Below are 55,643 nucleotides of genomic sequence, written 5' to 3'. Positions count from 1 at the left end.
TTCGGGTTCTTGAATCCCTTGAGCTTAGGCAGACGCATGTGGATGGGCATCTGTCCACCCTCGAAAGCAGCGGGAACCTGCTTACGAGCGCCGGTACCCTTGGTACCGCGACCAGCGGTCTTACCCTTGGATGCCTCACCGCGGCCAACGCGGGTCTTGGGCTTATTTGCTCCTGCGGTTGGGCGCAGGTCGTGCAGCTTGATGATATCAGCCATGGTTTACTCCCCTGCCACTTCTTCGACGGTGACCAGGTGGCGAACCTTGTGAACCATACCGCGGATGATCGGGGTGTCCTGCTTGACAACGGACTGACCGATGCGCTTGAGGCCCAGAGCCTCAATGTTCTTGCGGTGGTTCGGCTTGGTGCCCACCAGGCCCTTTACCTGTGTAATCTTCAGAGCCATTGTTTATGCCTCCTGACCTGCGCGCTTGCGCAGCATACGGGCCGGGGTGACCTCTTCGATGGACTTGCCGCGGCGTGCGGCAACCTCTTCGGGGCGGACCAGCTGCTTGAGGCCGTCCACGGTAGCGCGGACGACGTTGAGTGCATTGTCGGAGCCCAGGGACTTCGACAGAATGTCCTGCACGCCAGCGCATTCGAGCACCGGACGAGCAGCACCGCCGGCGATGACACCAGTACCAGGAGCGGCAGGCTTCATCATGACGATGCCCGCTGCGTCGCGACCCTCTACCGGGTGGGTGATGGTGCCGGCAACCATAGGTACGCGGAAGAAGTTCTTGCGAGCCTCTTCTGCACCCTTCTGGATTGCAGCCGGAACTTCCTTAGCCTTGCCGTAGCCAACGCCTACCTGACCCTGGCCGTCACCAACGACGACGAGAGCGGTGAAGGACATGTTGCGGCCACCCTTAACGGTCTTGGAGACGCGGTTGATGGTCACAACGCGCTCGATGTACTTATCGCGCTCGTTGTCCTGCTGGTTACGACGATCGTTGCGACGGCCGTTGCCGCCGCGGTTGTTCTTGTTGTTCTCGGCGGAGCGTCCGCCGTCACGCTGTTCACGGTCCGACATTACGCGATCCTTCCGTTGATGTTTCCGTTGACGATGATCATTAGAACTTCAGACCACCTTCACGTGCGGCGTCTGCCAGCGCAGCGACGCGGCCGTGGTACTTGTAGCCTGCGCGGTCAAAGACGACCTGCTCAATGCCAGCGGCCTTGGCGCGCTCAGCAATCAGTTCGCCCACCTTGGCAGCCTTTGCCTTCTTATCGCCCTCGAGTGCACGGATGTCCGCTTCCATGGAGGATGCGGAAGCCAGGGTGTGGCCTGCCAGGTCATCGATGACCTGGACGTGCATGTGGCGCGAAGAGCGGTGCAGGACCAAGCGCGGGGACTCAGGGGTGCCACGCAGGGTCTTACGGATACGGAAGTGGCGGCGTGCGCGTGCTTCGCGACGACGAGAAGAAATGTCCTTGCCGACTGGAGTGCGCTTCGTGTTTTCAGTGTTTGCCATTGCTTACTTACCCGTCTTTCCGACCTTGCGACGGATCTGCTCGCCTTCGTAGCGAATACCCTTGCCCTTATAAGGATCGTCCTTACGCAGGCGACGGATATTAGCGGCGATCTGTCCGACTAGTTGCTTGTCAATACCGGTAATGGACAGCTTGGTGTTGCCGTCCACTGCGAAGGTGATTCCCTCCGGAGCCTTGATGAGGATCGGGTGGGAATAGCCCAGGCTGAATTCCAGGTCCTGGCCCTTTTGCTGCACACGGTAGCCGACACCAAAGATTTCCATCTTGATGGTGAAGCCCTCGGTCACGCCGATGACGGCGCTGTTGAGCAGCGAGCGGGACAGGCCGTGCAGAGCACGGTGCTTGCGGTGATCATCAGGGCGGGAAACGGTCAAGATGCCGTCTTCCACGTTGATGGTGATCGGATCCGGAACGTTTACGCTCTGGGTACCCTTAGGGCCCTTGACCTCAACGTCTTGGCCGTTGATGTTGATTTCGACGCCGTTTGGTACGGCGATCGGTGCTAGACCGACTCGAGACATGTGTCAAACCTCCCTTTACCAGACGTAGGCGAGAACTTCTCCGCCTACGCCCTTCTCCTCAGCCTGACGGTCAGTCAGCACACCGTGGGACGTGGAAATGATAGCCACGCCCAGGCCGCCCAAGACCTGTGGCAGTTCGGTGGACTTTGCATACACACGCAGACCCGGCTTAGACACGCGACGCAGACCAGACAGGGAACGCTCGCGGTTGTTGTACTTCAGCTCGAGGGACAGGGTGTGACCCTCGACGGTGTAGTCAGCGATGTAGCCTTCCTGCTTCAAGATGTCAGCAATGTTTGCCTTCAACTTGGAGGTAGGCATCGACACGACGTCGTGGTGTGCGTTACTTGCGTTACGCACGCGCGACAGCATGTCGGCAATAGGATCAGTCATAGTCATATGAGTGACCGTGTACCTTTCTCGTTGCGGTTCCCGTGCTCACCAAAGCGTTTTCCGTGTGATTTCGGGCTACTCACGCTCCTCACGGTCAATACCGCAAGGCGCTCGCCACCCTTTGATTCAGACAACGGTCCGCTATAAACGGCGAGGGGCCTACAACAAAGTTGATGTTCAATTCTTTTTCGGCTCTGCGTTTTGCCAGTTCAACACGCCAAACCCGCAAGGCTTCGCGCGTGCACCGGCTGCAGCGCAGGCACGCCGGAACACTTTACGCCATATCCTGCGGTTTTCCAAATAAATCCCCTGCATTCATTACAGTCGGATACAGCGCCACATAGTTGAGGAGTAGTTGAGATGAATACCGAGAACGAAGATCCGATCCGCACCGCCCACCAATGGCTCGAAGAGGCCGCGCGGCTATTAAACCTCGAGCCACACGAGGCCACGGCGCTGACCCGGGAACTGCTGGACTTAACCAAGGACGTGGCCCATACCCAATCGCGGCCGGCAGCACCGTTGACGGCGTTCGTGGTGGGGTTGGCATCGGCAAGCACGGCAGAAGCCAAGGTAAATATCGAAACCCTCAAGGAGGCGCTGAAGTAATGGCTGGACGCAAGAATGCCACCTTTGCCGTCACGAAGGTCCGCCTGGGCGAGCATGCGCAGGTAGATACCCGCGCCGATACCGTCGCCGGTGAGGAGCCGCTTGAGATTCGCGTGGGCGGGCAGACCATCACCACCACCATGCGCACCCCGGGCCACGATATTGAGCTGGCGCACGGTTTCCTCCACTCCGAGGGGCATATTGCCGCGCTTTCCGATGTCACCACTGCCCGCTACTGCGCCGGTTCCACCGTCGAGGGCATGAATACCTATAACCTGCTGGACATAGACTTGGTGAAGAATACGCCGTTGGACTTGAGCGATCTCCGCTTAACCACGACGACGTCGGCCTGCGGGGTGTGCGGCACTTCGTCCATCGAGGCGCTGGCGAAGAAGTCTCGCTACCCCATCCCCCAGATCCCCGTGGACCCACAGCTGGTGGTCCAGCTGCCGGAGAAGCTGCGCGCCGCCCAAAAGGAATTCCGCAAGACCGGCGGAATCCACGCCGCCGGCGCCTTTACCCTCGAGGGTGAGCCGGTGGTCATCCGCGAGGACATAGGCAGGCACAACGCCGCCGATAAGGTCATTGGCCACCTGCTCATGGAAGAGCGCCTGCCCGCCGATGACCTCATTTTGGTCATGAGCTCCCGCGCCAGTTTCGAGCTGGTGCAAAAAGCCGCCATGGCCGGTTTTGGCATGCTCGTTGCCGTCAGCGCCGCCTCTTCCCTTGCCGTAGAGACCGCCCGCGAGACCGGCATGGCGCTGGTGGGCTTTGCCCGCGCCGATCGCTTTAACCTCTATTCGGGCACGCTGGCCTAGTCGCGGTAGTCCTCTGGCCCATTATTGAGCCAGGCGTACACGCCACCGATGAGCAAGCCGCCGCCGATGAAGTTGCCAATCCACACCAGCGTCCAGTTGAGAGCAACATTGCCAACGGTCAGCGCTGCCGGCAGCGGATCGCTGCCGAAGAAGGTGAGCGCAAAGAGGCAGAAATTGGCAATCACGTGCTCCAGGCCTAGGCCCACGAAAATGCCGATAATCGGGACGATGACGATGAACTTCGACACGATTTCCTTGGCAAAGACCGCGCCAACGATGCCCATATTGACCACGAAGTTCGCGGCCATGCCCTCTACAAGCATTCCCTGCGGGGATTTGGTCAGCTTGCCTTCAGAGATGGTGACCAACAGGTGCGAGGGATCCATATTCGCGAGCTTGGCGGACATCCCCATGACGGCGGCAAAGATGATGGCGCCGACAAGGTTAAAGATCGTGGTAATAAGCAGTACGTAGAAAGCCTTACCCCAGGACAAGTGCTTCTGTATCGCCCCGTAGACCATGTACATCATATTGCCCGTGGCCAGCTCCGCACCGAGGATAACGATGGCGAAGAGGCCTAGGCCGAAGAACAGGGCAAAGGTCACGGACCCCAGGCCCGGGGCAAGCCCTTCCACCGCTTGGCCAACGACGCCGGCAAATACGGTGCCGATGCACAGATACACACCGGCGAGGATTGCGCGGACAGAAAATCGTGAAAATGATTGATCGAGTAGGGCGGCCTTTTTCAGGGATCCGGCCTTGGCAGCTTCGTTGAGAGACACCGTTTTTTATTTTCCTTATTTAGCTGTACTTATACGGACAAGAGAATCACGGATTATCGTAGCGCGTTATGCATTCACCGCGTCAATAAAACTAAACAGAAATTATTACTATAAACTTGGTTCACACCCACCCCTATCGTCCCTAATGTCCCTATTTTTCCTCGAAGGTCGCATGGACCACCAAGACCGGCCACGGAGGGAGAGGCCCCAACGTTCTGCGGCGCGATCGCGCCACTCGGCGGCATCAGAAAGCAACACTGCCGCTACGTCTTATTCCCGCAGGACCCGCAGCACGCGCCCCCGGCCATCGAGCAGCGACGCCATAGGAGCCCAGCCTAGACGCTCCGGCAGGCACCGTTCCGACGATCGCGATTGGCGCAAGGCCGAAAACCACGCGCGACGCATTCAGCGCCGCTACCCCAACCGTCGCCTCAAGGAGACCTCCCTGCCCAGGCACCGGAAGAAGCCTTCCGGATGGGATCGCGTCAAAGATGCGTGGAAGTCGTCCTGGGTCCTGCGCATCGCCGCCGGCATCGTGGTCACGCTGCTGGTCATCAGCTCCATCAATCGCAGCATCAGCCCGCCGGAAGGCCTGGAGACCAACGAGGTCACTGCGGAACAAGCCCCCGTCATCGAGCCATCCGCCGCGGTAGAGATGTTCATTCCCGCCATCGATGTCCATGCGAAGTTCGACGATGACAATTGCCGCGTGCTCGATGGCGCCATCAACCCTGACACCATGGATAAGGCCTGCACCTATACCGCCGATGATCGCCCGTATTCCCTGCCGGGAACCAATGCCGAGGATATCGTCGTCATCGCCGGCCACACCGGCGCGGGTGTGCCTGCCGTATTCAATAAGCTTTACAATGGCGCCGCCAACGAGCACAAGGTCAGCATCGGCGATAAGCTCTACGTCCGCACCAAGAATTCCGACCAGAACTGGCTCATCTACACCGCAACCGATCTCCACGACCCCGATAAACAGGGCCTGGCCGGTGACTCCAGCGTATGGGGCGAGGACGCGATGCCAGGCAGGCTGCTGACGATTAGTTGCATCCAGCCCGCCAACCCCCTCGAGGCCGCCGTGCGCAATGCCGTTGTGGGATGGCAATACGAGGGCACCACCCACACCGCGAAGGACAAGAAGGCTTAATCGCCGGCCACTCCTCCGCCGCCTACTCCCCGCAGTCCCTACTTCCACCGCCGGAAGTAGGGACTTTTCATATCCTCCCTTTTCCCAGCGCACAGGTATATTTCCCTCACCTCACTATATGTACCGATAACGGTTTGCAATAGTGTAATATTCGTTTGAATCTACATAAAAGTTCACTGCCTTTAACCTTGGGAGAACCTTATGCCTTTGCGCACCTCATTTGCGCGCTTTGCCACCATAGTGGTGGCCTTGGCGCTCGCGTTATTCCACGCTCCCCTCGCCCTCGCTGGCGATGCCCCGATTGTCCGCACCCAAACACACGTGGATTCCCCGCACGCGGTGTGGCAGGACGGGAACTTCAAGCTCATGTCCAATAGTGCGGGCCTAGTCCCCATCGAGGACACGATCAACTGGGTGAGCCACGGCCGCGTCGACGGCGGCCTAGGAGCCTATGCCTGGCGCGTGCCCGATGACCCACGCTTTGAATTTCTTAAGGCCAAGACAAACCAGCTCATGTACTACGGCGGCCCCGCGGTCGGCTTCCCGAAAAACACCATGCCCATCTGGGCTGGGTTCGGCGCCGCTGCAGATCTACCTACCGATCAATTCCGCGATAAGTCCTTCAACATGGAGATCGTGGACTTTAAGGGCCCCGGCCGCATGGAGCTATTTAGGTACAACGGAGAGGACTACCCCCTCAACCGACTCTGGTCCTCCCACGATCCGGGATTCCGTACCACATGGGTTAACGCGGGAACGCATACGCATAACGCTACGACGTTTACCCGTCCCGGCCACTACGAGGTCACCTACCGCGCTTCTGCGCGAAAGAAGGATGGCACCTTCATCCACTCCGAGCCACAAACCTTAGTCTGGCAGGTAGGCGGGACCAACCCCGCCGAGCGCACGATTACCGATCTTGATGCTGCCTTTAACGACGCCAAGTCTGAAGGCTCCGCAGCCGAAGATTCCGAGTCCGATGCCCCTATGTTCAAGATGGCTCCCTCCACAGCCGATACCAAGGGCGCGAAGGAAGGCATCCTCACCACGCTGTCACTCGATACGGGAAATGCCAAAGACACCGGCCGCGCCGTCTTCACCATCAATGGCCACTACCTTGCCGAGCGCAAGGTAGAAGGCGGTAAGGCATCGTGGGATGAAATGATCGGTGAAGAAAAATCCGACTTCCAAGCCATCTTTATCCCAGACGATGACGCCCCAAGCCCACGCTGGGTATCCGAACCCGTGGAGTTCTGGACCAGCGCCGTCACCGTCAAGGAAAGGGCCGCTAAAGATGACGAAGCTTTTACAACGAAAAGCGGCGAGCTTCCTACTCCCGAAATGGAAGAGATAGAGCCGTTTGAGACAGAGCCCCTTAAGATCGAGAGCCCAGATATCACCGTGTCCACCAGCGAGGTATACGGCGATGGTGACCGCAATATCGACATCACCGTAGAGCCCGAAGATGACCGCACCACGGTGCGCGTTACCGGCGGCTTCTACAAGGTAAATGGCGAACCGATGACCAACCTACCGGAAAAGCATATTGCAGATTGCGAAATCGGCTTTACTTCCGGGCCAGGACAAAGGACGAGCAGGCAACTCATCGATAGCTGTAAGCAGCCCGGCTACCAGCTCATGCTACGCATCGTTCCTGATTCGCGTTCCGATGCCGGCGGCGCCACGCTATTTAGCCATACTCACAAAGAGGCTTATAAGCCGATAGCTGAGACCACCGTCTCGTTCGCAGATGCTCCCGATTCCGCGGACACGCAGGAACCAGAAGGCTCGGAGAATCCAGAAGACTCCAACACACCAAAGAAGCCGCAAGGTTCGGAAGAAGCAGAAGAGTCAGAGGGTTCCACCCCAACCGAAGAGTCTTCCCCTGAAGCACCTTCCACGACCCCGAAGCCTTCTGTCCCCAATGTCCCCAAACCCAAACCGCAGGGCCCGAAGGATAAGGACACCCCCAACAAGGAGCTCAATCTGCACCGAGGCCACGTCGATATCGCCCCAATCCACGAGGACGGTGAGCTGCACCTAGGCATCAAGGACGAGACGAATCTGTACCATATTGGTGCAATCTGGCGTAAGCCTTCCGATGTCTTTTTCACCGTTCCCAAGCAGGTCAAGACCACCTTGAACAAGGACATCCCGCACTTTGGAAAGAAAGGCAGCGCAGCCTACGTCCTGCCAGAGACACAGCGCACCGGCGTGGTGTGGCCTGGGATAAGCACCGAAGATGCGTACCAGGACACCAAGAAGGACTACACCTTTACTTTCACCCCCGTCAAAGCCCCGAAGGACGGCGAATGGTTGGCATATCTGGCTGATCAAACCGGCCTAGACCAGCGCCTTGCCGGCAGCGATGGTACGCATTCCTATACCACCGAAGGCCCTGACCACATGCACCTCAACTGGGCATTCAACAAGCCCGGTACGTATGAAGTCGGTGTCACGGTCGCCGAAAAAGACGGCAAAACCGCGAAGAAGGCCGTTCTGCGCTTCAAGGTAGCTACCGAGGATTCATCATCTGCTACCCCACCAACCAAGGGCAATGACAATGCGACCGAAGGCGGCTCCAATGGCAGCACCGACGGCACAACCGACAACAACGCCCCATCGAAGGAACCAACCCCAGAGTCAACGGACCCCGCTCCCAGCGAAGAGCCTTCCAAAAAGCGCGAGATCACCAAGGGCCACATCGACTTCGGGCCAAAGGTTGTGGACAATAAACTTGGCTTCTATGTCAACGAAGACAACCGCCACAACGTGCCTGAAGACGTAGCGTTGCGCATTCACGATGCGCAACGCGTGCCGGTCGCTGACTCTCTGGCTAAGACGCTGTCCTTTACCGGAATGGTAAAGACTGGCTCAACGATTTACCACCTGCCATTACAACAGGATCACAATGCTGTGTGGCCGGGATGGGACACGATCAAGGTCGGGCAAGACTACCGTGACGCTGCTATCGAGGTTCGTCCTAAGTCAGCGCCTACGGACGGACAATGGTGGGCCGGCCACACTGCCTCCCTGAACACACCGGAACGGACCTTAGCCGATAGCAACGGTACCCATACGATTAAGGGCGTTGAGGATGGTCCTTTTCATGTCCACGCGCACTGGATCTTTACCGAACCAGGCCGCTACGAGATGGACATGCGCACCGTCAACAACAACGGTGACAAACTCACCGACTGGCACACCGTGACCTTCCTCGTAGGCGATTCAACCACCCAGCCCGGCGGAAAAGGCGCTGACAAAGAAAGCGATGAGGAAGAGGGCAAGCCCGCAGACTCCTCGAAGGATAAGCAGCCAGGCGCTACCAAGCCAGATAACGGCTCGAATAGCACCGGCACTAATAAGCCGGGCTCCAAAAAGTCCAAGGCTTCTACCTCGTCCGGATCGAATGCAGGTGCCAAGGGAAATAGCACTGGGAAGTCGGAGGGCTCCAGCAAGTCCACAACCGCTAAGGGTGCAGCAGGCGGTGGCTCTGGTCCGGGCTCCGGATCCGGCGGAGGCTCCTCCAGCTCCCACAACGGTGCACTAGCCTCCACGGGTGCCAATATCGGTTGGGTACTCGTGCTCGCCGCACTCTTTATTGTCGGCGGCATAGTGTTGGTGAAAAAGCGGTCTAAGGACAGTCAGTAGCCCTTAAGCTCCGGGGTTCGTTGCACCGCCCCACTGCAACGAACTCTCACCGGGGAACTGCTCCACGACCTTAGACCCCAAGAAGCATCTACTTCTGACGCAGAGATCGGCCCCGAGCATGGTCGCTTACCAGTTCGGGCCGGGCTCATTTTGCGTTTTGACGTGGTTATTTACGCACCAAGCTTTTAACCTCTGCCCGAATGGGGCGGAAACTAAACTGAACGGTTATATTCAGCATGTTAAAAATAGTTCAATGGATTATGCTGGGTGCCTACCTACCTTTCTGGCTCATTCCCTATTATCGAAGAAACACTATGCAAATTAAATTTATCTAACTGTTTACGGGTTCTTGGGAAAGTCAGTAGAAATTGAGCCTGTATGCAGTGATAGCCCGACTACATAATGGAATAAATTGACCGCTAAGAGAAATTGGGTCCACGTGAATCAACATGGTACCCTGAGCAATTTATGACCAATGGACGGGCGAAGGTTCCCCGTAAGAAATGTGATTAGCTTTGTTTAGCCGTATATCGAAATCTGCTTTAACTCCTTTCATCATTCTTGTATCCACTTCTCTAGCAGGCTTTTTCTGGGGAGAATTAAGGGTCTTCCCTATTGCTGTGGCGGTAATATTCTTGGCTCTGTACAACGCCTCTATACGTAGAGATTTTTACCCAAGATCGGAAGCTGGGGTATTTTTCGTCGGGTTTATACTATCGATTTTTGGTGGATTATTGAATGATTCAAATTACACATTCTCCCTTGGGCTAATGATAGCTTCGACGTTCCTTTTGTTTTTAAATCTTAATAAGGAGGGCCCAACCCGACCTAGGAAGTGAAATGGCTGGCCATAAAGCTTTTACCATGACCGCTGACATTCCCATCTATTTTTGCCATCCAGGATCGCCGTGGGAACTAGGCAGCAACGAATACACCAACGGCAGGCTCAGGAGAAACCTTCCCAAAAACAGTGACCTGTCCATCTACAGCGCCGAGGACCTGGAGATGATCGCCAACATTCACAACCACAAACCACGCAAAGCACTCAACTGGCGCACCCCAGCCGAAGTCATGACCAACGCCCTGACACAAACCGGTAGTATCACACCAAAGTAACCATCATCGCTGCAACGACCCCTAGAATGCAAGGCTGACATTAAAACTAGAAAACCCCAACTCCTTGTAGGGAGTTGGGATTTTTGGCGCTCTATTTACTTGAACGGGAAGCCGAGCTCGCGCAGGAGCTTACGGCCTTCTTCGTCGTTGGTAGCGGTGGTAACGACGGTGATGTCCATACCACGGGGACGATCGATCTTGTCGATGTCGATTTCGTAGAACATGGACTGCTCGGACAGACCGAAGGTGTAGTTACCGTGGCCGTCGAACTGCTGGTCAGACAGACCGCGGAAGTCACGAATACGTGGCAGCGCGATGGTCAGCAGACGGTCCAGGAATTCCCACATGCGGTCGCCGCGCAGGGTAACGCGTGCGCCGATCGGCATGCCTTCACGCAGCTTGAAATTCGCGATGGACTTCTTTGCGCGACGCAGCTGTGGCTTCTGACCGGTGATAGCGGTCAGGTCCTCGAGAGCGCCATTGATGACCTTGGAGTCACGAGCAGCTTCGCCAACACCCATGTTGACGACGACCTTGGTGACGCCAGGGATCTGCATGACGTTGTCGTAGTTGAACTCTTCGTTCAGGTTCTTGCGGATTTCCTCGCGGTAGCGAGTCTTCAGACGCGGGGTGTAGTTCTCGCTCATTTTTAGATGTCCTTCCCGTTGCTACGCGCGATACGGACCTTTTTGCCGTTCTCGTCGAAACGGTAGCCCACGCGGGTCGGGTTGCCCTCGGAGTCAACGATCGCAACGTTGGACACGTGGATCGGAGCTTCTTGGGTAACGATTCCGCCGGACTCGGCGCCACGCTCGGTAGCGGAGTTTGCGACGTGCTTCTTGATGCGGTTAACGCCCTCAACGAGGACCTTTTCGCGCTTCGGGTATGCCTCGATGACCTTGCCCTTCGCGCCCTTATCTGGGCCCGAAATGACAATCACCATATCTCCCTTATGGATCTTCATAAGATTAGATCACCTCCGGTGCTAGAGAAACGATCTTCATGAAACGCTTGTCACGAAGTTCACGAGCAACCGGGCCGAAGATACGGGTACCGCGAGGTTCGCTATCGCCCTTCAGAATAACTGCAGCATTCTCATCAAAGCGGATGTAGGAACCGTCCGGACGACGGGTTTCCTTCTTCGCGCGGACGATAACTGCCTTAACTACATCGCCTTCTTTAACGCTGCCGCCTGGAACAGCGTCCTTGACGGTTGCGACGATAATGTCGCCGATGCCAGCGAAGCGTCGGACGGAGCCACCGAGAACGCGGATGCACAAAAGCTCACGTGCACCAGAGTTGTCGGCGACGCGCAGACGCGATTCTTGCTGAATCACTATGGGTCTCCTGACCTGGATTGATGTGCGACAAGATTTCCGTCCTTGCCACACGCGGTCTACAAACTTGCTGTGCTCGAGCCTTTACAACGAACACGTAAAAGCGTCGATGGGTCTCGGACCGGCGATTCGGAAACGCACCGCTACGGACCGACCAGCTCTCGCAACCTATACATTGAACCACATGGCTTAGCTACTTCCAAAACAGTGCAAACGCAGCGCTTTGACTCCGCCAATCACCCCATAGAGGTGTAGCACTTTAAGAAACACCCCTACACGGTAAAACCGTAAAAAGGACTGGCTGTGCCGGTCGGGAACAATTCCCGGCCGGCACAGCCTTTTTCTATGCGCGTTAAAAATTCCAAGGGGAAGGCAAATGAGGGATTCACGGCTGCCGGGCTCAATGCCCTAGAACCCGATAGCCCTTCCCTACCCTCATTAGCCCCTCCCCACGCCCTCTCCGCTCCTAAAAGGAGCATCGCAAAGCTTTTGCGCCCTGACACACAACTAGACCCCGCCTGTACAATTTTGCATAGTAAATCCTATTAAATTCCCCCGATTATTTATGCACGGTCTATATTTTTCCCGGGCCACCTGCGGAAATGCCAACCCCCAGCGGCCAGACCAACCCTCGAAACACAGAGATTTCACTCCGTACAACTTGGTCTATATAGTTGAACCGGGTAGTCTATTAGGCGTCCACTTTTACGTCTACTATTTAAAGGTTCCTCATGTCACGCTCTCTATTTACAAAAATTGGCGCATCGGTAACCGCTGCCGCAACCGCACTCACCCTGGGCGCTTGCGCTAGCGATAATGAAGACGACGGCGATACGGATACGATTCAGGTCGGTACTTCCCCAGGGCCATATTCCGAGCTTTTCAAGGACGGAATTGAGCCAATCCTTGAAGATGAAGGCTTTAAGGTCGATTACACGGACTTCTCCGAGCTGCGACAGGCAGATGTCGCTCTATCCGAGGGGCAGATTGATCTCAACGTAGACCAGCACACGGCGTACATGAACGTCTACAACCAAGAGACTGGGTCCGAGCTGACCAACCTCACCGATATCCCCACCGTTAAGACCAAGATTTACTCCAAGTCCCATAAGTCCATTGATGATGTGGATAAGGGACACACCGTTGCCATCCCGCAGGACGGTTCGAACCAGACTCGAGCATTCCGCCTTTTGGTCAAGCTTGGCTGGCTCACCATGAAGGACGATGCTGACCAGAACCTCTTGACGGTCAATGACATTGAGGACAATCCGCACGACCTCAAGATTCAGCCGATGGACTCTGCTACCATTCCGCGCTCCATGGACGATGTTGACTGGGGTATTATCCCAGGCTCCATCGCTTATTCCTCCAAGGTCGATCCTTCCCTGGCCCTTGGGGAAGAAGACCTCAGCGATGACCTCATCCTCCAGGCCGTCACCACGGAAGACAAGAAGGACGCCGACTGGGCTAAGGCAGTTATTGAGGCCTATAAGTCCCAGGAGTTCCTCGACCACGTCGATAGCGTGAACGAGGAAAACTACTGGTTCGTCCCAGACTCGCTCAAGAAGTAATACGGAACTTTCTCCATGCTTGATGTTGAATTTCGCGACTTAGGCAAGACCTTTCGCACCAAGTCGGCCTCGGTGACGGCCCTGGAAGGTGTCAACTTGGACATCGAAAAGGGATCCATCTTCGGGGTCGTCGGCACGAGCGGTGCCGGCAAGTCCACCTTGCTGCGCACCATTAACGGACTGGAAAAGCCCACCGCTGGAACGGTCAATGTTCTAGGCCGTGACCTTAATGCGCTGTCCAAGAAACAACTGCGCGAGCTGCGCGGAGAAGTGTCCATGGTATTCCAGCACTTCAACCTGCTCGATACGCAGACGGTGGCCCAGAACGTGGCAATGCCGCTCATCCTGGCCAAGACCCCGAGGAAGGAAATCCAGCAGCGCGTCACTGAGGTACTAGAGATGGTGGGGCTTGAAGGGCGCGCTCAATCGCTGCCTAAGCAGCTTTCTGGTGGTCAGCGACAACGCGTCGGGATCGCCCGCGCCTTAATCACCAACCCAAAGATTCTGCTGTGCGATGAACCGACATCAGCCCTCGACCCGCTAACGACTGACCAGATTCTGGATCTCATCGTCCGCGTGAACCAGGAACTGAATATCACCGTCGTCATCATCACGCATGAGATGGGTGTCATCTCCCGCATCGCGGACACCGTTGTGGTCATGGAGGACGGCCATGTCATCGAAAATGGTGCCGTAAGCGGCGTCTTTTCTGCCCCGCAGCAACCCCTGACGCAGCGGCTCGTGGAGACCGTACTCCCGCAGCACCTTCCAGCGTCGGTGCAAGACACGGTCAATGCCTCCCACTATGACCGCGTCCTGCGCGTCACCCACCACAGCGGCGCGGCAAAAGGCCTTGTCAACGGCTTGGTGCAACGGGGCATCGACACGGATCTTATCCACGCCTCCGACGTGGCCCTGCGCGATGGCACGGTTGGCACGCTGGTGCTCGGGCTCGTCAATAAGGATGAAGCTGCGCTTAACGATGCCGTGCAGTGGATACAGCAGCAGGGCCAACTCAACGCAGAGGTAGTGAACTAATGGATTTAACTGAGATCTTCGATACCAAGGTTTCTATCGATCAATACCTAGAGGCCGGCTGGCAAACCCTTTATATGGTGGGCATTTCCCTCTTTTTAGGAACGATCGGCGGAGTTGCCCTGGGAATCATCCTGGTACTTGCTAATCCACAGGGCATGTACCCCAACCGCGTGCTGTTTAGGATCACTGACTTCCTCGTCAATACGGTGCGCTCCTTGCCGTTTATCATCTTGATGGTGGCGATCGTCCCGTTCACGCGCCTTATCGTCGGCACTTCCATTGGCATGACCGCGGCGCTGGTGCCGCTAACCATCTTCATCGCGCCGTTTATGGCCCGCCTCATCGAGCAATCGGTGTTGGAAGTTGGCGATGGCATCCTCGAAGCTGCGGAATCCATGGGCGCTTCCCTGTGGCAAACCATCCGTTATTTCTTGCTGCCAGAGGCTAAGGCCTCGATCATCTTGGCGCTGACCACCTCCACCATCACGTTGATTTCTGCCACTGCGATGGCCGGAACCATCGGTGGCGGCGGCGTCGGTGACTTGGCGGTCTCGTATGGTTATCAGCAATTCGATACCGTAGCCATTATCCTCACCGTGATCATCCTCATCGTGGTGGTACAAGCAATCCAGGGCTTGGGCAATGCGCTCGCCCGCCGGGCTCGCAACGGGGCCTAAGACACACAAACAAGTAAAAAGGCTGGGGTTTATCCCCAGCCTTTGTCTTGTCCGTCCCTTAAGACGTAGCTTCCTTTGTAGAAGGTTTCGATGTCCCCTGCTGAGCCTTCGGGTCAACGGTAAATAGGTCCGTCCCAGAGCCAATGAGTTCACCCTCGCGGAAGGCCGCGGTGGGAATAACGGGACCGGTCTTCTTGGCATTGGACACAACGATCGGCGTCGTTACCGGCAGGCCTGCTTCCTTGATGGCCTCGATATCGAATTCAGCCAGAACCTCGCCTTGCTTGACGGTATCGCCCTTATTGACATGCGAGGTGAAGTGTTCGCCCTTGAGGTTTACTGTATCGAAGCCAATGTGCATAAGGATGTCAATCGGCCCCACCGCTGGGTCGTCCACGCGCAGGGCGTAGGCGTGGTGGGAAGGAAAGGTCACGGTGATGGTGCCATCTGCAGGCGCGACGAGCTTGCCCACCGTCGGTTCGATGGCAACACCTTTACCCAGCTTGCCCCCGGCGAACATGGGGTCCTTAACTTTGGATAGGGGCAGGGCATTTCCCTCTAGCGGAGAAAATATTGTCGCGGCATCTGCGGCGGCGGAGCCAGCGGCAGCAGACTCCTCAGCAGCCTCGGCGGCCAAAGCCTGCGCAGCGGGAGGGTTGACCTCATCAGGATCAATGGTGCCGTTGCGGTGGATGAGCACCTGCCCGTACAGGTAGGCCCCGATGAAGGCTACGGCGAAGGAGATGACACCACACAGCAAGAAGGTTGGGACAAAGCGGGGAACGGAGACGAAACCGATGAAGCCGGCGGCGCCGAGGGCATCCGCAAGCACGCCAAAAATGGCGATGAACGTAGAGGCGATGGCTGATGCCGCCATACCGATATAAAACGGCCACCGCAGCCGCAGGTTAACGCCGAAGATCGCGGGCTCAGTAATACCAAACAGCGCCGAGATACCGGAGGCACCGGCCAAGCCCTTGAGCTTTTCGGAGCGCGCCAAGAAGTACACGGCCAAGGCCACACCACCCTGGGCAATATTGGCCATCGAGGCAATGGGGAAGATGAAGGAACCGCCCTCATTCCACAGCATCGTCTCAATGGGCGGGAAGGATTGGTGTAGGCCGGTAATGACGATCGGCGAATAAACCAGACCGAAAAGGAAGCCCGCCACGGGACCGGCAAAGTCATACAAGTTGGCCAGCCCCATACCCAACCACTCACCGGTGGTGCGCAAGATTGGGCCCAGCCCCATAAAGGTAATAAAGCCCGTCACCAGCAGGGTAAGCAGGGGTGTGAGCATGAAGTCCACGGTGCCCTTGAGGTGCTTGTGCAGGAACTTTTCAATCGTCGCCAGGATCCAGGCGATGACCAGAATGGGCAAGATCGAGCCCTGGTAGCCAGCTTGGGCAACGTCGATGCCAAAGATATCCCAGTAGGGCATCTCGCCATTTTCAATAGCCTCGGCAACGTTATAGCCGCTAACCAAATCCGGCATGACCATCGCCATGGCCATACCCGCGCCGAGGAATTCATTGCCGCCAAAGCGCTTAGTAGCAGTAAAGCCCACGAGGATGGGCAAGAAGGCAAAGGGAGCGGATGCCAAGAGGTTGACCAGTCCGGCAAACCCTTCCCACGAAGGATACATTTCGATGACGGATTGATCCCCAAATAGTCCCGGCGCGGTCAGCACATTATTTAATGCCATCAACAAACCGCCGCCGAGCAGGATAGGGATTAGCGGAACAAAGATATCGGCCAAGACCTTGACCGCGCGGGAAAACCAGTTGCCGGATTCCGCGGCAATATCCTTCAAGCGATCGGTGGACACGGCGACGTCCTTGGAAATGGACTTTGTCATTTCCTGAAAGACGATATTGACATCGCCCGGTCCCACGATGACCTGGAACATGCCACCGGCTTCGAAGGTGCCCTTCAGATCTGGATCGTTGTCTAGCGCTGCGGTATCTACCTTGTCCGAATCATTCAACACCATGCGCAAGCGCGTGGCGCAGTGGGCAAGGGCAATAATATTATCTTCGCCGCCTAATGCCTTGAGGGTGCGGGCGGCAACCTCTTTATGCTCCATGGACCAACCTTTGTTATTTAGGTCATATTAAATGACCGAATGTGATTGACTACTTCCCATTTAAGTCTGTTTGGACCCAAATGTCCACAAAGCAAAAAGTTGTCGATCTTAGTTCCGCAGTGTCTTAGTCCAGCGGTTCCCATGCCTGCCACGGAGCATCGCCAAAGACCGCGAATGCCGCGGCAATGCGACCACCGCCGGCAAAGACTTCTATGGCGCAGCCATCAGCAATCAGCCGCATTTCTCCATCGGGGCACGCGATCGGCTCGCCGCCGTTGAAAGAGATGCTGCCACCGCCTTGCACCACGCGGAATGCTTCCTTCCCGGTGGCATCGACAAGCGCATAAGCCCCCTCCCCTGTTACATCAATGGTCGAGCCAAAGCCCTCCCTGCCGCCGGTTTCCGGCAGTGCAGACCACAGCGGTTCTTGGCGCAGGTAGTTATCCTCCAGCCACAGCCGCCGCGGAATAGTCAAGGTATGCACCCACCCCTGCGTTGGAGTTTCATCATGAGCGGGCATGCCCATCCAGCCCAGCAGGATATTTTCCTCGGTCGCCTGCGGCGCATAGAACTGCGTGCCGTGATCCAGCAGGGTAAAGCCGCGCTCAACATGAAAATTTAGCCCATCCAAGGTCCCGACGACGTAGCCGCAACGGTCCGTTTCATCCTGTGGGCAGAAAATGAGCACGTGCTTATCCCCAAAGGTCAGCAGGTTGGGACACTCCCACATATAGCCACCGGGAAGCTGCGCGGGATCATCAAAAACAAGCTCTCCCTGTAAATCCCACTGCTTTAAATCCTGCGAGTAATACAGCACGATGGTTCCGCGTTCGTCTTCCGTTTGCGCACCAATGACCATGCGCCATCCCTCCCCAGCGCGGGAAATATGGGGATCGCGGAAGTGGCCGGTATATCCCTCCGGGGAATCAGCAATAAGCGGGTTAGCGGCATCGCGGACATAAATCCCGCCTTCCGGCCCGGAGGGGTCCATGACCCGCACGCGATTCTGTGAGGGGATGCGGCGCCCGGCTTCTTTCAGGTTTCCGGTATAAAAAAGCCACACGTCAGTGCCGTCAACCACGGCCCCGCCGGAGTAGCACCCATCCTTGTCATAGGGCAGGTCAGGATAGAGCGCATCGGGGTAATGCCGCCACGGATTGGGCGCGGACACCGTGGTGGTGGCGTGACCCCAGCCAGTCCGCTTGGGCTTGTGCGGAAAGGCAGGGTCATGCTGGTAATAGGCGTGCAGAATATCGCCATCCACAAAAAGGCCATTGGGGTCATTGAGGCGTCCAAGTGGTGGGGCGAGGTGAAAGTTCGGTCGGTGGTTCATGTCCCCGATACTATGGAACTATGACTATTCATGTGTGCGGCGAAGGCCTCGTGGACTTGGTTCCGGTATCCCCCGGCCGCTTGAATGACCTCACCCCGGCGTTGGGCGGCGGCCCCTTCAACGTGGCCATCGCCGCGGCGCGCTTGGGCGCGGACGTGGAGTTCCAATCGCGGATTTCTACCGATGGGTTTGGCCAGGAATTATTCCGGCGCCTTGAGGAAGAAGGCGTGGTAACCGCCCACGTGCAGCGCGGCGAGGAACCGACCACCCTGGCGGTGACCACCATCGCGGATAACGGCACGGCCTCCTATAACTTTTATGTGGAAGGCACCGCAGATCGCTTCGTTGAACCCAAACTAGTTCCTGCAGATATCGCCTGCTTCGGCACCGTTTCCTTGGCCTTGGAGCCGGGTGCTTCCCGCTACGCGCAGCTGCTCAAGGACTTCGCCGCACAGGGAACACTCGTCGCCCTTGATCCCAACATCCGGCCCTTTTATGCCACCGCCGCGCATAAGAAATTCTTGGCGGATTTGCTGCCACACGTCTCTGTGCTGAAGTTATCGGATGAAGAGGTGGACTTTTTAGGCGAGGACTTCACCTCCCAGGTCCCCATCGTGGTCACCACCCGCGGCGGCGATGGAATTAGCGTCAGGGCTGGGGATATTTCCCTCGACGTTCCCGCAGCCGCGGTAGAGGTCACCGATACCATCGGCGCCGGCGACACCATCATGGCCGCCCTGTTGGCGCAACTGGATGAACGCGACCTCGATGCGGACAAGGCCGCAGCACTAAGCGCCGAACAGTGGCGCGATATCCTCCACTTCGCCGCCACCGCGGCCGGCATCACCGTCTCCCGCACCGGCGCCAATCCCCCACTGCGCAAGGAAGTAGAGTCAGCCCTATGAGCTACACCAAACGCACGCTGTGGATACACCTGGGCCTATTCCTCTTAGCATTCCTCGCCTTCATCCTCCCCGTCGTCGTAGGTACCGCAGCCCTGCTCCCACTGTGGCTCTCGGGTGGAGTAAGCATCATCCTTGCAGCGGGCGCGCTTATCGATGCCGCCTTTAAGTTCTTCGCCCCAGCCTCCCCGCGCAGCCTCAAACTGCTATCCGGCATCGCCGGCATCGTGCTGCTGGTGGGCTGGGGAATCTGGATCTACATCTACGGCAACATGGCGGCAGTCGGCACAGGAACCTACCGCATCGGCAATTTCCTGCTGAGCGTGGGCTGCGTGCTCAACCTCTTCATCATCGCCATTTCGGTTTTGGATATCCGCCGGTTGGCGCGGCAGTAGCCGAACCAAGCGCTCCTGGCGCTTAGCGCGGGGAGCGCTTAGTTGTCGCTGGGGAGGACGCGGCGGGGGACGATAATGGGGGCATCGCCAAGCGGGTCGTCCCAGGCCTCCGCCTCGATGCCATAGGCCTGCGCCAATACCTTTGGAGCCAGCGCCTGCTTGGGTGCACCGCGCGCGATGATATCGCCGGCCTTCATCACCACCATGGAATCGGAATAGTGGCCCGCGAGCATAAGATCGTGCAGGACCACAACCACCGTTTTGCCGGCGCGCGCCTGTGCGCGAGCCAGCTCCAGCATGCTCATGGCGTGGGCGGGGTCGAGGAAGGTGGTGGGTTCATCGAGAAGCAGCACCGGCGTATCCTGCGCCAGCGCCAAAGCCAGCCACACGCGCTGGCGCTGCCCGCCCGACAGCGAAGCGATATCGCGGTCGAGGAAGTCCACAATCTCCGTGGCTTCGCAGGCCTGGGCGATGATCTCCCGGTCCGAAGGAGAAAGACCGCGCATCCTGCCCTGATAGGGGTGGCGCCCGCGCGCGACCAACTCGCCTACCCGCAATCCATCGGGGGCCACGGGGTGCTGCGGCAGCAGCGCCACCTGCTGCGCGGCTTCCTTCGCGTTCATCGCATGCAGGTCAGCCTCCCCGACCATGACGCTACCCTGCCGCGGGGCCAGGATTTTAGACAGCGTCTTGAGCAGCGTGGACTTGCCGCAGCCATTGGGCCCGATGAGCGTGGTGACCTCACCGGCGCGGGCATGCAGGTCGACGCCGGAGAGGATATCCTCGCCGTCCTTATATCCCGCATGGATGCCGGTGGCTTGGAGGCTGCACCGGCGCTTCGGGCTCGTGGGCTGATTATCCGTCATATCTTTTCCTTCATCCACGTACGAGTGTGTAGCACTATTTGGGTGGCGGGCTGGACTGAACTTCGCTGTGCCGCGCCACGGCTTTTAACTGCGCCGGGCCGCATTCCACACCAATACCACCAGGGCGCAGCCGCCGATGACCGAGGAAACCGCACCCACCGGGGCGTTGACCGGTATCGCGCCGGCAATGACGGCGCACACGGTCAGCAGAGCCGCGCCCGCGGCTGCCGATGCCACCGGCGAGGGCGTAGGCGTGCGCGCCACCATCCGCGCCAGGTGCGGTGCCAGCAGGGCGATAAACCCGATGGGTCCGACGACCGAGACCACCACGGCGCAGATGCCGGTTGCCGCGATGAGCAGCAGGGCGCGCTGGCGGGAGATATTGACGCCCAGGGTGGTGGCAGAGGAATCATCGTGGGCAAGCAGCGGCAGCTCCCGCGCGCACCAGATGCCTATGGCGAGGAACGGTGCCAGGGCCACTAGCAGGGGAACGATGACCTCCATGCGCACAAACCCGGTCGATCCCGCCAGCCACGTTTGTGCCTCAGCCGCGCGCAGGATCTGGGCGCTGCGCATCAAATACGCCACGACGGCCTGAAACATTAGCGATAAGGCAATGCCAACGATGACGATGCGGTTGCTCGTGCCGATGCCACCCAAGACGGCGAGGAGGATGACGACGAGGAGGGCGCCGATCATCGCCAAGCATGCCCGCCACCAGAAGTCCGGAATGCCGTCCGCGAAACTGGGGCGCGAATGCACAGTGCCCAGCACTACCAGGACCGATGCTCCACCGGTCACGCCCAAGATATCCGGTGATGCCAGTGGGTTGCGGGCCATGGTCTGCGTCCATGAGCCGGCCACGCCGAGGGCGGCGCCGACGATGACGGTGGCGATGGCAACAGGCAGGCGCAAGTCCCAGACCACCCTGATGTGGCTCTCGCTGCCGCCGCCGGTGAGCACATCGAGGACCTGCCGCGGGCTCAGGTCCAAAGGCCCTTGCCCCAGTAACACCAGGTACGCGACGAGGGCGATAAGGGCAAATACCAGCGTGGCGGCGAGCACGCGGACATGCCTGCGACGCTGCTGCGCTTGCAGGGTACTGCTTATTGTTGTCATGCGTTATCGCCCCACGCTCTGCCCACGCCGCGGTGGGCGCCCCAAATGAGGAAGGGCGCGCCCACGATGGCAAGCACGATAGACATCTCTAGCTCCGAGTTACCGACGATGAGCCGACCGATGATATCGGCGGCGAGCACGGCGCAACCGCCCAGGAGCGCGGAGGGCAGGATCATCGTGGCAACGCTGGGGCCAACCACCCGCCGCACGATGTGGGGAATGGCGAAGCCAACAAAGGCGATGGGACCCGTTGCCGCCGTCGCGCTGCCGGCCAACACCACGACGCTTAGCGCCGCGCCTACGCGCGCGGTAGTGGGGGATCCGCCCAAGGCGAGCGAGGACTCCTCCCCCATGGCCAAAAGGTCAAGCGGCCTGGCCGCCATCGCCGCGCACGCTAGGCCGATGAGCAGGCCAATACCCGCAATGGCGACGTCTTCTGGGCCGCGCCCAAAGGTCGAGCCGATGGTCCAGCGCCGCATGCTATCGAGGACGTCCGTGGAATACAGGCCGATGATCACCGCTCCCGATCCCAGGGCGGCGGAGACGCCGGCGCCGACGAGAATGAGCGTCAGTGGATCCTGGAACCGCCGCGAGACGGCCAGAACCAGCAGCGTGGTAATGCCCGCGCCAACGAGCGCGAGGGTGGTGCGCATGCCGGTGGTGGTAGCAATGCCAATGGCCGTGCCCAGGGCAACGAAGAACGAGGCGCCTGCGGTAATACCGATAAATCCGGGGTCCGCCAGCGGGTTCCTGGTCCACGATTGCGCCAAGACACCGGCGACGGCAAGGGCAGCGCCGGCGAAATAGGCCAAGAAGGTGCGCGGCATGCGCAGGTTCCACACGATATCGCGGATATCCTGCTCGCCTGCCCCGCGCAGCGCGGCGATGACCTCATCAGGCGGAATGGAACGGGAACCCAGCGCCAAGGACGCCACCGCCAGCACGAGGCTGGCGAGAATCAGGGCAACAAGGAACGTCGTGCGACCCTTTCCCCGCGCCATCACCGGTGTGGCTGTGCGGCTTTCCGCCGTGGAACCCGTCTGGATAGTCTGGCCGTCCTTCGTGGTTGCTGACAATTACAGCTTCTCTTCAAACTTATCTATTGCCCAGGGGATGGTCACTGGGTTCGGCATGCTCATGGCGTTGCCGGTATCCATGTCCAGGTAGCGCACGCGCCCATCCTTGACAATATCGAGGCCCTGGAAGGTCTTATCCTTCTTCAAGACATCCGCGGAGCCGTTGTAATCCAGGACAAAGAGGTGTTCAACCTGGTTGAGCTTTGCGTAGTTTTCCGGGGCAATGTCAACGAAGAAGCTGCTGCCATCGCCCTTCAACTCTTCGGGGATCTCCATGCCAAGATCCTCGATGAACTGTCCGCGCCCGTCCTCATCGGTGTACAGGCCAATCTTTCCGTCATAAGGCATAACGATGGCCGCGGACTTGCCCTGCAATTCGGTGTGCTCGCGGCGGAATTCCTCGAAGGCCTTTTCGGTGTCCTTGATGAGCTTTTCGCCGTCGTCTTCCTTATCCACGGCGTCCGCAATGGCCTCTACCTGCTTTTCCCAGGGAATCTGCCAGTCTTCATACCCATCCGGCTTGACGGTGGTCGGCGCGATTTCTTCCAGGGATTCCTTCGCGCGAGCATCCACCGCCTGGTTCACCGCAATGATCTTGGTGGGATCGGCAGCGGTGATCTGCTCGAAGGTCTCCGCGGTGAAACCGGTTGCGGTGTTGTAGATGGTCTCAGGTTTGGCATCGCCAAGCAGCTTCTTTGACCAAGGGCCAACACCGGAAGGATCGCCGTCGCCCTCAGCGCCCCATGGCGCCACCGTCACGGGAGTGATGCCCAAGGCGAGCAGCGTATCGGCATCGCCGAGGCCCAGGCTAGCCACGCGCTCCTCGCTGGCGGCTTCGGTGGACGACTGCGTGCTTTCATCGCCCTCACCGCGCGAACAACCAGCTAAGGCTACGGCTCCGGCGGACAGCAGTGCCACAACACCCATGGTGCGGCGTCCGAAAATCTTCATGAGACTAACCCTTTCAATAAAGGAGGTAAATGACGTGGCATATCCTATCCCCCCCGAAAGAATTAGGCAAGGCTTAACTGTGCCAAGGTATGTTGGACGCATGAATTCTTCCTTACAATCGTCCACGATGCCTGAACACGAATTGATCCCCGTTACCCTCACCGCTAATGAGCAGATCCGGCCGCGGCTGCACCGCCTGACGTTCCACGCTGAGGCCTTCCGGACGTATGAGCTCGCCGGCCCCGATGAATACTTTGGCCTCGTCATGCCGCAAGTCGGGCAGGAATTTATGCCCTTCCCCGTCGATGGCGTCAATATCCGCGCGGCGGTGGCGGCTATGGACGAGGAAACGCGTCCAGACCTGCGCTGGTACACCATACGCGCGCTGCACCCTGAGGACGCCACTGTCGATGTCGACGTGGTCACCCACGGCGATTCAGGGCCCGGTTCGCGGTGGATTCTGCGCGCGCAACCCGGCGATACAGCAGGGTTCTTTACTTGCAAGGACTTGTGGCGGCCCACTGAGGCGGAGCAACTACTCGTCGCCGATGCCTCCGCACTGCCGGCCCTGCGGCATATCCTTACCTATCAAGAAGGCCGTGACCCGGCGAAGCTCCGCTCCACCGACGTTGTGGCCGTGGTCACTAGCGATGACGAAGTAGAACCCGGGCTCGCGGCTAGGTGGGAGCCCAGCGTGCGCAGCCTGCGCGTCCTTCGCACCGAGCCGCACCAGGAGGCGGATTCCGTCGTTGCCGCGCTGGAAGCAGATTATGCCGGTGACTCGGTGCCAGGGTACGTGTGGGTCTCCGGCGAGGGAGATTTGGCAAAGAAGGTCCGCGGCCTCGCGGTGAAAGGCTGGGGCTTGCCCACCGACGGCGTCACCTGGGTGCCCTATTGGTTTTATGGAAGGGCCCGTCCTTAAGAGCCCTAAAACCGCGAGAGGCCCCTGCGCCGAACCATGTGGTCCGGTACAGGGGCTGCGCTGGCTAGGGTTTACTTAGCCTTCTCGATGATCTTTACGAGACGGAAGTGCTTGTCCTTGGACAGCGGGCGGGTCTCAGCGATACGTACGAGATCGCCTACGCCTGCGATTTCTTCCTCATCGTGCGCCTTAACCTTCTTGTTAGAGCGCATGATCTTGCCGTACAGAGCGTGCTGCTTGCGGTCTTCAATCTCGACGACGATGGTCTTGGACATCTTGTCCGAGACGACGTAGCCGGTGCGGACCTTAGGAGCACCCTTGACCTTCTCCTTCTTCGGAGTTGGTCCCTTCTTGGATTCAGTCACGTTAGCCTCACTCATGATTAAGCCTCAGCTCCCGGAGCGACAGACAGGCCCAGCTCGCGCTCGCGCAGAACGGTGTAGATGCGGGCAATGTCGCGCTTAACCGTGCCGATGCGGCGGTTGTTGGTCAGCTGGCCGGTGGCCTTCTGGAAACGAAGGTTGAACAGTTCTTCCTTCGCATCCTTCAGACGGGTTTCCAGCTCTGCGTTGTCGAGCTCACGGAACTCGTGGGCGGGGGTACCGGTTGCCATTAGAACTGGTCCTCCTTCTTGATGATGCGGACCTTGCAAGGAAGCTTCTGGCCAGCGCGGCGCAGAGCCTCGATTGCAACAGCCTCAGTTGGGTAGCTCATCTCGAAAAGTACGCGGCCAGGCTTCACGTTAGCCACCCACTTCTCAACCGGGCCCTTACCGGAGCCCATACGAACACCGAGCGGCTTCTGGGTCAACGGACGGTCCGGGAAGATGTTGATCCACACCTTGCCACCACGCTTAACGTGGCGGTTGATGGCAATACGTGCGGCCTCAATCTGACGGTTGGTGATGTACGCAGGCTCCAGTGCCTGGATTGCGTAATCGCCGAAGTTAATGCGGTTTCCGCCCTTGGACACGCCACGACGGCTCGGGCGGTGCTGACGGCGGTACTTAACACGCTTAGGAATCAGCATGGATTAGCCCTCCTGCTTCTGCTGTGCACGCTGGCGGCGCTGGCCACCGCGGCGGGAGCGACCGTTGCGGTCACCGCGGCCACGGCCCTGTGCCGGAGCGTTCAGTTCGGACTCGCGTACGCCACCGACGACGTCACCCTTGTAGATCCACACCTTGATGCCGATGCGGCCGAAGGTGGTGTGGGCCTCTGCGGTGCCGTAGTCGATCTCGGCGCGAAGAGTGTGCAGCGGAACGCGGCCCTCGTGGTAGCGCTCAACGCGGGACATTTCTGCACCGCCCAGGCGACCAGACAGCAGAATCTTGATGCCCTTAACCTGTGGCTGGCGCATAGCGGACTGGATAGCCTTGCGCATTGCACGACGGAATGCGACGCGGTTAACCAGCTGCTCCGCGATGGAGTGAGCAACGAGGGTTGCGTTTGCGTCTACCTGCTTGACCTCGAGGATGTTGAGGGCAACCATCTTGCCGGTGAGCTTTTCCAACTCGCGGCGGATGCGGTCAGCCTCAGCACCGCGGCGGCCAATCACGATGCCCGGACGGGCGGTGTGAATGTCCACGCGGACGCGGTCACGGGTGCGCTCGATAACGATGTCGGCGATGCCGGCGCGCTCGAGGCCCTTGTTGAGGTAGTTACGAATCTTGATGTCTTCGGCTACGTAGTTCGCGTAGTCCTTATCCGCGAACCAGTGGGTCTTCCAGTCGGAGGTGATGCCCAAACGTAGGCCGTGAGGATGGATCTTCTGGCCCATTACTTGGCCCCTTCCTGCTGGCTTTCGACAACCACGGTGATGTGGCTGGTGCGCTTACGAATCATGAATGCACGACCCTGTGCACGCGGCTGGAAACGACGCATGGTCGGACCCTCGTTGGCGTATGCCTCGGAGATGACCAGGGTGCGTGGGTCGAGGCCGAAGTTGTTCTCAGCGTTAGCGGCTGCGGAAGCAACGACCTTTGCAACTGGCTTGGAAGCACCCTGCGGTGCGTACTTCAGGATTGCCAAAGCTTCGCTTACGGACTTGCCGCGGACCAGATCGAGCACACGACGTGCCTTCATCGGGGTAACGCGGACGTAGCGGGCCGTGGCGGATGCGGAGGTGATGGTCTCACTCATCGCTTATCGACGTCCCTTCTTGTCATCCTTGACGTGACCCTTAAAGGTCTTGGTTGGTGCAAACTCGCCCAACTTGTGGCCGACCATGGAGTCCTCGATGAAGACCGGCACATGCTTGCGGCCGTCGTGGACGGCGAAGGTGTGACCGATGAAATCGGGGAGAATGGTCGAGCGGCGAGACCAGGTCTTGATGACCTGCTTGGTGCCTGCATCGTTTTGAGCATCCACCTTGTTGAGGAGGTGCTCATCGACGAACGGGCCTTTCTTAAGGCTGCGTGGCATTGTTTACCTCCTCTTAGCGCTTCTTGTTCGGGCGACGACGGCGCACGATCATGTTGTTGGAGTAACGGTTCGGGTTGCGGGTGCGACCCTCCTTGTGACCCCATGGGGACACTGGGTGGCGACCACCGGAGGTCTTACCCTCACCACCACCGTGTGGGTGGTCAACCGGGTTCATAACGACACCACGGACGGTCGGGCGAACGCCCTTCCAACGCATGCGGCCGGCCTTGCCCCAGCGGATGTTCATCTGCTCGGCGTTGCCAACTTCACCAACCGTTGCGCGGCAACGGATGTCCACGCGGCGGATTTCAGAAGACGGCATACGCAGAACTGCGTACTTGCCTTCCTTACCCAGCAGCTGGATGGAAGCACCAGCAGAGCGAGCCAGCTTAGCGCCAGCGCCAGGCTTGAGCTCAACAGCGTGGATGGTCGAACCGGTCGGGATGTTGCGCAGCGGCAGGTTATTGCCCACCTTGATGTCTGCGTTCGGGCCGGATTCGACAACAGCACCCTGCTTCAGGCCCTTCGGCGCGATGATGTAGCGCTTCTCGCCATCTACGTAGTGCAGCAATGCAATGTTTGCGGTGCGGTTCGGGTCGTACTCGATGTGAGCGACCTTTGCCGGAATGCCGTCTTTGTCGTTACGACGGAAGTCGATCAGACGGTAACGGCGCTTGTGTCCACCGCCGATGTGGCGGGTGGTGATGCGGCCGTAGTTATTACGACCACCGGTTTTGCTCAGCGGGCGCAGCAGGGACTTCTCCGGAGTCGAACGAGTGATCTCGTCAAACTCAGACACGGAGGATGCGCGGCGACCCGGAGTTGTCGGCTTGTACTTACGAATAGCCATAATTCTTCCTTTTCCTTTCGGCTCTCCGGTGGCGCTTAAGCGCCTGCGCCGAAGACGTCGATGGAGTCGCTGCCTTCACGGAGCGTCACGTATGCGCGCTTGGTGGACTTACGCTGACCGAAGCCGGTGCGGGTGCGCTTGCGCTTACCTGCACGGTTTACGGTATTCACGGAGTCGACCTTCACGTCAAAGATCTGCTCGACGGCATCTTTAATCTGGGACTTATTGGAGTCTGGGGAGACGAAGAACGTGTAAACGTTCTGCTCCATCAGACCGTAGGACTTCTCAGATACAACCGGGGCGATGATGACATCGCGCGGGTTAGAAATCTTAGCCATTAGTTCTCCTCCTTATCCGCGCCGGTAGCGCGAGTGATGAAGGTGTGTAGCGCCTCAACGGAGAACACAACGTCATCGGAGTAGAGAACGTCGTAGGTGTTGAGCTGACCGGCGTCCAAGATCTGAACGTTCGGCAGGTTATTAGCGCTACGACGGGCGTTGATGTCCTCGCGGCCGATAACCAGCAGCACGTTGTCGCGCTCGGTCAGGGACTCGAGGAAAGCCTTGGCCGCCTTGGTGGACGGCTTCTGGCCTGGAACCAACTCTTCGATGACATGGATGCGCTCGTTGCGAGCACGGTCAGACAACGCACCGAAGAGAGCAGCCTTGATCATCTTCTTAGGGGTGCGCTGTGCGTAGCTACGTGGCTGCGGGCCGTGGACGGTGCCACCGCCGGTGTAGTGCGGCGCACGGATGGAACCCTGGCGCGCACGACCGGTGCCCTTCTGGCGGAAAGGCTTGCGGCCACCACCGCGGACGTCGCCGCGGGTCTTGGTGGCGTGGGTGCCCTGACGAGCAGCAGCAAGCTGTGCGTTGACAACCTGGTGCATCAAAGCAACGGATGCCTCGGTGTCAAAGATTTCAGCCGGCAGGTCCACGGAGCCATTGGTCTTACCTTCAGAGGTGTGGACGTCTAGCTTGAGGTTGCTCATGCGTGTGCACCGCCCTTCACTGCGGTCTTAACGGTGACGAGGCCGCCGCGCGCACCAGGGATAGCACCCTTGATGAGCAGCAGGTTGGACTCGACATCGACTTTCTGAATCTTCAGGTTTTGGGTCGTCACGCGGTCGTGGCCCATGCGGCCAGCCATTCGCTTGCCCTTGAAGACGCGGCCTGGGGTAGCAGCGCCACCGATACCACCAACGCGGCGGTGAGCGGCCTGGTTACCGTGAGCTGCGCCCTGACCCTGGAAGCCGTGGCGCTTCATAGCACCAGCGTAGCCGTGGCCCTTGGTCTGGCCGGTGACGTCAACGAAAGTGATGCCTTCGAAGATGTCTACCTTGACCTCTTGGCCAACCTCGTATGCGGAGGTGTCGTCCATGCGGATTTCCGCAACGTGACGACGCGGGGTTACGCCAGCCTTTTTGAAGTGACCAGACTCAGGCTTGTTTGCCTTGCGTGGGTCAATCTCGCCGAAGGCGATTTGGATGGCGCTGTAGCCATCGGTTTCGGGGGTGCGAATCTGGGTGACAACGCATGGCCCTGCTTCAACGACGGTAACCGGAACAACGCGGTTCTCGTCGTCGAAGACCTGGGTCATGCCGAGCTTCTTGCCCAGAATGCCCTTGATCTCGTTTTCACTCATTATTAGTTCTCCACCAAAGTCGCTTACTGGATGTTCACGTCGACGCTTGCCGGAAGATCGATGCGCATCAAAGCATCAACGGTCTTCGGGGTCGGGTCGAGAATATCGATCAGGCGCTTGTGCGTGCGCATCTCGAAGTGCTCGCGAGAGTCCTTGTACTTGTGCGGAGAACGAATAACTGCGTACACGTTCTTCTCGGTTGGGAGCGGCACTGGGCCAACTACACGAGCACCCGTACGGGTAACGGTCTCGACGATCTTCTTTGCAGAAGCGTCGATTGCCTCGTGGTCATAGGCCTTCAGCCGAATGCGGATCTTTTGTCCCGCCACGCTTATCCTCTTCCTCGCTTCCCCACTTTCACATTCCCGGCGTTTCCGGGGCGTGAAGCGGTGGGAAATTGCTTCTCGATTTCTCTATAACGTTGTCCGGGCCTGGGGCCTGACACAACGCCAGTGGTCTGACTGTCATGACAACCAAGAGATACAGCACATGGCAAATGCCAGTCTGCAGTGCTCCTGACGGGGTACAAGACCCGTAGTCAAAGTATTGTGAAGAGGACGGTTTTCACGCATTACACGTGGTAAGTGTCCTATTCGCTAACTGCCGCTGTTTATTTGCCATGCCCCTTCTCCGGTCCATCGTCTCGGGGTGTCTCTGCTCTAGCGCGGACCTAGCCCGATCGGATGACCTTCCAGTCTGTGTTTCAGGAAAGCCCTGATCCACGGTGACAACGAAGGTGTCATGTTCGCTTTACCAGCTCAGCGTCTCCCCGATATGCACCGTGTTAAAGACGGTCTGTTACCGGTTCGCGCTGCCCTGTTAAAGCAACCTAAGTATTTAAGCACGATGGGCTGGTGTTTTTCAAACCACCCCGGCAATAGTGCCAATAATCACGTTTTGGTAAATATTGTTGTCACAGACCCCACGTCCGGTTAGGCGGTAGGTACGCTCAAAGAGGGATTTTGAACCGTTGGTTCTTGGTCCTTCAATTTCATATTGCGACCATGCAAGTCAATATTTAAGGAAAGGCCTTAAAGACCATGTCTGAGAACAACACTCCTGCAAAGCACTCTGAGAACAACGTTGCCGCTTCTGAAGAGCGCGAGGTAAACAACAACTTGGAGACTCAGTACGGCACCACCACCATTGATGACGTCGTTGTTTCCAAGATCGCCGGCATAGCAGCGCGCGAGGTTTCCGGCGTTGACTCCCTCGGTGGCGGCGGCGCTCGCATGATGGGCACCATCCGCGAGTCCTTCGGTGCATCCGAGGACGTACGCCAGGGTGTTGACGTAGAGGTAGAAAACGGCTCCGCAAAGATCGAGATCGCCATCACCGCTGAGTACGGCGTTGCCATCCACGAGCTGGCTGAGGCAATCCGCCGCAACATCATGAACGCTGTCGAGCGCATGACCGGCCTGACTGTAGAGCGCGTTGACGTTGTTGTTCACAACGTCAAGCTGCCGAAGGAAGACTCCGAGTCTGAAGAGCAGGCTGCACTGAACCAGGGCCAGGCATAAGAACAATGCCTGAACCCCGAGCACAATTTGAGCTCGAGGTAAGCCACGCTCACGCAATTGCGGAAGCGGTGCAAAAGCTCAACGGTGTCGCGGGCCTTGACGGCGGACGCTACGGCTCGGTGAACCTACTCTTCCCGGGCGAAAGGGTTTCCGGCATGCGCCGGCCCGATCCCCGCGACGATCGCCACCTGCAAATCAACGTCCGCGTTGATATCAGTGCGCAACCTGATCTGTACCGTCTGGCGGAAGAAATCCGCTCGACCGCCCGCAAGGCATGTACGGAACTAGATCGCGTCGACGTTGAGTTTTCTGACGCCGTAGATGGCTTATCCGCTGCTCCCTCGAAGGATTAGATATGAAAAATTACACCACATTGGGCATTGTTATCGGCCTGCTACTCGCCTTCTTTTTGTACTTAGGTTGGGGTTGGATGCTGCTCGCCGTGCTGCTTGCTGCCATCGGTGGCCTCTTGGGCTCCCATTTTGATGGCCGCATCGACCTCAGCGCTGTGTGGAATGGCCTCATTGGCAAGGAGAAAGGCCAAGGCTAATGTCAGAAGGTTCCACTAAGGGCCACACGCGTTTCTCGCTGCGGACCATGGAACGAATCGTGACCGCCGCAATTGCTAGCGTGCCTGGCACAAAGGATTTAGATGCCAAGCTTGCTGGCATTGGCGGACGCGGTTATCCACGGGTTTCGGTACAGATGGACCCAGAGCGTGAAGTCGCCGCAGTAAGCGCGACCATCGCTGTGGTGTGGCCATCGCCGGTTACCGCAGTCGCGGAAAGTACGCGTGCCGCCATTTCAGAGGCCATTGCTGCCCACACCGGCTATACCACCACCCGCGTTAATGTCACCGTTGGTGAATCGGTTCCGGATACTCGCGTGACCGCAGAACAGGTTGCGCAGCGCCCTGCTGCTTCGGCTTTCACCCCGGAGGTCACACCTTCTACCGTGACCCAGCCTGTCACCCAGGACTCGGTCGAGGTGCGAGGCATCGAGACTCCAGAAGAAGCCGCGGTTCGCACCGTCGATACCCCGCAAGAGGCGGTGGTTCGCACAGTTGCCGTTCCACCAGAAGCGGATATCCGCGAGATTTCTTCCGGGAAGGAAGTTGCCGTCCGCGGAGTATCGGCGCCGACTGGCGATACCCCGGTGCGCTCTGTTGACACGCCGCGGGAGGCGCCGGTGCGCAGCATTTCCGCTGATCTTCCGGATCACCAGCTGTTAGACATCAGTGCTCCAGAAGATCACGAACCGCGCCGCATCGTCGAACCGCGCCCAGAGCGGGTACGCAGTGTTCGCGCCCCGCGCCCTGCTCGGTTGCTCCCGAGCGGACAGGTACGTCCCTTCGCCAAGAAGGCAAAGGTCTCTGCCCCTCGTCCGCAGCCTTTGCGCAAGATCGACATCGACAATTCGCAACAGTACAAGCGCGTTCGCGTTGCGCGGCCGACTCCCCTGCGCAAGGTGCAGTCACCTCGCCCACGACCACTGCGCAAGATCGAGATCGATAATTCCCGGAGCGAGCAGCGCGTGCGGACCGCAAGGCCCGCCCCGCTGCGCAAGGTTCAGGCCCCGCGCCAGGAACCGCTCAAGCGCATCAAGGTAACCCCAACGAGCCAGCGCCCGCTGCATGTCTATGCGCCACGGCCTGAGCCGCTGCGTGCCATTTCCATCACCCCATTCCACGATCAAGGAGGCAACAATGGCTGAGATGAATATGCCTGAGCATTTCGGGCAACAGCCCAAGGCGTCTCCTGCCGTGCGTACGTGGACCGTCATTTTAGGTTTCGTCCTGCTGGCCATTGGTATTGTGGGCGTACGCGAAACCTGGCTTGTCGGCGCAGACGCCAATGCCCAATCGTGGGTCCAGCCGGTCCTCAATCTTATTGCCACCGAGCAATTAGAAACGTGGATGATCTGGGCTGGCGTGGGCTCCATCGTCGTTGGTCTCATCTTTGTGATCGCTGCGGTAAAGACGCGCCGCAATACCCACATCCAGGTCGCTTCCGAGTCCGCTTCCATGTGGATGCGTCCGGTTGATGTCGCGCGCTTGAGCTCTGCTGCAGCGCGCCGCGTTCCGGGAGTCGCGTCAGCGCAGACTTCCGCGGATACCAAGAGCGCGAAGGTTACCGTCAACGGCGATGAGCAAGATACCGAATTGCCTGGGCGCGTGGAAACGGCTGTTAGCCGCGCTTTGGAAGTGCTTGCACACCCACCCAAGGTCACCGTAGCCGTAGAGAAGATTCCGGAGATGGATAATCATGTCTAAAAAGCTTGCTACCTTTGACCGAATCCTCCTCGGCCTGCTCGGAATCATCCTCATCGCGCTCGGTGTGTGGCCAATTCTCATTAACTTCAATGTGGAATTTGCTGAGTACCTAGCGGAGTGGGTAGACCACGATACTTGGCGGACTTTGGGCGACAATAGTTGGTGGGTCTGGGTCTTGGCCGGCGCCTCTGCCCTATTGCTCATCATTGGTTTGTGGCTCATCGTCGTAAACCTGCGCCACCGCCGCTTTAATAATGTGGAATCCGCAGCTTCCAATGAAGAAGGCGCAATCTCTGCATCCATGAACGCCATCGCCACCGCGGTGGCCAAGGATCTGGACGCGTTAGATGGTGTGGACCGCGTCGAGCGCTTGGTTGCATACGACCGCGCCCGCCCAACACTGCAGTACACGGTGGTTGCCAACCCAGACACGCCGCTGGAGCGGCTGACCAACGCTGTAGAAACGAATGAGCGCGACTTCCGGGAGGCTTTCCCCGACGCTGACCTAGATACCAGCTATAAGCTGCACTTCACCAAGGTCAAGCCGATGAAGGATTTAGCTGAATAAGGGGTTTGGGGTCTCTGCAACAAGAACCTCACCCACCTTGCCTAAGCGCGCATAATCGCCGCCCTCGAGGAGTAACTCCAACTCCTCGCCAGGGCGGCATTTTTCTATCCTCTTCCACGCATAATTATGGGCAACCACCCGCCGGTTTTCCTTGTGAAAGAGATGCAGTCCGTGGTCTAGGACAGCGATAGCGTCCTCCAAGCGGAGGACATAGACAAAGTCACCCAACTCGTAGCGGCTCAGGCCGCTAAGTTCCGGCAGCGGCTCATCCAGGCGCATGATGCTGGAGACGATACCAAGGCGGTGTTCAAAGCCCTCAGTATCCGTAACCACAAAGGGCCGGCCGGGTCCTGTTGGCCTAATGGCACTGTATTCCCACACCACCGGCTGAGCATTCGGGCGGCGCACGATGATGCGGGAGGAATCGGCGGTGATGCGGGAGGCGGGGGCATCGCTAAGCACGAGCCATACACCAATGCCCACGCGGCCGCCCTCAAGGGGCAATAGCGGCGGGTGGACCTCGGCCTGTCGCTCGAGTTCGACGACCAAATCCGCGTCGCTCACGCCCCAGCCGATGCCCCGGTTGGCCAATAAGGCAAAAAGCGTCGGCAGGCTCAGATCGGGCTGGCCCTCCCATGCCTTGCGCAGCGCCGCCAAGGTCGGGTCAATGCGAGTGGGATCTTCCATAAGGGTCTAGCCTACCGAGCGGTTCCGCCCTATTACAGCCACGGGTCAGCACCCCGCCTTGGCTAACTGGTTACCCCCGTTTTCACTTATTTTCAGGTAAGCGTTCCCTATAACTGTTGAACAATTCAGGTTTTTAAATCTGCAGCTGAATCCCATTTTTCTTTTTAAGGCCCTAAGCGTCTACACTGAAAAAATACCTGTCGTTTGATTGGCGATGTACATCACGGGGCTACGTGAATTGTGCGCTCGCTTATATCTTATTAGATTGGTCACATACAACGACTCCATCGTTGGCTTCATATTTATTCGCACTGTTTCCTGCTTAACCGCGCACGGAGAATTTCCCCATGACAAAGTATTTGATCAAAAAGATCTTGGGCTGGTTACTCATGATCTTTTTAGCCACTAACTTGGCTTATTTCTTGGCGGCCTCGTTTTTGGACCCGCGTTCGAACTACACCGAGCGCCGTCCACCACTTTCAGATGAGGAAATCAATAACCTCCTCGAGCCTTATAACCTCAGCCCAGAAACCCCGCTCCTGGAGCGCTGGTGGACTTGGCTGACCAATATCCTCACGAAGTGGGACTGGGGACAATCTCCGGTCGGTGAGATGGTTAACGAAGAGATCAGCTACCGCATCTGGGTATCCGCACAGCTGCTCTTGCTGGCCACCATCCTGTCCATCGTCATCGGTGTGGCCGTTGGTGTATACACCGCCTCCCGCCAGTACAAGACCGGTGACCGCGTGTGGCAGGGAATTTCCATCATTGCAATGAATACCCACGTGGTTGTTGCCTCCATCGCCGTCGTCTGGGCCGCCCTGGAGATCAACGATTTGACCGGCAAGAAGATTTTCTACGTCGTCGGCTCTAAGTCCTTGGGGGTCGAGGGATTCTTCCCCAAGCTCTTGGACTCCGCGCAGCACCTCATCTTGCCCACGATTTCCCTGGTGATCATCAGCTACGCCAGCTACCACATGACTCAGCGCACGCTGCTGCTCGATAACCTCGATGCGGATTATGTCCGCACCGCACGTGCAAAGGGACTTACCCGCCAGCAGGCCATCCGCAAGCACGCGCTGCGCACCTCCATCATTCCGGTGGCAACGTCCGTCGCCTTCTCCGTGCCCGGCATCTTCACCGGTGCCGTGATGACGGAGCGCATCTTCGGCTGGAATGGTATGGGCCAGTACTTCATCCAGACCATAAGTAAGAATGACATCAATGGCGCGGTAGCCGTGGCGGCATTCGGTGCCGCGATGACGGCCGTGTCCGCCGTCCTGGCAGACCTCGTTGTTGTCGCCTTGGATCCACGAGTAAGGGTGAGCTAAATGACAAATCCCAAAGAACCAAAGATGTCCAAGAAACAGCCCCGTGGCGAGGTTTCTACGCGTACCGAGGTCGTCTCCGAGGATCCTTTAAGCAATAAGGAAGCCGAGCGCATGGCCACGCTGCCGGAGGTCCCCCGCGGTACTTCCCGGTACAAGCTGTACGTCCGCCGCTTCTTCCGCAACAAGCTAGCCACCGTCGGTGTTTTCATCCTGGGCTTTCTCATCTTCGCCGCCCTTTTTGGCAATTTCTTTGCCCAGTGGGACTACACGGAACCGGACTTCCTCGCCCTGTCTGAGCCACCGAGCTCCGAGCACTGGTTCGGTACCAACGATTCCGGCAATGACCTTTATGCCCAAACCATCCACGGCCTTGGCAGGTCCCTAACCATCGCCATCGTGGTGTCCTTTGCCACGTTGGTTATCTCCGCATTCATCGGCTGTGCCGCAGCCCTTTGGGGCGGAATCGCGGAAAAGGCCGTCCTCGCCGTTATCCACTTCCTGCTGTCCATCCCGACCTTCCTGCTCATCGCCCTCGTGGTGGCAGACTCCGGCGGTGACTGGAAGCTTTTGATGGTCGTCCTTATCGCCTTCGGCTGGATGTACCAGGCCCGTGTGATTTGGTCCTTGGCCCTTACCGTCCGCGAGCAGGACTATGTCCGCGCCGCAAGCTACATGGGCGTATCCAAGATGCGCACCATCATCCGCCACGTCATTCCCAATATTGGTTCGCTGCTTATCATCCAGTTCGTCTTCGGCGTGGTGGGCACCGTGGGCTCTGAGACCGCCCTGTCCTTCCTGGGCTTGGGCGTGAAGCTTCCCGATGTCTCCCTCGGTACCTTGCTGCAGGGCGGCACCGCCTCCCTGCAATCCGCCCCATGGCAGTTCTACTTCCCCGCCGCTACCTTGACGCTGCTGACCGTCTCCATGGCATTTATTGGCGATGGTCTGCGCGACGCACTCGATCCCAACTCCAATTCCGGAGGTAAACTATGACTTCGCCTATCTTGTCCGTCAATGACTTACGCGTCAGCTTTCCTTCTGAAGCAGGTACCGTCTCTGCGGTGCGCGGTGTCAGCTTTGATCTGCACCCCGGCCGCACCCTGGGCATCGTCGGCGAATCCGGCTCCGGTAAGTCCGTGACCTCCATGTCCATCATGGGCCTGCTGCCGGAATACGCCAAGGTAGAAGGCTCCGTGAAATTCGATGGCCGAGAGCTCCTCGGGCTTTCTGATAAGGAAATGTCGAGCATCCGCGGAAATGGCATCGGCATGATCTTCCAGGATCCGCTCTCCGCGCTGACCCCGGTCTTCGATATTGGTTCGCAGCTGGTGGAGGCCATCCAAGCCCACCAGGACGTCAGCAAGAAGGCCGCACTCAAGCAAGCCACCGAGCTACTAGATCTGGTGGGCATCCCCGAGCCCCACCTGCGCCTGAAGTCCTTCCCGCACGAGTTTTCCGGCGGTATGCGCCAGCGCGTGGTCATCGCCATTGCTATTGCGAATAACCCGCGCGTGCTCATTGCCGATGAGCCGACGACGGCCCTGGACGTCACCATCCAGGCCCAGATCCTGGACGTCATCCGAGTAGCCCAGCGCGAGACCGGCGCCGCGACCATCATGATTACCCACGATATGGGCGTGGTGGCAGAAACCGCCGATGATGTCATGGTCATGTACGCCGGCCAGCCGGTAGAGCACGGCGATGTCGATACCATCTTCTCTAACCCGCGCATGCCCTATACCGTGGGCCTGCTCGGTTCCACCCCGCGCCCCGATGCCTCGGCCTCGGAGCCCCTCACCCCCATCGAGGGCAACCCGCCGGTCTTGGTGGACCTCAAGGACCGTTGCCAATTCGCCCCGCGCTGCCCCGTCGCACAACAGGCTTGCCTTTCCGGCGAGCCAGACCTGCTTCCACTCAAGGACGAGTCCACCTCCCACCGCAGCGCCTGCCTGCGCGCGCCGGAGATCCACGACCGCAAAATTGACGGCGAGCTGATGTTCAAGCCGCCGCTGCTTTCCGATGACGTCTTGGCCGACGTTCCCCGCGAGGACCGCAAGACTACCCTCGCTGTGAACGAACTGCGCAAGCAGTTCCCGCTGACCAAGGGCGCGTTAATTAAGCGCAAGGTGGGCACCGTCAAGGCCGTCGACGGCATTACCTTCGATATCCGCGAAGGCGAGTGCCTGGCCATCGTCGGCGAGTCCGGCTGCGGTAAGACCACCACCCTGCTGGAGATCATGGACCTGGACCCAGAAAATGGCGCAGTAGTCCTCAACGGCAAGGACGCCAATGGAATGAGCGGCTCAGAGCGCCGCGAGGCCCGCAAAGACATTCAGATCGTCTTCCAGGATCCGATGAGCTCGCTCAACCCCCGCCTGACCGTGCGCGAGGTCATCGCGGAACCGCTCAACTCGCTTGGCTATGACGGCGATGTCGATGCCCGCGTGAACGAGCTCATGGGCCTGGTCGGCCTCGATTCCTCGCAGCTGGACCGCTTCCCTAGCCACTTCTCCGGCGGCCAGCGCCAGCGCATCGGCTTGGCCCGCGCCCTGGCCACGCGTCCTTCGGTTCTCGTGCTGGATGAGCCAGTCTCCGCCTTGGACGTCTCCATCCAGGCGGGTGTCATTAACCTGCTCGAGGACCTGAAGCGAAAGCTGGGCCTGTCCTATCTCTTCGTTGCCCACGACCTTTCCGTTGTGCGCCACCTCTCGGACCGCGTTGCGGTGATGTACAAAGGCAAGTTCGTCGAGTCCGGTTCGACGGATGAGATTTTCGATAACCCACAGGACGACTACACCAAGAAACTTCTGGATGCCATCCCGAATCCGGATCCCAAGGTTGCCCGCGCACGCAGGGAAAAGTCTCGGGCCTAGCTACCCCCTAGCCCCGCCTTCTTTTCTTAAAGTGATTGCGGACACAAATTTGAATATTGTATAGTTATTCACACAGTTGGAGTTTGCGGTTACTTCACTCTCCGTTTATGCCAACTTCATCTTCATCTCACGCAAGGAGTAATCCCCAATGAAAAAGTTCGGTCGCTTCCGCATAGCAACGGTTGCTACTCTTTCCGCCACGGCACTCGCACTCACCGCCTGCTCGGGTTCTGGCGGTGGCGACTCCTCCAACAAGGCTGTCGGTGGCCTCGAGATCGACGTCAAGCCATCTGGGGACTACAACGAAAAAGAACGCGATGAGATTAAGGACGGCGGCGAGCTGAGCCTTTCCCTAGGCGAGCTTACCGAACAGCAAAATGACTTCCACGCCAATATGACCACGGATACCCGCACCGTATGGGGCTGGTACAACCCGCAGATGGCGCTCTATGACGGCGAGGGTCACTACACCCCAAATCCCGCGTACTTGGATTCGGTAGAAGAATCCACTGAAGGCGATAAAACCGTCGTGACCTACGACATCAACGATGACGCAACCTTCAACGATGGCACCCCCATTGACTGGACCGCTTTCGAGAACACCTGGCGCTTCAACAACGGCAAGAACACTGATGTGCAGGTCAACTCCACAGACGGTTACGAGCTGATCGAATCCGTGGAAAAGGGCGAGAATGACAAAGAAGCTGTGGTCACTTTCGGAACCCCTTACCCATGGTGGCAAGGACTATTCAACAGCATTTTGCACCCAGCGATCGATACCGCCGAAAAGTTCAATGAAGAATACCTAGGCAAGCTCAACCCACAGTACGGCGCGGGCCCATTCAAGGTTGACAACGTCGACTTCCGCGGCGGCACCGCGTCCTTTGTCCCCAACGAAAAATGGTGGGGCGATAAGCCGAAGCTGGATAAGGTCAGCTACCGCGTGATGGAGGACCAGGCAACCATCAATGCCTTCCAGGCCGGCGAAATTGACGTAGCCGGCGTGGGAAGTAAGAATAACCTCACTATCGCCGCAGATATGGGCGATTCCATCGATGTCCGCGCAGCTACCCGCCCGGCCAGCGTCCTGTTCACCCTAAACTCCAAGGCACCTCAACTTGCGGATAAGGACGTGCGCCATGCTGTCTTTTCGGCCATCGACCGCGCACAGCTTGCTGAAATCCGCTACAACGGGCTTGGCTATGAAGAAGAATTGCCTGGCTCCTTGACCCTCTTCCCGATTCAGGATGGTTACCAAGATAACCTTTCCGAGGTTCTCGAGTACGACGTTGAAGAGGCCAAGAGCCTGCTGGAAGGCGCCGGCTACTCTGAGGGCGATGACGGCTACTACGCCAAGGACGGCGACAAGCTGTCTCTGCGATACGTGCTTATCGGCGATGACGAGGTCTCCAAGTCCACCGCTACCGCCGTCCAAAAGATGCTGAAAGACGCTGGCATTGAGCTGAAGATTGAGGAGCGCCCAAGCTCTGACTTCTCCAAGATCATCAGCGAGCGCGACTTCGACCTCTTGCTCTCCGGCTTCGGTTCTAGCGACCCATTTGGTCCCGCCTATTTCGGTCAGTTCTACGGGAGCACTTCCACCCTCAACAAGTCCGGCACCGGTAGCGAGGAATTCGACAAAAAGATCGACGAGATGCAGAAGCTACCAACCCGCGATGAGCAGGTAAAGCGGGTCAACGAACTCGAATCCGAAGCCTTCGAAGAATACGGACTGCTTCCGTATGCTAACGGTCCGCAGATGGTTGGCTTGAAGAAGGGAATCGCCAACATGGGTGCCCTCGGATTCGCTATCATTCCTAAGGAAAACATCGGCTGGGAGAAGTAGTACCTACCTCCCTTAACGAGTAAAGGCCTTCCACCACCTGCTAGCAGGTGTGGGAGGCCTTCCTTCGTCTTTGGGTGTGTTTGGCCCCTGCAAACCCCAGACAGGACCCAACTTAAAGGCAATAGCCTCGCTCCTCCGTGCGTGCGAGCGGGACAACATCGCGCCGCCGGACCATTAGGTGTTAGCGCAGTCCGTACGCCAGCTTAAGAGCCCCACGACCCCGGATTACCCTTAGAACCATCCTTAAGCGCCTCCTGCCGAAGGGTGCCAGCCAAGCCGTTGGCCCAAGCGCCTAGGAACCTCTGAGATAGCCTCTACCCTGGCATAACCATATCGCTGCCTTCAGGCCTCCAACAGCGATACTATGCCTCCGGCTGGCTCTACAGTTACCACGGAGTGCAGCAGACAGCCGCTAATGCACCGGCGGCCGGTGGACGAAGACCTTTCCAATTCAAGGCGTGTAGGAATCAAAAAAGTCCGCCACACCGGCATGCGGTGCAGCGGACTCTTAAAGCTCTACTGAGCGGTTACGAAGCCTCGATTAGTCGAGAACCTTGGTAACGCGGCCAGCGCCGACGGTGCGGGAGCCCTCGCGGATAGCGAAGCGCAGACCCTCGTCCATAGCAACAGGCTGGATGAGCTCAACAGACATCTCAACGTTGTCGCCAGGCATAACCATCTCGGTGCCCTCAGGCAGGTTCACAACACCGGTAACGTCGGTGGTGCGGAAGTAGAACTGAGGACGGTAGTTGTTCATGAACGGGGTGTGGCGGCCGCCCTCTTCCTTCTTCAGGACGTAGACGGAACCCTCGAACTTGGTGTGAGGGGTGTAAGCGCCCGGCTTGATAACAACCTGGCCACGCTCAACGTCCTCACGCTTGGTACCACGCAGAAGCAGACCACAGTTGTCGCCAGCCTCGGTGTAGTCCATCATCTTGCGGAACATCTCGATACCGGTAACGGTGGTGTTCTGGGACTTCTCCTGGATACCGATGATCTCAACGTCCTCGTTGACGTTCAGACGACCACGCTCAACACGGCCGGTAACAACGGTACCGCGGCCGGTAATGGTGAAGATGTCCTCGATAGGCATCAAGAACGGCTGATCGGTAGCGCGCTCCGGATCAGGGATGGAGTTGTCGCAGGCATCCATCAGGTCAACGATGGACTGTACCCACTTCTCGTCACCCTCGAGTGCCTTCAGAGCGGAGATGTGAACGATAGGAGCTTCCTCATCGTAGTCCTGCTCTGCGAGCAGCTCGGAGATCTCCATCTCCACGAGCTCGATGATTTCCTCATCATCAACCATGTCGCACTTGTTCAGTGCAACGAGGATGTAAGGAACGCCAACCTGGCGAGCAAGCAGAACGTGCTCGCGGGTCTGCGGCATCGGGCCATCGGTTGCAGCAACAACCAGGATAGCGCCGTCCATCTGAGCTGCGCCGGTAATCATGTTCTTGATGTAGTCGGCGTGGCCCGGGGCGTCAACGTGTGCGTAGTGACGCTTCGGGGTGGAGTACTCCACGTGGGAGATGTTAATGGTAATACCGCGCTCCTTCTCCTCAGGAGCCTTGTCGATCATGTCGAACGCGAATGCCTGGTTCTCCTCAGGGTACTGGTCAGCCAGAACCTTGGTGATCGCTGCGGTGGTGGTGGTCTTGCCGTGGTCGACGTGTCCGATGGTGCCGATGTTCACATGCGGCTTCGTACGCTCGAACTTCTCCTTTGCCACTGTATGTCCTCCTGGACTATATGGTGGCTACGACCTTCGCAGCCACGTGGTTGACAGTTGTCATTGGCACCTGACCCAATATCTGGGACAAAGCGCTAATGACGCTTTCTTTACGTGCCAGTTACACGATCCTAGATTTATCCCGCGGTTTTTTCAAACCGCCATTATAGGAGGTAACCCCGCGAATCTTCGCGGCCATTTCCCTCAACAAGAGTCTCAAATAAAGGATCCTGGGAGGGTAACGGCCGGCTCAATTCACAACCAATGGTTTTAGCTGCAAACTCAGCCCGCCGCTACCCTGGCCCAGTTGCCACATTTAGCGGTGAGGCTGGCATCTACTGGCAGAGACTACCAGCCCTTAGCCACCGCTGAACGGGCGGGGCGTCTCTATTAGTTAGCGCCGCCGGTGCGCTCTTCGATGATCTCCTGAGCCACGGAGGAAGGAACCTCAGCGTAGGAGTCGAAGACCATGGTGAAGTTAGCGCGGCCTGCGGTGGAAGAACGCAGGTCACCGATGTAGCCGAACATTTCAGACAGCGGAACCTTGGCCTTGACGACCTTGGCGCCAGAGCGGTCTTCCATGGCGAAGACCTGGCCACGACGGGAGGAGATGTCACCGTTAACGGTACCCATGTACTCCTCAGGGGTAACAACCTCAACGGCCATCATTGGCTCCAGCAGAACCGGCTTTGCCTTGGCCATAGCTTCCTTGAATACCTGGGAGCCGGCCAGCTTGAAGGCCATCTCAGAGGAGTCAACGTCGTGGTAAGCGCCGTCTTCCAGCGTTGCCTTGATGTTGACCATCGGGAAGCCAGCCAGGTAGCCGTACTGCATTGCGTCCTGGATACCAGCATCGACGGAAGGGATGTATTCCTTCGGCACGCGGCCACCGGTCACGGCGTTCTCGAAAGCGTAGGTTGCGGACTCGCCCTCTTCCAAGGTCTCTGGGTCCGGGTTGTACGGCTCGATGGTGCAGATAACCTTTGCGAACTGACCGGAACCACCAGTCTGCTTCTTGTGGGTGTAGTCGATGGACTCCACCTTGCGGCGAATGGTCTCGCGGTAGGCAACCTGCGGGTTACCGATGTTTGCCTCGACCTTGAACTCGCGCTTCATGCGGTCAACCAGCACGTCGAGGTGTAGCTCGCCCATACCGCCGATGACGGTCTGGCCAGTCTCATCATCCAGCTCAACGGTGAAGGTTGGGTCCTCGGCAGCGAGCTTCTGGATGGCGTTACCCAGCTTCTCCTGGTCGGCCTTGGTCTTCGGCTCGATGGAGACCTTGATAACCGGGTCCGGGAAGTCCATGGACTCAAGAATGATCTGGTCATTCTTGTCACACAGGGTGTCACCGGTGGTGGTTTCCTTCAGACCAACAACGGCGTAGATGTTGCCGGCGTCAGCCTGCTCCACCGGGTTCTCCTTGTTGGCGTGCATCTGGAAGAGCTTACCGATGCGCTCCTTCTTGCCCTTGGTGGAGTTCATAACCTCGGTACCAGGGGTGACCTGGCCGGAGTAGACACGCACGAAGTTGAGCTGACCAAAGAAGGGGTGAGCTGCAATCTTGAAGGACAGTGCGGAGAAGGAAGACTCAACGGAAGGCTTACGGGTAAGCTGCTGGTCCTCATCGCCCACAGCGTGGCCGATAACCTCGCCCACGTCGAGCGGGTTAGGCAGGAAGTCCACAACAGCATCCAGCAGCGGCTGGACACCCTTGTTGCGGTAAGCGGTACCGCAGTAGACCGGGTAAATCTCAGAGTTGATAGTCAGCTTGCGGATGCCGGCCTTCAGCTCATCGATGGAGAGCTCTTCGCCGCCGAAGTACTTCTCCATGAGTTCTTCATCGGACTCTGCAACGGCCTCAACCAGCTGCTCGCGGTACTGCTCAGCCTTTTCCTTGAGGTCCTCAGGGATCTCCTCGTAGGTTGGCTCTGCACCGGTCTCGACCTTGCCGCGCCAGGTGATGGCCTGCATGTTCAGCAGGTCAACAACGCCGTCGAAGTCATCCTCCGCGCCGATAGGCAGCTGCATAACGAGCGGCTTAGCGCCCAGGCGCTCAACGATGGTGTCAACAGTGTAGTAGAAGTCTGCGCCCAGCTTGTCCATCTTGTTGACGAAGCAGATACGCGGAACGTCGTACTTAGCGGCTTGGCGCCACACCTGCTCGGACTGTGGCTCCACGCCTTCCTTACCGTCGAAGACGGCGACGGCGCCATCGAGGACACGCAGGGAGCGCTCAACCTCAACGGTGAAGTCAACGTGACCCGGGGTGTCAATGATGTTGATCTGGTTGTTGTTCCAGAAACAGGTCACGGCAGCCGAGGTAATGGTGATGCCGCGTTCCTTTTCCTGTGCCATCCAGTCAGTGGTGGATGCACCGTCGTGGGTCTCGCCCACCTTACGGTTGATACCGGTGTAGAAGAGAATACGCTCGGTGGTGGTCGTCTTACCAGCATCGATGTGGGCCATGATGCCAATGTTGCGGACCTTGTTCAGATCCTTGAGCACTTCTTGTGCCACGTTTATACCCCAACTTAATAGTCGTCGACGCCGTGACCAGAAACCTGGCTAAGACGCCTGCATGGATAAGTTCTTGAAAAGTTTGCCATTGTGTGGCCGTGCTAGGTGCCCAGCGGCTCCTAGACTTCCATCGCTTCAGTGTACTGGACACAAAGCGAATGCGCTGGACTAGCCCAGCTGTGCTGGACTAAATCACACCCTGTGCCACCAAAATGGCCCAAGCAAGAGATATGAAGTTTTGTGTCGCCGCCGGGAACCCGGAAATCAGCGCGAAACTCGTTTCTCGTTGCTTAGGCCATTGATGAAGGTGCTGAAAAATTACCAGCGGTAGTGAGCGAAGGCGCGGTTAGCCTCAGCCATCTTGTGGGTATCCTCACGACGCTTGACGGAAGCACCGAGGCCGTTGGAGGCATCCAGGATCTCGTTGGCGAGACGCTCGATCATGGAGTTTTCGCGACGCTGACGGGTGAAGGTCACCATCCAGCGCAGTGCCAAGGTGTTGGCGCGGTCCGGACGGACCTCAACCGGCACCTGGTAGGTAGCGCCACCCACGCGGCGGGAGCGAACCTCGAGGTCCGGGCGGATGTTGCCCAGCGCCTTTTCCAGGGTGCCAACCGGGTCAGTGCCGGTCTTCTCGCGGCAAGCCTCAAGCGCGCCGTAGACGATGCGCTCTGCGGTGGACTTCTTGCCATCCTGGAGGATCTTGTTGACGAGCATGCTTACCTGCTCGGAGTTGTATACCGGGTCCTTTACTACAGGACGCTTCGGAGCAGCATTCTTACGCATTGTTTATTACTGTCCCTTCTTTGCGCCGTAACGGGAACGAGCCTGCTTACGGTCCTTGACGCCCTGGGCATCCAGGGAGCCACGGATGATCTTGTAACGAACACCTGGAAGGTCCTTCACACGGCCGCCGCGAACGAGGACCATGGAGTGCTCCTGCAGGTTGTGGCCCTCACCTGGGATGTAGGCCGAAACCTCGATGCCGCTGGTAAGGCGCACACGAGCAACCTTACGAAGAGCGGAGTTCGGCTTCTTCGGGGTGGTGGTGTACACGCGGGTGCACACGCCACGACGCTGCGGGGAACCCTTCAGCGCAGCGGTAGAGACCTCTTTGCGCTTGGTCTGGCGGCCCTTGCGGACCAGCTGTTGAATAGTTGGCATTAAACAGTCTTTCTGTCGAATTGCACCACTTCTTAAGAAGGGAACCAAACATGCAAAAATAGGCGCTCTTTCCCGGGGCGCTTCCGCATGTCCAGAACTCTTCCCAAGGCGGGCGCCTTGTTAAGGATCAGACTTTTCACCATGTTCTTTGCGCGCCATATTCGCACAGGGGCGCAGTACATAGTGAACTAGAGCTAAGATTAGCAAAGCCAGCGCTATGAACACAAAACAGGTAGTCCATCCCGCCGGCGGCGCGGAGGGGCTACTCCCACTCCCACGTCAGGTCCGGCTCTGCGGCCTTATCAGAAAAGTAGGATTTCTCCTGCTCTTCCCAGGTGCTAAACCATTTCTCATAGGCCGGCTCGCGCGCAATCGCGCGCTCATAGCGCTGCTCGCGGGGGCCATCGATGCGCACGGTTACTACCGCGCCGCGCTTTTTCGCCGCCGCGATATTATCCGCGGTCACGGAGCCGACGCCTTCAATAATGAGGTCATCGCGCACATCAAGGCTTGCCCAATCGCCGGGGCAACTGGCTTCCCAGTCCCAGCGCCAATAGCCGGGGTTCATGGTGCGCAAGACCTGCTCGCCCACCATCTCGGAGCCCTTTTCCAGGCCATGCCAGCCGGGATAGAATTCATCGAGGTGAACCACGCGCCAATTGGTGCGATCTGCCAAGGCTGCGGAGGTCCAGGTTTTGCCGGAGCCAGAGGGGCCATCGATAAGCACCGTGATGGGTTTAAATGCACGCTTGCGCGAGGCTGCTAGCTTAACGATGTCCTCCAAGAGGCGCTCTTGTTCGGCATCAATGTCCATAGTGCTTGAATCACTGCTTTCGCGGATTAAAGGCCAAAGAATCTCCAGGCCCCAGTAAGTACCGAAGTTACCACCGGTACACAAGCAAGGGCGAGGCCGCAGGCCATCACCCACCCATCACGGGCGTGCAACCTGGATTCTCGGGCCCAGCTCCGCTCCCCTCCTCCGGGTGGGGTGCGCCCGAAACCGCGCGCTTCCATTGCCGTCGCGAGCTTGCCGCCGCGGCGCAGGGCAATGACCAATAGGCCAAAGGACATCGTAAGCAAGTGCTTGAATCGACCTTCATCCGTAAGCCCGCGGGCCCTGCGCGCCATGCCGAGCGATTGCCAATCGGATTTCAGCAGCGTCATCATGCGCACGCCGGCCACAGCACCAATGACGAAGCGGGAGGGAAGGCGGAGGATCTGCGAGAGGGCATCGCCAAGCTCGGTGGGATCGATATCGCGCGCGAGCACCACCGTGGGTAGCGCGACCGCCAGCACACGCAGCGTGATCGCGATGGCCAGGGTGAGCGAATTTTCCGTCACCGTAATCAGCCACCAGCTGAAGTACTCCTCTCCCCCGGGCGCGCCATACAGCAGCATGGAAATGCCCGAAAGCGGGGCGATGAGGAATAAGAACCAGCCGGCCTTCCACAACCGCAGCCAGGACACGCCGCACAGCGGCGCCAGGATGAGCGTCAGGCTCAGCGATAGCGCCGCCGATACCCAGTCGATGGAGGCAAGCAGCGGTGTGACCCAGACGAACATCAGGAAGATGCGGGTTAACGGGTTAACGTTGCGTAAGAGATTAGGCACCGCGCACCTCCACCTGGTGATCGCCCAAGGCCTCTATAAAGAGCGGGTCATGGGTAATGGAGGCGATGGTGGTGCCGTCATCGGCCAATTGGCGCAACAGCCCCACCAACTCCACAAAGGTGCCGGGATCCTGGCCAAAGGTTGGCTCGTCCAAGAGCAGCACCTCCGGGGCGGTAACCAGCGCCGTTGCTACAGAAAGCCGGCGCTTTTCGCCGCCGGATAGCGTAAACGGATTGGCCTTGAGCAAGTGCCCCAAGCGCAGCGATTCCACCAGCTGCGAAATGCGTTCCTCTGGGGGATCGACGCGCATGACCTTGGGCGCGACCCGCAATTCCTCTTCCACGCTGCGGGCGACAAATTGGTGTTCTGGATTTTGGAAGACGAAACCAATGCGGTCAGCCAATTCGCGGGATTTCCACCGGGAAGGCGGGCCCTTGACGCCGCGGCGGACGAAGTCAGCGACCCCGATTTCCCCGGCCTCGGCCGGAAGTAGCCCCGCCATAGTCATCAGCCACGTGGATTTTCCCACGCCATTGCGGCCGGTAATGACGGTCGAGGCCCCCGCCGGCAGGGAGATGGATCGCGGCGGACCATAGCGGGTTACCAAATCCTTGCTCCACAGCGCGGCGTTGGACTCATCGAGCGCATCGCTTTCTAGCGACCTTGCCTGCGGAAGACCGGTGACTTGGCGCTTGCGGGCAGCGTCAGCAAAGGGACCATCGGAAATAATGCGCCCATCCTTCAGCTCTACCGCGCGGTCCAGCACGCTTTCCCACGCCGCATGCTGGTGCTCGACCACCACCAACGTGGCACCGGTGTGCTCTACCAGCTTGCCGACGGCCCGCACCACGTCCCGCGCGCCTTCCGGATCCAGGTTGGCGGTGGGCTCGTCCAATAGGACCACGCCCGCGCCCATGGCGATGACCCCGGCGAGCGCCAGGCGTTGCTTCTGCCCGCCGGAAAGGTGCTCGGTGGGAAAATCCAGATCCGCATAGGGGCCAACCAACTCTTGGGCTTGGCGCACCCTGCGCCAGATCTCCTCGCGCGGATATGCCAGGTTCTCGCAGCCAAAGGCGATATCATCGCCCACGCGCGCGGAGATAACCTGCGAATCCGGATCCTGCAGAACCAACCCCACCGGGATGGTCCGGCCCGGTTCTTCGACCGTGCCGGCAGAATCCTCCAAGGTGATCTCGCCGGTGCGCGTGCCTTCCTCATCGGAACCCAAGACACCGGCCATTGCCGCCAATAGCGTGGACTTTCCAGAGCCGGAATCCCCGCACAGCAAGACCTTCTCACCGGGTTCGATGACAAGGTCTATGTCCTGCAGCGCCGGTTGGGAACGCCCAGCGTGGGTCCAGCCGTAGCCGCGGGCCGCGATTTTTGTGGCGTTTCCTGCTAAGCGTGAAAAATCAGTCACAGCAGTCTGGGCCCTAAGCGCGCTGTTCGCGGCCTACCGCAAAGCGGTCAAGGGCACCGGTCTTAGCCAATGCCTTCACCAGGTAGAAGCCCAGGGCGCCGGCCAAGATGGCACCGGAGATGGTCAGGGTGACCAAGTAAATCATATTGAACTCGAAGGACTTGGCGAGGTTACCGGAAGTAAACAGCTCTAGAACAAAGGCGCCCCAGCCTGCTGCCATACCGGCCAGGATGGTCACGCCAAGGTTGAACTGGCGGTACATGAAGATGGCGAAGATGATCTCCACGCCAATGCCCTGTGCCAGGCCCGAGTACAGGGTGCTAATGCCCCACTGCGAACCCAAGACGGCCGACACCGTGGCGGCAAGGACCTCCACGTACACCGCCGCACCCGGCTTACGGATGACCAAGCCACCCAGGATGCCGCCCAACAGCCAGATGCCGGTGGCCAGGCCACCCAGGCCTGGCGTGAGCGCATCCATGGCCTCATACCAGGCATAGCCCACGGCATTCCAGCCCAAGAATACGAAACCACAGGCAACACCCAAGACGGATGCCACCACAATATCCACCACGCGCCAATTCAGGTTGCGCTTTGGTGCTGCGGACGCAGCTGCATTAGTAGTCATTATTTCCTCCCTCTCGCCGGAATTACCCGGATCAGGTTCAACGGTTCACCGCGTCATATCGCAGTATCTCAGCCTTCATTTCTGTGCCTGTGCGGCCTGTGCGCCCCACGGACCCACAGATTCTTAAAGCTCCCGTGTAATGGTTTAAATCAAGTAGTCCAAGGCCCACATTTTTACTAATCTGGGCCACAGGCTTTACTCATACTAGCAGGCACGCATACGGGTCCTCACAACCAATTCGGCGGCCGAATTGGGCTCCCAGTCACGGGAAACCTATACACAATCCATCAGACGCTCTCAAAACGAAAGGGCCCCGTCCGATGCTTCGGTTTGTAACCGGTGTTCGAACGTGGCCCTTCCTACTGGAGTGAATTAAGATCCTAGGTGGCTATATCACTCTCTCCATTCCGAGAATAGACCAAAAAGCACACTATGACAAGATCACCTAATCCGCGATGCCGAGGAAGACGAAGCAATGCACGGATCCAGACATGAACAGCATGTACTACAGACGTTGGGAGAACAGCGCACTGAAAAATATTTAACCCAAATGGGAAATCATGCTGGTCGAGCCCTCACGCTTTATAGGTGGGACCTTCAACTATCTGCGGTGCTTTGGAACTTATTATCCGTTTTTGAGATTGTCCTCAGAAACAAGATTTGCAAAGCGATCGATGAATGGAGCGATGAGCAGGAGCCTCAAAGCAATAAAAATTGGATTGAACATCCCACTTGCAATGTATCCTTCCCTCTCTCCAAAGTCAGCCAACAAATTGCAAACAGAGCCCTAGGAAAAGCCAGGAATGCTAAAGGGATTCGCGACAACGGAACTGGGCTCGTCGAAGGAACTCATCCGCGAAAAGGTCAACCCATTAACCGTGATGACATTATTGCCCAAGTCACCTTAACTCAATGGAAGGAAGCTTTCTTCTACCGAGAACCGACAATTCGCCCCGATGGCACCCGCAAGTATTACCCTAACGAGACCACCTATACGAATCTCAAGTCCGTGTACAAAGAGATAACTAGCCGGGCGCTGTCATCGGGTCCTAAGACTATTTCCCCTGATCGAGCCAGTTTTATCATGCATCACGCCGTTTTGCTTAGAAATAGAATTAGCCACCAAGAGTCACTGATCGATATCGATTGCAGCATCTACCGGAAGCAAATTTTTGAATTACTTAATTGCTTGGATCCTAGCGTTCTTCAATATTTTTCGGCGAGCGATCCCCTTCCGGAAATTCTGAAAAACGATCCTCGTTCAAAGTGACGTTAAATTGTATCCCAATTCAAAGCCCATATTTGAAAATTAAAATATTTATAGGCCATCTGCGTTAATAGAGAAATATCCTGAAAGAGCCCCCGCTTACCGTGTGCACGGAAGCGGGGGCTCTGACTGGACGCGGTGCCGCGGGGCACGCGCTCTAGGACTTAGAAGGTGAAGTCCTCATCCAGCGGAACGGAAGCGCCGGTGAATTCACCGAAGCCATCGTCACCGTAGATGGAATCGCCGTAAGTCGGAATCGAGTATGCGGCGTTGCGCGCAGCCTCGGTCGGCTTAACGGAGATATTGCGGTAGCGCGAGATACCGGTACCGGCCGGGATCAGCTTACCGATGATGACGTTCTCCTTGAGGCCGATGAGCTTATCGGAGCGCTTGTTAATAGCGGCATCGGTAAGCACGCGCGTGGTCTCCTGGAACGAAGCAGCGGACAGCCAGGACTCGGTAGCCAAGGAGGCTTTGGTAATACCCATAATCTCCGAGCGCAGCTGAGCCGGCTCGCCACCTTCTGCGACCTGTGCAGCGTTCATCTGCTTAGCCTCAGAAAGGTCGATCAGGTTACCCGGCAGCAGCTCCGTGGTACCGGCGTCAATGACGGTACCGCGGCGCAGCATCTGGCGGATGATGATCTCGATGTGCTTGTCGTGGATGGCCACACCCTGGGTGCGGTACACGGCCTGCACCTCGTTGATGAGATGTTGTTCCACGCCGCGACGGCCCAGAACCTCGAGCACGTCGTGCGGGTCAGCCGCACCACGCATCAAGCGGTCACCGGTCTCAACGTGGTCGCCGTCCTTCAAGGAACGCTCGATCATCGCATCCGGGTTGGACTCCATCGGGCGACGCACCTGGGCCAAGCCTTGGCGCTTGGACAGCTTCTCGTAAACCACGTCATCGGAACCGTCATCCGGGGTGATGGTCATGGTCCAGAAGTTACCCTCATCGGACAGGGACACGGTGCCGTCCACGGAGGCAATCGGTGCGCGGTTCTTCGGGTTACGGGCCTCGAAGAGCTCCTGAACACGCGGCAGACCACCGGTAATGTCGCCACCGACACCACCCTGGTGGAAGGTACGCATGGTCAGCTGGGTACCAGGCTCACCAATGGACTGTGCAGCCACGATGCCGACGGCCTCGCCGATGTCAACCAACTGGCCAGAAGCCATGGACTTGCCGTAGCACTTAGCACAGACACCTGCCGGGGTCTGGCAGGTCAGCACGGAGCGGACCTTGACGTCGGTGACCTTGGCATCGAGAAGCTTCTGCGTAAGCTCCTCGGTCAAGTCTGCACCAGCCTCTGCAACGACCTCGCCGTTCTCGTCCTTGACGTCGGTGGCAAGCACGCGACCAGAAGCGGAGGTCTCCCACAGCTCGGAGAGTACGACCTTGTCGCCGGAGACCTCGCCGATAGGAACGCGCACGCCCTGGCGGGTGCCACAGTCCTCTTCGCGGACGATAACGTCCTGAGCAACGTCCACCAGACGACGGGTGAGGTAACCGGAGTCAGCGGTACGCAGCGCGGTATCGGCCAGACCCTTACGGGAACCGTGGGAGTTGTTGAAGTACTCCAGCACGGACAGGCCTTCACGGAAGGAGGTTTTAATCGGACGGGTGATGTAATCACCGTGCGAGTTCACAACCATGCCCTTCATACCGGCCAGCGTCCAGATCTGACGCATGTTACCGGCAGCACCCGACTTCACAATCATTGGAATTGGGTTGTAATCCGGGTAGATGCTCTCAACGGCCTCACCGACGGTATCGGTAGCGTCCTTCCACAGCTCCACCAGGCGGTCATAACGCTCGCGCTCCGTAAGCGCACCCTGCTCCCAGTACTTACGCTCGATGCGCTCTGCTTCCTTCTCATAAGACTCGAGGATCTCGGTCTTATTCGGAAGCACGAGCACGTCAGACATCGTAATGGTCACACCGGAACGGGTTGCCCAGTAGAAGCCAGCATCCTTCATGTTGTCCAGAACCTGGGCCACGGTGATCATTGGGTACTTGGTGGCCAAGTCATTGACCACGTCACCAATGAGGACCTTGCCGTCGGTGCCGCCGCCCTTGCGGACCATGATGCCCTCAAGGTACGGGTAGTTCCACGGCAGCAGCTCGTTGAACATGATGCGACCGATGGTGGTGTAGCCCAACCATGCCTGGCCCTTGGACCAGCCATCGGGGAAGTACTCTGCCTCGATGTCCCCTGGCGGGCGCAGGTGATCGATGCGGACCTTGATCGGTGCCTGCAGGCCAACCGTTCCACGGTCGTAGGCCATGAGGGCCTCGGCGTAGGACGAGTACACGCCCGTTGCCGGGTAATCCTCGCCAGCCTCGCGGTAACGACCGTTGCCGCCGATCTCATCCTCTGCCTTGTCCATGGTGAGGTAGTACAGACCAGTCACCATATCCAGACGCGGCATAGCCAGTGGCTTACCGGATGCCGGGGACAAAATGTTGTTGGAAGCCAGCATCAGCACGCGAGCCTCTGCCTGTGCCTCGGCGGATAGCGGCAGGTGGACTGCCATCTGGTCACCGTCGAAGTCGGCGTTGAACGCCTCACAAGCCAGCGGGTGCAGCTGAATAGCCTTACCCTCAACCAGCTTCGGCTCGAAGGCCTGGATACCCAGGCGGTGCAGCGTAGGCGCACGGTTGAGCATCACTGGGTGCTCAGAAATGGCCTGCTCCAGCACGTCCCACACCTCTGGGCGCTGGCGCTCCACCATGCGCTTTGCGGACTTGATGTTCTGGGCGTAGTCGTTTTCGACCAAGCGCTTCATAACGAAGGGCTTGAACAGCTCGAGTGCCATCAGCTTCGGAAGACCACACTCGTGCAGCTTCAGCTGCGGGCCGACGATAATAACGGAACGACCGGAGTAGTCCACGCGCTTACCCAGCAAGTTCTGGCGGAAACGACCCTGCTTGCCCTTGAGCAAGTCAGACAGGGACTTCAACGGGCGGTTGCCCGGGCCGGTAACCGGACGGCCACGGCGGCCGTTATCGAAGAGCGCGTCCACAGACTCCTGCAGCATGCGCTTCTCGTTATTCACGATGATCTCTGGTGCGCCCAGGTCGATCATGCGCTTCAGGCGGTTATTGCGGTTAATAACGCGGCGGTACAGGTCATTCAGGTCCGAGGTAGCGAAGCGGCCACCGTCCAGCTGCACCATCGGGCGCAACTCAGGCGGAATAACCGGAATAGCGTCCAGCACCATGCCTGCCGGGTCGTTGCCGGAGTTCAGGAATGCGGCAACAACCTTGAGGCGCTTAAGCGCGCGCATCTTCTTCTGGCCCTTGCCGTTGTTGATAATCTCGCGCAGCTCCTCGGCCTCTGCCTCGAGGTCGAAGTTGCGTACCAAGGTCTGGATGGCTTCTGCACCCATGCCGCCGGTGAAGTAATCCTCGTATCGGTCAACCAGCTCTTCGTAGATGGTCTCATCGATGACCATCTGCTTCGGAGCAAGCTTCAAGAAGGTGTTCCAGATTTCATCCAGGCGTGCGACTTCACGCTCGCCGCGCTCGCGGATGTGCTGCATTTCCTTATCAGCAGCGTTTTGTACCTTCTTGCGGGCATCGGCACGCGCACCGGCTGCCTCCAGCTCTGCCAAGTCGGACTCGAGCTTGGAAGCGCGCTCTGCGATCTCGGACTCGGTATCGTCCTCAACGTCCTTCTTCTCCAGCAGCATTTCTGCTTCCAGAGTGGACTGATCGTTGTGGCGAGCCTCTTCATCAACGGAGGTGATGATGTTGGCAGCGAAGTAGATGATGCGCTCAAGGTCCTTCGGTGCCAGGTCCAGCAGGTAGCCCAAGCGGGAAGGAACGCCCTTGAAGTACCAGATGTGGGTGACCGGAGCGGCCAGCTCGATGTGGCCCATGCGCTCACGACGCACCTTGGACTTGGTGACCTCAACGCCGCAACGCTCACAGATGATGCCCTTGTAACGCACGCGCTTGTACTTACCACAAGCACACTCCCAGTCACGGGTAGGTCCGAAAATGCGCTCGCAGAACAGGCCGTCCTTTTCCGGCTTCAGCGTGCGGTAGTTAATGGTCTCGGGCTTTTTAACCTCGCCCTTAGACCAGCGACGGATATCGTCAGCAGTGGCCAGACCGATGCGGAGCTCGTCGAAGAGATTTACGTCAAACACGTAATGTCTCCCTTTCATCCTCGTCATGTGAGGAATTGATGGCTTTTAATGAATTAATCTTTATTGCCCGCCCGCGGCGGCCCCGGTGCTAAACACCGGAACCGTGCATTCCGCGGTGGACCGAGAATCTATTTAGGCGATGTCTGCGGAAGAGCCCTCATCGCGGGACAAGTTAATGCCAAGCGATGGGCTATCCATGTCATCGTCATCAGAGCCAGACAGCTCCATCGGGGTGCCGTCGGTGGAAAGAACCTCCACGTTCAGGCACAGGGACTGCAGCTCCTTGAGCAACACCTTGAAGGACTCAGGGATGCCC

60 protein-coding genes and 1 riboswitch (2 of these 61 only partly in view) are annotated in these 55,643 nt (G+C 58.4%); of the genes, 22 read left to right on the top strand and 38 right to left on the bottom strand.

What is annotated here, in order from left to right; genetic code table 11:
* The 6 genes in view from rplO to rpsH are tightly spaced (at most 40 nt apart) and all read right to left on the bottom strand, a layout consistent with a single transcriptional unit that may run on beyond the window.
* Positions 1 to 215, bottom strand: partial view of a 50S ribosomal protein L15 gene (gene rplO / locus HMPREF1261_RS04530; RefSeq protein ID WP_005277000.1) — the 5' end (the start) only. The gene continues 232 nt to the left of window position 1, outside the view; only the first 215 of its 447 coding nucleotides appear in the window; its start codon is at positions 213 to 215; its stop codon lies off the left edge, out of view.
* 3 nt (positions 216 to 218) lie between these two features.
* Positions 219 to 404: a 50S ribosomal protein L30 gene (rpmD, locus tag HMPREF1261_RS04525; RefSeq protein ID WP_005276997.1), complete on the bottom strand. Its 186-nt coding sequence runs from the start codon at positions 402 to 404 to the stop codon at positions 219 to 221.
* Between the two features lie 3 nt (positions 405 to 407).
* On the bottom strand, positions 408 to 1,031 hold the full coding sequence (rpsE, locus tag HMPREF1261_RS04520; RefSeq protein WP_005276995.1) for a 30S ribosomal protein S5: 624 nt from the start codon (positions 1,029 to 1,031) through the stop codon (positions 408 to 410).
* Positions 1,032 to 1,071: 40 nt separating this feature from the next.
* Complete coding sequence (rplR, locus tag HMPREF1261_RS04515; RefSeq protein ID WP_023016753.1) at positions 1,072 to 1,473, bottom strand: 50S ribosomal protein L18; 402 nt, start codon at positions 1,471 to 1,473, stop codon at positions 1,072 to 1,074.
* Between the two features lie 3 nt (positions 1,474 to 1,476).
* Positions 1,477 to 2,013: a 50S ribosomal protein L6 gene (gene rplF / locus HMPREF1261_RS04510; protein ID WP_005276991.1), complete on the bottom strand. Its 537-nt coding sequence runs from the start codon at positions 2,011 to 2,013 to the stop codon at positions 1,477 to 1,479.
* 15 nt (positions 2,014 to 2,028) lie between these two features.
* Complete coding sequence (gene rpsH / locus HMPREF1261_RS04505; RefSeq protein WP_005276990.1) at positions 2,029 to 2,412, bottom strand: 30S ribosomal protein S8; 384 nt, start codon at positions 2,410 to 2,412, stop codon at positions 2,029 to 2,031.
* Positions 2,413 to 2,766: 354 nt separating this feature from the next.
* Between rpsH and HMPREF1261_RS04500 the strand changes: the two genes are divergently transcribed.
* The gene (locus HMPREF1261_RS04500) at positions 2,767 to 3,015 is read left to right on the top strand and encodes a DUF6457 domain-containing protein (protein WP_023030121.1); all 249 of its coding nucleotides are present in this window, start codon (positions 2,767 to 2,769) and stop codon (positions 3,013 to 3,015) included.
* Positions 3,015 to 3,833, top strand: coding sequence for a formate dehydrogenase accessory sulfurtransferase FdhD (gene fdhD, locus HMPREF1261_RS04495; RefSeq protein ID WP_023030120.1), 819 nt, complete (start codon positions 3,015 to 3,017; stop codon positions 3,831 to 3,833). The genes HMPREF1261_RS04500 and fdhD overlap by 1 nt, the downstream gene beginning before the upstream one ends.
* Here the strand turns inward: fdhD and HMPREF1261_RS04490 are convergent.
* Positions 3,830 to 4,615, bottom strand: coding sequence for a formate/nitrite transporter family protein (locus HMPREF1261_RS04490; protein ID WP_005276977.1), 786 nt, complete (start codon positions 4,613 to 4,615; stop codon positions 3,830 to 3,832). The genes fdhD and HMPREF1261_RS04490 overlap by 4 nt on opposite strands.
* A gap of 145 nt (positions 4,616 to 4,760) precedes the next feature.
* Between HMPREF1261_RS04490 and HMPREF1261_RS04485 the strand changes: the two genes are divergently transcribed.
* From HMPREF1261_RS04485 to HMPREF1261_RS04475, 3 genes are all read left to right on the top strand, one after another.
* Complete coding sequence (locus HMPREF1261_RS04485) at positions 4,761 to 5,771, top strand: hypothetical protein (RefSeq protein ID WP_023030119.1); 1,011 nt, start codon at positions 4,761 to 4,763, stop codon at positions 5,769 to 5,771.
* 201 nt (positions 5,772 to 5,972) lie between these two features.
* Positions 5,973 to 9,422, top strand: a complete 3,450-nt coding sequence (locus HMPREF1261_RS04480; protein ID WP_023030118.1) for a choice-of-anchor M domain-containing protein — start codon at positions 5,973 to 5,975, stop codon at positions 9,420 to 9,422.
* A gap of 840 nt (positions 9,423 to 10,262) precedes the next feature.
* Complete coding sequence (locus HMPREF1261_RS04475) at positions 10,263 to 10,538, top strand: IS30 family transposase (protein WP_005281271.1); 276 nt, start codon at positions 10,263 to 10,265, stop codon at positions 10,536 to 10,538.
* Positions 10,539 to 10,633: 95 nt separating this feature from the next.
* Here the strand turns inward: HMPREF1261_RS04475 and rplE are convergent, their stop codons facing one another.
* The 3 genes from rplE to rplN are packed head-to-tail and all read right to left on the bottom strand — an operon-like array spanning position 10,634 to position 11,875.
* Positions 10,634 to 11,185, bottom strand: a complete 552-nt coding sequence (rplE, locus tag HMPREF1261_RS04470) for a 50S ribosomal protein L5 (protein ID WP_005281269.1) — start codon at positions 11,183 to 11,185, stop codon at positions 10,634 to 10,636.
* Positions 11,186 to 11,187: 2 nt separating this feature from the next.
* Positions 11,188 to 11,502 carry a 50S ribosomal protein L24 gene (gene rplX / locus HMPREF1261_RS04465; RefSeq protein WP_005276967.1) on the bottom strand — a complete coding sequence of 105 codons (315 nt, stop codon included), beginning with the start codon at positions 11,500 to 11,502 and terminating at the stop codon, positions 11,188 to 11,190.
* A gap of 4 nt (positions 11,503 to 11,506) precedes the next feature.
* Entirely contained in the window at positions 11,507 to 11,875 is a 369-nt protein-coding gene (rplN, locus tag HMPREF1261_RS04460) for a 50S ribosomal protein L14 (protein WP_005276965.1), read from the bottom strand.
* 731 nt (positions 11,876 to 12,606) lie between these two features.
* Between rplN and HMPREF1261_RS04455 the strand changes: the two genes are divergently transcribed.
* The 3 genes from HMPREF1261_RS04455 to HMPREF1261_RS04445 are packed head-to-tail and all read left to right on the top strand — an operon-like array spanning position 12,607 to position 15,161.
* Positions 12,607 to 13,446: a MetQ/NlpA family ABC transporter substrate-binding protein gene (locus HMPREF1261_RS04455; protein ID WP_023028291.1), complete on the top strand. Its 840-nt coding sequence runs from the start codon at positions 12,607 to 12,609 to the stop codon at positions 13,444 to 13,446.
* 15 nt (positions 13,447 to 13,461) lie between these two features.
* Positions 13,462 to 14,484, top strand: coding sequence for a methionine ABC transporter ATP-binding protein (locus tag HMPREF1261_RS04450; protein ID WP_023030116.1), 1,023 nt, complete (start codon positions 13,462 to 13,464; stop codon positions 14,482 to 14,484).
* Entirely contained in the window at positions 14,484 to 15,161 is a 678-nt protein-coding gene (locus HMPREF1261_RS04445) for a methionine ABC transporter permease (protein ID WP_005281257.1), read from the top strand. The genes HMPREF1261_RS04450 and HMPREF1261_RS04445 overlap by 1 nt, the downstream gene beginning before the upstream one ends.
* Before the next feature lie 58 nt (positions 15,162 to 15,219).
* On the opposite strand, the gene HMPREF1261_RS04440 is transcribed toward HMPREF1261_RS04445, so the two are convergent.
* Positions 15,220 to 17,247 (bottom strand): sucrose-specific PTS transporter subunit IIBC, encoded by a 2,028-nt coding sequence (locus tag HMPREF1261_RS04440; protein WP_023030115.1) that lies wholly within the window; start codon positions 17,245 to 17,247, stop codon positions 15,220 to 15,222.
* 124 nt (positions 17,248 to 17,371) lie between these two features.
* Positions 17,372 to 18,580, bottom strand: a complete 1,209-nt coding sequence (locus HMPREF1261_RS04435) for a glycoside hydrolase family 32 protein (RefSeq protein WP_023030114.1) — start codon at positions 18,578 to 18,580, stop codon at positions 17,372 to 17,374.
* A gap of 20 nt (positions 18,581 to 18,600) precedes the next feature.
* Here HMPREF1261_RS04435 and HMPREF1261_RS04430 point away from each other — a divergent pair, with 20 nt between their 5' ends.
* A complete protein-coding gene (locus HMPREF1261_RS04430; protein ID WP_023030113.1) occupies positions 18,601 to 19,485 on the top strand; it encodes a carbohydrate kinase in 885 nt (294 codons plus the stop codon).
* Positions 19,482 to 19,877 (top strand): hypothetical protein, encoded by a 396-nt coding sequence (locus HMPREF1261_RS04425; protein WP_023016742.1) that lies wholly within the window; start codon positions 19,482 to 19,484, stop codon positions 19,875 to 19,877. Before HMPREF1261_RS04430 ends, HMPREF1261_RS04425 begins: the two co-directional genes overlap by 4 nt.
* A 38-nt stretch (positions 19,878 to 19,915) precedes the next feature.
* Here the strand turns inward: HMPREF1261_RS04425 and HMPREF1261_RS04420 are convergent, their stop codons facing one another.
* From HMPREF1261_RS04420 to HMPREF1261_RS04405, 4 genes are all read right to left on the bottom strand, one after another.
* Positions 19,916 to 20,743 (bottom strand): ABC transporter ATP-binding protein, encoded by an 828-nt coding sequence (locus tag HMPREF1261_RS04420; RefSeq protein ID WP_023030112.1) that lies wholly within the window; start codon positions 20,741 to 20,743, stop codon positions 19,916 to 19,918.
* An 84-nt stretch (positions 20,744 to 20,827) separates the two neighbouring features.
* Positions 20,828 to 21,862 carry an iron chelate uptake ABC transporter family permease subunit gene (locus tag HMPREF1261_RS04415; protein ID WP_023030111.1) on the bottom strand — a complete coding sequence of 345 codons (1,035 nt, stop codon included), beginning with the start codon at positions 21,860 to 21,862 and terminating at the stop codon, positions 20,828 to 20,830.
* Entirely contained in the window at positions 21,859 to 22,938 is a 1,080-nt protein-coding gene (locus HMPREF1261_RS04410; protein WP_023030110.1) for an iron ABC transporter permease, read from the bottom strand. The genes HMPREF1261_RS04415 and HMPREF1261_RS04410 overlap by 4 nt, the downstream gene beginning before the upstream one ends.
* On the bottom strand, positions 22,939 to 23,889 hold the full coding sequence (locus HMPREF1261_RS04405; RefSeq protein WP_023030109.1) for an ABC transporter substrate-binding protein: 951 nt from the start codon (positions 23,887 to 23,889) through the stop codon (positions 22,939 to 22,941).
* A 100-nt stretch (positions 23,890 to 23,989) separates the two neighbouring features.
* Between HMPREF1261_RS04405 and HMPREF1261_RS04400 the strand changes: the two genes are divergently transcribed.
* Complete coding sequence (locus HMPREF1261_RS04400; RefSeq protein ID WP_084538511.1) at positions 23,990 to 24,811, top strand: siderophore-interacting protein; 822 nt, start codon at positions 23,990 to 23,992, stop codon at positions 24,809 to 24,811.
* 71 nt (positions 24,812 to 24,882) lie between these two features.
* Here the strand turns inward: HMPREF1261_RS04400 and rpsQ are convergent, their stop codons facing one another.
* Genes rpsQ through rpsJ form a run of 11 tightly spaced genes read right to left on the bottom strand, consistent with a single transcriptional unit; the run spans position 24,883 to position 30,057 of the window.
* The gene (gene rpsQ / locus HMPREF1261_RS04395; protein ID WP_005276946.1) at positions 24,883 to 25,191 is read right to left on the bottom strand and encodes a 30S ribosomal protein S17; all 309 of its coding nucleotides are present in this window, start codon (positions 25,189 to 25,191) and stop codon (positions 24,883 to 24,885) included.
* A gap of 2 nt (positions 25,192 to 25,193) precedes the next feature.
* Complete coding sequence (gene rpmC / locus HMPREF1261_RS04390) at positions 25,194 to 25,424, bottom strand: 50S ribosomal protein L29 (RefSeq protein ID WP_005276944.1); 231 nt, start codon at positions 25,422 to 25,424, stop codon at positions 25,194 to 25,196.
* Complete coding sequence (rplP, locus tag HMPREF1261_RS04385; protein WP_005276943.1) at positions 25,424 to 25,840, bottom strand: 50S ribosomal protein L16; 417 nt, start codon at positions 25,838 to 25,840, stop codon at positions 25,424 to 25,426. The genes rpmC and rplP overlap by 1 nt, the downstream gene beginning before the upstream one ends.
* 3 nt (positions 25,841 to 25,843) lie before the next feature.
* Entirely contained in the window at positions 25,844 to 26,590 is a 747-nt protein-coding gene (rpsC, locus tag HMPREF1261_RS04380) for a 30S ribosomal protein S3 (protein WP_005276941.1), read from the bottom strand.
* The gene (gene rplV / locus HMPREF1261_RS04375; RefSeq protein ID WP_005276938.1) at positions 26,590 to 26,952 is read right to left on the bottom strand and encodes a 50S ribosomal protein L22; all 363 of its coding nucleotides are present in this window, start codon (positions 26,950 to 26,952) and stop codon (positions 26,590 to 26,592) included. Before rplV ends, rpsC begins: the two co-directional genes overlap by 1 nt.
* A 3-nt stretch (positions 26,953 to 26,955) precedes the next feature.
* Positions 26,956 to 27,234 carry a 30S ribosomal protein S19 gene (gene rpsS, locus HMPREF1261_RS04370; RefSeq protein WP_005276936.1) on the bottom strand — a complete coding sequence of 93 codons (279 nt, stop codon included), beginning with the start codon at positions 27,232 to 27,234 and terminating at the stop codon, positions 26,956 to 26,958.
* Positions 27,235 to 27,247: 13 nt separating this feature from the next.
* Entirely contained in the window at positions 27,248 to 28,084 is an 837-nt protein-coding gene (rplB, locus tag HMPREF1261_RS04365) for a 50S ribosomal protein L2 (RefSeq protein WP_005276935.1), read from the bottom strand.
* Between the two features lie 35 nt (positions 28,085 to 28,119).
* Complete coding sequence (gene rplW, locus HMPREF1261_RS04360; RefSeq protein WP_005276934.1) at positions 28,120 to 28,422, bottom strand: 50S ribosomal protein L23; 303 nt, start codon at positions 28,420 to 28,422, stop codon at positions 28,120 to 28,122.
* Entirely contained in the window at positions 28,422 to 29,075 is a 654-nt protein-coding gene (gene rplD / locus HMPREF1261_RS04355) for a 50S ribosomal protein L4 (RefSeq protein ID WP_005281229.1), read from the bottom strand. Before rplD ends, rplW begins: the two co-directional genes overlap by 1 nt.
* Positions 29,072 to 29,728: a 50S ribosomal protein L3 gene (gene rplC, locus HMPREF1261_RS04350; RefSeq protein WP_005276932.1), complete on the bottom strand. Its 657-nt coding sequence runs from the start codon at positions 29,726 to 29,728 to the stop codon at positions 29,072 to 29,074. Before rplC ends, rplD begins: the two co-directional genes overlap by 4 nt.
* Before the next feature lie 23 nt (positions 29,729 to 29,751).
* Complete coding sequence (gene rpsJ, locus HMPREF1261_RS04345; RefSeq protein ID WP_003848085.1) at positions 29,752 to 30,057, bottom strand: 30S ribosomal protein S10; 306 nt, start codon at positions 30,055 to 30,057, stop codon at positions 29,752 to 29,754.
* 711 nt (positions 30,058 to 30,768) lie between these two features.
* On the opposite strand from rpsJ, the gene HMPREF1261_RS04340 reads away from it, so the two are divergent.
* Genes HMPREF1261_RS04340 through amaP form a run of 6 tightly spaced genes read left to right on the top strand, consistent with a single transcriptional unit; the run spans position 30,769 to position 34,088 of the window.
* Positions 30,769 to 31,248, top strand: coding sequence for an Asp23/Gls24 family envelope stress response protein (locus HMPREF1261_RS04340; RefSeq protein WP_005276899.1), 480 nt, complete (start codon positions 30,769 to 30,771; stop codon positions 31,246 to 31,248).
* A gap of 5 nt (positions 31,249 to 31,253) precedes the next feature.
* A complete protein-coding gene (locus tag HMPREF1261_RS04335; RefSeq protein ID WP_005276897.1) occupies positions 31,254 to 31,601 on the top strand; it encodes a hypothetical protein in 348 nt (115 codons plus the stop codon).
* 2 nt (positions 31,602 to 31,603) lie between these two features.
* Positions 31,604 to 31,798: a hypothetical protein gene (locus HMPREF1261_RS04330; RefSeq protein ID WP_005276895.1), complete on the top strand. Its 195-nt coding sequence runs from the start codon at positions 31,604 to 31,606 to the stop codon at positions 31,796 to 31,798.
* On the top strand, positions 31,798 to 32,961 hold the full coding sequence (locus tag HMPREF1261_RS04325) for an Asp23/Gls24 family envelope stress response protein (protein ID WP_023030107.1): 1,164 nt from the start codon (positions 31,798 to 31,800) through the stop codon (positions 32,959 to 32,961). The genes HMPREF1261_RS04330 and HMPREF1261_RS04325 overlap by 1 nt, the downstream gene beginning before the upstream one ends.
* Positions 32,954 to 33,520: a DUF6286 domain-containing protein gene (locus tag HMPREF1261_RS04320; protein WP_023028279.1), complete on the top strand. Its 567-nt coding sequence runs from the start codon at positions 32,954 to 32,956 to the stop codon at positions 33,518 to 33,520. The genes HMPREF1261_RS04325 and HMPREF1261_RS04320 overlap by 8 nt, the downstream gene beginning before the upstream one ends.
* Positions 33,513 to 34,088, top strand: coding sequence for an alkaline shock response membrane anchor protein AmaP (amaP, locus tag HMPREF1261_RS04315; RefSeq protein WP_023030106.1), 576 nt, complete (start codon positions 33,513 to 33,515; stop codon positions 34,086 to 34,088). The genes HMPREF1261_RS04320 and amaP overlap by 8 nt, the downstream gene beginning before the upstream one ends.
* On the opposite strand, the gene HMPREF1261_RS04310 is transcribed toward amaP, so the two are convergent.
* Positions 34,077 to 34,775 carry a hypothetical protein gene (locus HMPREF1261_RS04310; protein WP_023030105.1) on the bottom strand — a complete coding sequence of 233 codons (699 nt, stop codon included), beginning with the start codon at positions 34,773 to 34,775 and terminating at the stop codon, positions 34,077 to 34,079. The genes amaP and HMPREF1261_RS04310 overlap by 12 nt on opposite strands.
* 347 nt (positions 34,776 to 35,122) lie before the next feature.
* Here HMPREF1261_RS04310 and HMPREF1261_RS04305 point away from each other — a divergent pair, with 347 nt between their 5' ends.
* The 4 genes from HMPREF1261_RS04305 (at position 35,123) to HMPREF1261_RS04290 (ending at position 40,825) form a co-directional block, all read left to right on the top strand.
* On the top strand, positions 35,123 to 36,106 hold the full coding sequence (locus HMPREF1261_RS04305) for an ABC transporter permease (protein ID WP_023030104.1): 984 nt from the start codon (positions 35,123 to 35,125) through the stop codon (positions 36,104 to 36,106).
* A complete protein-coding gene (locus HMPREF1261_RS04300) occupies positions 36,107 to 37,099 on the top strand; it encodes an ABC transporter permease (RefSeq protein ID WP_023030103.1) in 993 nt (330 codons plus the stop codon).
* Positions 37,096 to 38,979, top strand: a complete 1,884-nt coding sequence (locus tag HMPREF1261_RS04295) for an ABC transporter ATP-binding protein (RefSeq protein ID WP_023030102.1) — start codon at positions 37,096 to 37,098, stop codon at positions 38,977 to 38,979. Before HMPREF1261_RS04300 ends, HMPREF1261_RS04295 begins: the two co-directional genes overlap by 4 nt.
* Positions 38,980 to 39,127: 148 nt before the next feature.
* A complete protein-coding gene (locus HMPREF1261_RS04290; RefSeq protein WP_023030101.1) occupies positions 39,128 to 40,825 on the top strand; it encodes an ABC transporter family substrate-binding protein in 1,698 nt (565 codons plus the stop codon).
* Between the two features lie 541 nt (positions 40,826 to 41,366).
* On the opposite strand, the gene tuf is transcribed toward HMPREF1261_RS04290, so the two are convergent.
* From tuf to HMPREF1261_RS04250, 8 genes are all read right to left on the bottom strand, one after another.
* Positions 41,367 to 42,557 (bottom strand): elongation factor Tu, encoded by a 1,191-nt coding sequence (gene tuf / locus HMPREF1261_RS04285; protein ID WP_005276884.1) that lies wholly within the window; start codon positions 42,555 to 42,557, stop codon positions 41,367 to 41,369.
* A gap of 390 nt (positions 42,558 to 42,947) precedes the next feature.
* Positions 42,948 to 45,077 carry an elongation factor G gene (gene fusA / locus HMPREF1261_RS04280; protein WP_023016729.1) on the bottom strand — a complete coding sequence of 710 codons (2,130 nt, stop codon included), beginning with the start codon at positions 45,075 to 45,077 and terminating at the stop codon, positions 42,948 to 42,950.
* A gap of 318 nt (positions 45,078 to 45,395) precedes the next feature.
* Positions 45,396 to 45,863, bottom strand: a complete 468-nt coding sequence (rpsG, locus tag HMPREF1261_RS04275) for a 30S ribosomal protein S7 (RefSeq protein ID WP_005276881.1) — start codon at positions 45,861 to 45,863, stop codon at positions 45,396 to 45,398.
* 6 nt (positions 45,864 to 45,869) lie between these two features.
* A complete protein-coding gene (gene rpsL, locus HMPREF1261_RS04270; RefSeq protein WP_005276879.1) occupies positions 45,870 to 46,241 on the bottom strand; it encodes a 30S ribosomal protein S12 in 372 nt (123 codons plus the stop codon).
* A gap of 262 nt (positions 46,242 to 46,503) precedes the next feature.
* Positions 46,504 to 47,055: a hypothetical protein gene (locus HMPREF1261_RS04265; RefSeq protein ID WP_005281192.1), complete on the bottom strand. Its 552-nt coding sequence runs from the start codon at positions 47,053 to 47,055 to the stop codon at positions 46,504 to 46,506.
* 26 nt (positions 47,056 to 47,081) lie between these two features.
* Positions 47,082 to 47,852 carry an energy-coupling factor transporter transmembrane protein EcfT gene (locus HMPREF1261_RS04260; protein WP_023030100.1) on the bottom strand — a complete coding sequence of 257 codons (771 nt, stop codon included), beginning with the start codon at positions 47,850 to 47,852 and terminating at the stop codon, positions 47,082 to 47,084.
* Entirely contained in the window at positions 47,845 to 49,272 is a 1,428-nt protein-coding gene (locus tag HMPREF1261_RS04255; RefSeq protein ID WP_023030099.1) for an ABC transporter ATP-binding protein, read from the bottom strand. The genes HMPREF1261_RS04260 and HMPREF1261_RS04255 overlap by 8 nt, the downstream gene beginning before the upstream one ends.
* A 13-nt stretch (positions 49,273 to 49,285) precedes the next feature.
* Positions 49,286 to 49,900, bottom strand: a complete 615-nt coding sequence (locus HMPREF1261_RS04250) for an ECF transporter S component (RefSeq protein ID WP_005276874.1) — start codon at positions 49,898 to 49,900, stop codon at positions 49,286 to 49,288.
* Positions 49,890 to 50,046, bottom strand: a riboswitch (TPP riboswitch). Its footprint overlaps the gene before it by 11 nt.
* A gap of 368 nt (positions 50,047 to 50,414) precedes the next feature.
* Here HMPREF1261_RS04250 and HMPREF1261_RS04245 point away from each other — a divergent pair.
* The gene (locus HMPREF1261_RS04245; protein ID WP_232207986.1) at positions 50,415 to 51,170 is read left to right on the top strand and encodes a hypothetical protein; all 756 of its coding nucleotides are present in this window, start codon (positions 50,415 to 50,417) and stop codon (positions 51,168 to 51,170) included.
* A 161-nt stretch (positions 51,171 to 51,331) separates the two neighbouring features.
* Here HMPREF1261_RS04245 and HMPREF1261_RS04240 read toward each other — a convergent pair whose 3' ends face one another.
* Together HMPREF1261_RS04240 and HMPREF1261_RS04235 are read right to left on the bottom strand one after the other, a co-directional pair.
* Positions 51,332 to 55,327, bottom strand: coding sequence for a DNA-directed RNA polymerase subunit beta' (locus HMPREF1261_RS04240; RefSeq protein ID WP_023030097.1), 3,996 nt, complete (start codon positions 55,325 to 55,327; stop codon positions 51,332 to 51,334).
* Positions 55,328 to 55,459: 132 nt separating this feature from the next.
* On the bottom strand, positions 55,460 to 55,643 hold the final stretch of the coding sequence (locus tag HMPREF1261_RS04235) for a DNA-directed RNA polymerase subunit beta (protein ID WP_023016723.1). The gene runs 3,311 nt beyond the window's last position; only the last 184 of its 3,495 coding nucleotides appear in the window; its start codon lies off the right edge, out of view; its stop codon occupies positions 55,460 to 55,462.

The sequence above is a fragment of the Corynebacterium sp. KPL1818 genome, assembly GCF_000478135.1.
Lineage (GTDB): Bacteria > Actinomycetota > Actinomycetes > Mycobacteriales > Mycobacteriaceae > Corynebacterium > Corynebacterium accolens.
This window is presented reverse-complemented; position numbering and strand designations above follow the sequence as displayed.

Bases quoted from the DNA above. Each gene is read 5' to 3' on its own strand.
- HMPREF1261_RS04430 (WP_023030113.1), top strand. From the start codon at position 18,601: ATGACTATTCATGTGTGCGGCGAAGGCCTCGTGGACTTGGTTCCGGTA.
- HMPREF1261_RS04435 (WP_023030114.1), bottom strand. From the start codon at position 18,580: ATGAACCACCGACCGAACTTTCACCTCGCCCCACCACTTGGACGCCTC.
- HMPREF1261_RS04500 (WP_023030121.1), top strand. From the start codon at position 2,767: ATGAATACCGAGAACGAAGATCCGATCCGCACCGCCCACCAATGGCTC.
- rplV (WP_005276938.1), bottom strand. From the start codon at position 26,952: ATGAGTGAGACCATCACCTCCGCATCCGCCACGGCCCGCTACGTCCGC.
- HMPREF1261_RS04455 (WP_023028291.1), top strand. From the start codon at position 12,607: ATGTCACGCTCTCTATTTACAAAAATTGGCGCATCGGTAACCGCTGCC.
- rplP (WP_005276943.1), bottom strand. From the start codon at position 25,840: ATGCTGATTCCTAAGCGTGTTAAGTACCGCCGTCAGCACCGCCCGAGC.
- rpsH (WP_005276990.1), bottom strand. From the start codon at position 2,412: ATGACTATGACTGATCCTATTGCCGACATGCTGTCGCGCGTGCGTAAC.
- rplE (WP_005281269.1), bottom strand. From the start codon at position 11,185: ATGAGCGAGAACTACACCCCGCGTCTGAAGACTCGCTACCGCGAGGAA.
- rpmC (WP_005276944.1), bottom strand. From the start codon at position 25,424: ATGGCAACCGGTACCCCCGCCCACGAGTTCCGTGAGCTCGACAACGCA.
- rplF (WP_005276991.1), bottom strand. From the start codon at position 2,013: ATGTCTCGAGTCGGTCTAGCACCGATCGCCGTACCAAACGGCGTCGAA.
- HMPREF1261_RS04450 (WP_023030116.1), top strand. From the start codon at position 13,462: ATGCTTGATGTTGAATTTCGCGACTTAGGCAAGACCTTTCGCACCAAG.
- HMPREF1261_RS04335 (WP_005276897.1), top strand. From the start codon at position 31,254: ATGCCTGAACCCCGAGCACAATTTGAGCTCGAGGTAAGCCACGCTCAC.
- rplD (WP_005281229.1), bottom strand. From the start codon at position 29,075: ATGAGCAACCTCAAGCTAGACGTCCACACCTCTGAAGGTAAGACCAAT.
- HMPREF1261_RS04475 (WP_005281271.1), top strand. From the start codon at position 10,263: ATGGCTGGCCATAAAGCTTTTACCATGACCGCTGACATTCCCATCTAT.
- HMPREF1261_RS04415 (WP_023030111.1), bottom strand. From the start codon at position 21,862: ATGACAACAATAAGCAGTACCCTGCAAGCGCAGCAGCGTCGCAGGCAT.
- HMPREF1261_RS04325 (WP_023030107.1), top strand. From the start codon at position 31,798: ATGTCAGAAGGTTCCACTAAGGGCCACACGCGTTTCTCGCTGCGGACC.
- HMPREF1261_RS04250 (WP_005276874.1), bottom strand. From the start codon at position 49,900: ATGACTACTAATGCAGCTGCGTCCGCAGCACCAAAGCGCAACCTGAAT.
- HMPREF1261_RS04445 (WP_005281257.1), top strand. From the start codon at position 14,484: ATGGATTTAACTGAGATCTTCGATACCAAGGTTTCTATCGATCAATAC.
- rpmD (WP_005276997.1), bottom strand. From the start codon at position 404: ATGGCTCTGAAGATTACACAGGTAAAGGGCCTGGTGGGCACCAAGCCG.
- HMPREF1261_RS04265 (WP_005281192.1), bottom strand. From the start codon at position 47,055: ATGGACATTGATGCCGAACAAGAGCGCCTCTTGGAGGACATCGTTAAG.
- rpsE (WP_005276995.1), bottom strand. From the start codon at position 1,031: ATGTCGGACCGTGAACAGCGTGACGGCGGACGCTCCGCCGAGAACAAC.
- HMPREF1261_RS04310 (WP_023030105.1), bottom strand. From the start codon at position 34,775: ATGGAAGATCCCACTCGCATTGACCCGACCTTGGCGGCGCTGCGCAAG.
- rpsQ (WP_005276946.1), bottom strand. From the start codon at position 25,191: ATGAGTGAGGCTAACGTGACTGAATCCAAGAAGGGACCAACTCCGAAG.
- HMPREF1261_RS04330 (WP_005276895.1), top strand. From the start codon at position 31,604: ATGAAAAATTACACCACATTGGGCATTGTTATCGGCCTGCTACTCGCC.
- amaP (WP_023030106.1), top strand. From the start codon at position 33,513: ATGTCTAAAAAGCTTGCTACCTTTGACCGAATCCTCCTCGGCCTGCTC.
- rplR (WP_023016753.1), bottom strand. From the start codon at position 1,473: ATGGCAAACACTGAAAACACGAAGCGCACTCCAGTCGGCAAGGACATT.
- HMPREF1261_RS04440 (WP_023030115.1), bottom strand. From the start codon at position 17,247: ATGGAGCATAAAGAGGTTGCCGCCCGCACCCTCAAGGCATTAGGCGGC.
- rplC (WP_005276932.1), bottom strand. From the start codon at position 29,728: ATGAGTGAAAACGAGATCAAGGGCATTCTGGGCAAGAAGCTCGGCATG.
- rpsC (WP_005276941.1), bottom strand. From the start codon at position 26,590: ATGGGCCAGAAGATCCATCCTCACGGCCTACGTTTGGGCATCACCTCC.
- HMPREF1261_RS04290 (WP_023030101.1), top strand. From the start codon at position 39,128: ATGAAAAAGTTCGGTCGCTTCCGCATAGCAACGGTTGCTACTCTTTCC.
- rpsG (WP_005276881.1), bottom strand. From the start codon at position 45,863: ATGCGTAAGAATGCTGCTCCGAAGCGTCCTGTAGTAAAGGACCCGGTA.
- HMPREF1261_RS04295 (WP_023030102.1), top strand. From the start codon at position 37,096: ATGACTTCGCCTATCTTGTCCGTCAATGACTTACGCGTCAGCTTTCCT.
- HMPREF1261_RS04480 (WP_023030118.1), top strand. From the start codon at position 5,973: ATGCCTTTGCGCACCTCATTTGCGCGCTTTGCCACCATAGTGGTGGCC.
- HMPREF1261_RS04305 (WP_023030104.1), top strand. From the start codon at position 35,123: ATGACAAAGTATTTGATCAAAAAGATCTTGGGCTGGTTACTCATGATC.
- rplW (WP_005276934.1), bottom strand. From the start codon at position 28,422: ATGGCTAAGATTTCTAACCCGCGCGATGTCATCATCGCCCCGGTTGTA.
- HMPREF1261_RS04485 (WP_023030119.1), top strand. From the start codon at position 4,761: ATGTCCCTATTTTTCCTCGAAGGTCGCATGGACCACCAAGACCGGCCA.
- HMPREF1261_RS04420 (WP_023030112.1), bottom strand. From the start codon at position 20,743: ATGACGGATAATCAGCCCACGAGCCCGAAGCGCCGGTGCAGCCTCCAA.
- fdhD (WP_023030120.1), top strand. From the start codon at position 3,015: ATGGCTGGACGCAAGAATGCCACCTTTGCCGTCACGAAGGTCCGCCTG.
- rpsL (WP_005276879.1), bottom strand. From the start codon at position 46,241: ATGCCAACTATTCAACAGCTGGTCCGCAAGGGCCGCCAGACCAAGCGC.
- rplX (WP_005276967.1), bottom strand. From the start codon at position 11,502: ATGAAGATCCATAAGGGAGATATGGTGATTGTCATTTCGGGCCCAGAT.
- HMPREF1261_RS04405 (WP_023030109.1), bottom strand. From the start codon at position 23,889: ATGAAGATTTTCGGACGCCGCACCATGGGTGTTGTGGCACTGCTGTCC.
- HMPREF1261_RS04300 (WP_023030103.1), top strand. From the start codon at position 36,107: ATGACAAATCCCAAAGAACCAAAGATGTCCAAGAAACAGCCCCGTGGC.
- HMPREF1261_RS04320 (WP_023028279.1), top strand. From the start codon at position 32,954: ATGGCTGAGATGAATATGCCTGAGCATTTCGGGCAACAGCCCAAGGCG.
- rpsS (WP_005276936.1), bottom strand. From the start codon at position 27,234: ATGCCACGCAGCCTTAAGAAAGGCCCGTTCGTCGATGAGCACCTCCTC.
- HMPREF1261_RS04340 (WP_005276899.1), top strand. From the start codon at position 30,769: ATGTCTGAGAACAACACTCCTGCAAAGCACTCTGAGAACAACGTTGCC.
- rplB (WP_005276935.1), bottom strand. From the start codon at position 28,084: ATGGCTATTCGTAAGTACAAGCCGACAACTCCGGGTCGCCGCGCATCC.
- HMPREF1261_RS04400 (WP_084538511.1), top strand. From the start codon at position 23,990: ATGAATTCTTCCTTACAATCGTCCACGATGCCTGAACACGAATTGATC.
- HMPREF1261_RS04425 (WP_023016742.1), top strand. From the start codon at position 19,482: ATGAGCTACACCAAACGCACGCTGTGGATACACCTGGGCCTATTCCTC.